At 65.4% G+C, this 56,103-nt stretch carries 54 protein-coding genes and 1 tRNA gene (2 of these 55 cut by a window edge); 26 read left to right on the forward strand and 29 right to left on the reverse strand.

Going from position 1 to position 56,103, the window contains the following annotated elements; all coding sequences use genetic code 11:
* The 3 genes from ACP69S_RS09855 to ACP69S_RS09865 form a co-directional block, all read right to left on the reverse strand.
* A protein-coding gene (locus tag ACP69S_RS09855; RefSeq protein ID WP_425996706.1) for a bifunctional riboflavin kinase/FAD synthetase crosses the window boundary here: on the reverse strand, positions 1-759 show its 5' portion. It extends 183 nt beyond the left edge of the window; 759 of the gene's 942 nt are visible here — the first part of the coding sequence; its start codon is at positions 757-759; its stop codon lies off the left edge, out of view.
* Entirely contained in the window at positions 759-1,184 is a 426-nt protein-coding gene (locus ACP69S_RS09860; protein ID WP_425996708.1) for a MaoC family dehydratase, read from the reverse strand. Before ACP69S_RS09860 ends, ACP69S_RS09855 begins: the two co-directional genes overlap by 1 nt.
* Before the next feature lie 113 nt (positions 1,185-1,297).
* Positions 1,298-2,161 carry a TIGR01459 family HAD-type hydrolase gene (locus tag ACP69S_RS09865; RefSeq protein WP_425996710.1) on the reverse strand — a complete coding sequence of 288 codons (864 nt, stop codon included), beginning with the start codon at positions 2,159-2,161 and terminating at the stop codon, positions 1,298-1,300.
* A gap of 155 nt (positions 2,162-2,316) precedes the next feature.
* On the opposite strand from ACP69S_RS09865, the gene ACP69S_RS09870 reads away from it, so the two are divergent.
* Positions 2,317-2,883 (forward strand): NnrU family protein, encoded by a 567-nt coding sequence (locus ACP69S_RS09870; protein ID WP_425996712.1) that lies wholly within the window; start codon positions 2,317-2,319, stop codon positions 2,881-2,883.
* A 164-nt stretch (positions 2,884-3,047) separates the two neighbouring features.
* Here ACP69S_RS09870 and ACP69S_RS09875 read toward each other — a convergent pair whose 3' ends face one another.
* The 3 genes from ACP69S_RS09875 to ACP69S_RS09885 form a co-directional block, all read right to left on the reverse strand.
* Complete coding sequence (locus ACP69S_RS09875; RefSeq protein WP_425996714.1) at positions 3,048-3,749, reverse strand: 2OG-Fe(II) oxygenase; 702 nt, start codon at positions 3,747-3,749, stop codon at positions 3,048-3,050.
* The gene (locus tag ACP69S_RS09880; RefSeq protein WP_425996716.1) at positions 3,746-4,000 is read right to left on the reverse strand and encodes an Ada metal-binding domain-containing protein; all 255 of its coding nucleotides are present in this window, start codon (positions 3,998-4,000) and stop codon (positions 3,746-3,748) included. Before ACP69S_RS09880 ends, ACP69S_RS09875 begins: the two co-directional genes overlap by 4 nt.
* Before the next feature lie 166 nt (positions 4,001-4,166).
* Positions 4,167-5,429, reverse strand: coding sequence for an EAL domain-containing protein (locus ACP69S_RS09885; protein WP_425996718.1), 1,263 nt, complete (start codon positions 5,427-5,429; stop codon positions 4,167-4,169).
* A gap of 193 nt (positions 5,430-5,622) precedes the next feature.
* Between ACP69S_RS09885 and ACP69S_RS09890 the strand changes: the two genes are divergently transcribed.
* Genes ACP69S_RS09890 through ACP69S_RS09905 form a run of 4 tightly spaced genes read left to right on the forward strand, consistent with a single transcriptional unit; the run spans position 5,623 to position 8,521 of the window.
* On the forward strand, positions 5,623-5,940 hold the full coding sequence (locus ACP69S_RS09890) for a FeoA family protein (RefSeq protein ID WP_425996720.1): 318 nt from the start codon (positions 5,623-5,625) through the stop codon (positions 5,938-5,940).
* Positions 5,937-7,847 (forward strand): ferrous iron transport protein B, encoded by a 1,911-nt coding sequence (feoB, locus tag ACP69S_RS09895; protein WP_425996722.1) that lies wholly within the window; start codon positions 5,937-5,939, stop codon positions 7,845-7,847. Before ACP69S_RS09890 ends, feoB begins: the two co-directional genes overlap by 4 nt.
* 33 nt (positions 7,848-7,880) lie before the next feature.
* Positions 7,881-8,144, forward strand: coding sequence for a hypothetical protein (locus tag ACP69S_RS09900; protein WP_425996724.1), 264 nt, complete (start codon positions 7,881-7,883; stop codon positions 8,142-8,144).
* Positions 8,141-8,521, forward strand: a complete 381-nt coding sequence (locus ACP69S_RS09905; RefSeq protein ID WP_425996726.1) for a type II toxin-antitoxin system VapC family toxin — start codon at positions 8,141-8,143, stop codon at positions 8,519-8,521. Before ACP69S_RS09900 ends, ACP69S_RS09905 begins: the two co-directional genes overlap by 4 nt.
* A 63-nt stretch (positions 8,522-8,584) precedes the next feature.
* Here the strand turns inward: ACP69S_RS09905 and ACP69S_RS09910 are convergent, their stop codons facing one another.
* The 4 genes from ACP69S_RS09910 to epmA form a co-directional block, all read right to left on the reverse strand.
* Entirely contained in the window at positions 8,585-9,808 is a 1,224-nt protein-coding gene (locus tag ACP69S_RS09910; RefSeq protein ID WP_425996728.1) for a DUF418 domain-containing protein, read from the reverse strand.
* A 27-nt stretch (positions 9,809-9,835) separates the two neighbouring features.
* Positions 9,836-10,714 (reverse strand): 3-hydroxybutyryl-CoA dehydrogenase, encoded by an 879-nt coding sequence (locus ACP69S_RS09915; protein ID WP_425996730.1) that lies wholly within the window; start codon positions 10,712-10,714, stop codon positions 9,836-9,838.
* Positions 10,715-10,843: 129 nt separating this feature from the next.
* Positions 10,844-11,896: a lysine-2,3-aminomutase-like protein gene (locus tag ACP69S_RS09920; RefSeq protein ID WP_425996732.1), complete on the reverse strand. Its 1,053-nt coding sequence runs from the start codon at positions 11,894-11,896 to the stop codon at positions 10,844-10,846.
* Positions 11,897-11,961: 65 nt separating this feature from the next.
* Positions 11,962-13,026, reverse strand: a complete 1,065-nt coding sequence (gene epmA, locus ACP69S_RS09925; protein ID WP_425996734.1) for an EF-P lysine aminoacylase EpmA — start codon at positions 13,024-13,026, stop codon at positions 11,962-11,964.
* 125 nt (positions 13,027-13,151) lie between these two features.
* On the opposite strand from epmA, the gene efp reads away from it, so the two are divergent.
* Entirely contained in the window at positions 13,152-13,718 is a 567-nt protein-coding gene (gene efp / locus ACP69S_RS09930) for an elongation factor P (protein WP_425996736.1), read from the forward strand.
* 102 nt (positions 13,719-13,820) lie between these two features.
* On the opposite strand, the gene ACP69S_RS09935 is transcribed toward efp, so the two are convergent.
* The 4 genes from ACP69S_RS09935 to ACP69S_RS09950 all read right to left on the reverse strand — a co-directional run bounded on the left by ACP69S_RS09935 (position 13,821) and on the right by ACP69S_RS09950 (position 19,395).
* Positions 13,821-16,277 (reverse strand): TonB-dependent receptor, encoded by a 2,457-nt coding sequence (locus tag ACP69S_RS09935; protein WP_425996738.1) that lies wholly within the window; start codon positions 16,275-16,277, stop codon positions 13,821-13,823.
* Positions 16,278-16,381: 104 nt separating this feature from the next.
* Positions 16,382-17,269, reverse strand: a complete 888-nt coding sequence (locus ACP69S_RS09940; RefSeq protein WP_425996739.1) for a LysR substrate-binding domain-containing protein — start codon at positions 17,267-17,269, stop codon at positions 16,382-16,384.
* Between the two features lie 437 nt (positions 17,270-17,706).
* The gene (locus ACP69S_RS09945) at positions 17,707-18,648 is read right to left on the reverse strand and encodes an electron transfer flavoprotein subunit alpha/FixB family protein (protein WP_425996741.1); all 942 of its coding nucleotides are present in this window, start codon (positions 18,646-18,648) and stop codon (positions 17,707-17,709) included.
* The gene (locus ACP69S_RS09950; protein WP_425996743.1) at positions 18,649-19,395 is read right to left on the reverse strand and encodes an electron transfer flavoprotein subunit beta/FixA family protein; all 747 of its coding nucleotides are present in this window, start codon (positions 19,393-19,395) and stop codon (positions 18,649-18,651) included. It lies immediately after the preceding gene.
* 235 nt (positions 19,396-19,630) lie between these two features.
* On the opposite strand from ACP69S_RS09950, the gene ACP69S_RS09955 reads away from it, so the two are divergent.
* On the forward strand, positions 19,631-19,894 hold the full coding sequence (locus tag ACP69S_RS09955) for a hypothetical protein (protein WP_425996745.1): 264 nt from the start codon (positions 19,631-19,633) through the stop codon (positions 19,892-19,894).
* 115 nt (positions 19,895-20,009) lie between these two features.
* Here ACP69S_RS09955 and ACP69S_RS09960 read toward each other — a convergent pair whose 3' ends face one another.
* Entirely contained in the window at positions 20,010-20,588 is a 579-nt protein-coding gene (locus ACP69S_RS09960) for a cob(I)yrinic acid a,c-diamide adenosyltransferase (RefSeq protein WP_425996747.1), read from the reverse strand.
* A 26-nt stretch (positions 20,589-20,614) separates the two neighbouring features.
* Positions 20,615-20,812, reverse strand: coding sequence for a twin transmembrane helix small protein (locus ACP69S_RS09965; protein ID WP_425996749.1), 198 nt, complete (start codon positions 20,810-20,812; stop codon positions 20,615-20,617).
* Positions 20,813-21,124: 312 nt separating this feature from the next.
* On the opposite strand from ACP69S_RS09965, the gene ACP69S_RS09970 reads away from it, so the two are divergent.
* The 3 genes from ACP69S_RS09970 to ACP69S_RS09980 all read left to right on the forward strand — a co-directional run bounded on the left by ACP69S_RS09970 (position 21,125) and on the right by ACP69S_RS09980 (position 22,676).
* Positions 21,125-21,349 (forward strand): hypothetical protein, encoded by a 225-nt coding sequence (locus tag ACP69S_RS09970; RefSeq protein ID WP_425996750.1) that lies wholly within the window; start codon positions 21,125-21,127, stop codon positions 21,347-21,349.
* Positions 21,346-21,993: a TetR family transcriptional regulator gene (locus tag ACP69S_RS09975; protein ID WP_425996752.1), complete on the forward strand. Its 648-nt coding sequence runs from the start codon at positions 21,346-21,348 to the stop codon at positions 21,991-21,993. Before ACP69S_RS09970 ends, ACP69S_RS09975 begins: the two co-directional genes overlap by 4 nt.
* Before the next feature lie 74 nt (positions 21,994-22,067).
* Positions 22,068-22,676 carry a TetR/AcrR family transcriptional regulator gene (locus tag ACP69S_RS09980; RefSeq protein WP_425996753.1) on the forward strand — a complete coding sequence of 203 codons (609 nt, stop codon included), beginning with the start codon at positions 22,068-22,070 and terminating at the stop codon, positions 22,674-22,676.
* A 123-nt stretch (positions 22,677-22,799) separates the two neighbouring features.
* Here ACP69S_RS09980 and ACP69S_RS09985 read toward each other — a convergent pair whose 3' ends face one another.
* Together ACP69S_RS09985 and ACP69S_RS09990 are read right to left on the reverse strand one after the other, a co-directional pair.
* Positions 22,800-24,407 carry a serine hydrolase gene (locus tag ACP69S_RS09985; RefSeq protein ID WP_425996755.1) on the reverse strand — a complete coding sequence of 536 codons (1,608 nt, stop codon included), beginning with the start codon at positions 24,405-24,407 and terminating at the stop codon, positions 22,800-22,802.
* A gap of 227 nt (positions 24,408-24,634) precedes the next feature.
* Entirely contained in the window at positions 24,635-26,341 is a 1,707-nt protein-coding gene (locus tag ACP69S_RS09990; protein ID WP_425996757.1) for an acyl-CoA dehydrogenase family protein, read from the reverse strand.
* Positions 26,342-26,445: 104 nt separating this feature from the next.
* Between ACP69S_RS09990 and ACP69S_RS09995 the strand changes: the two genes are divergently transcribed.
* Positions 26,446-27,072 carry a glutathione S-transferase family protein gene (locus ACP69S_RS09995; protein ID WP_425996759.1) on the forward strand — a complete coding sequence of 209 codons (627 nt, stop codon included), beginning with the start codon at positions 26,446-26,448 and terminating at the stop codon, positions 27,070-27,072.
* A gap of 1,199 nt (positions 27,073-28,271) precedes the next feature.
* On the opposite strand, the gene ACP69S_RS10000 is transcribed toward ACP69S_RS09995, so the two are convergent.
* The 3 genes from ACP69S_RS10000 to ACP69S_RS10010 form a co-directional block, all read right to left on the reverse strand.
* The gene (locus ACP69S_RS10000) at positions 28,272-29,093 is read right to left on the reverse strand and encodes an IS5 family transposase (protein WP_425996761.1); all 822 of its coding nucleotides are present in this window, start codon (positions 29,091-29,093) and stop codon (positions 28,272-28,274) included.
* A gap of 80 nt (positions 29,094-29,173) precedes the next feature.
* Positions 29,174-29,926: an extensin family protein gene (locus ACP69S_RS10005; protein WP_425996763.1), complete on the reverse strand. Its 753-nt coding sequence runs from the start codon at positions 29,924-29,926 to the stop codon at positions 29,174-29,176.
* 77 nt (positions 29,927-30,003) lie between these two features.
* On the reverse strand, positions 30,004-30,738 hold the full coding sequence (locus ACP69S_RS10010) for an extensin family protein (protein WP_425996765.1): 735 nt from the start codon (positions 30,736-30,738) through the stop codon (positions 30,004-30,006).
* A gap of 85 nt (positions 30,739-30,823) precedes the next feature.
* Between ACP69S_RS10010 and ACP69S_RS10015 the strand changes: the two genes are divergently transcribed.
* Entirely contained in the window at positions 30,824-32,200 is a 1,377-nt protein-coding gene (locus tag ACP69S_RS10015; RefSeq protein WP_425996767.1) for an MFS transporter, read from the forward strand.
* Between the two features lie 110 nt (positions 32,201-32,310).
* Here the strand turns inward: ACP69S_RS10015 and ACP69S_RS10020 are convergent, their stop codons facing one another.
* The 3 genes from ACP69S_RS10020 to ACP69S_RS10030 are packed head-to-tail and all read right to left on the reverse strand — an operon-like array spanning position 32,311 to position 34,948.
* Entirely contained in the window at positions 32,311-32,652 is a 342-nt protein-coding gene (locus tag ACP69S_RS10020) for a DUF86 domain-containing protein (RefSeq protein WP_425996769.1), read from the reverse strand.
* Positions 32,645-32,935 carry a nucleotidyltransferase family protein gene (locus ACP69S_RS10025; RefSeq protein WP_425996771.1) on the reverse strand — a complete coding sequence of 97 codons (291 nt, stop codon included), beginning with the start codon at positions 32,933-32,935 and terminating at the stop codon, positions 32,645-32,647. The genes ACP69S_RS10020 and ACP69S_RS10025 overlap by 8 nt, the downstream gene beginning before the upstream one ends.
* A 24-nt stretch (positions 32,936-32,959) precedes the next feature.
* Positions 32,960-34,948: a methylmalonyl-CoA mutase family protein gene (locus ACP69S_RS10030; protein WP_425996773.1), complete on the reverse strand. Its 1,989-nt coding sequence runs from the start codon at positions 34,946-34,948 to the stop codon at positions 32,960-32,962.
* Positions 34,949-35,268: 320 nt separating this feature from the next.
* On the opposite strand from ACP69S_RS10030, the gene ccrA reads away from it, so the two are divergent.
* The 4 genes from ccrA (at position 35,269) to ACP69S_RS10050 (ending at position 41,350) form a co-directional block, all read left to right on the forward strand.
* A complete protein-coding gene (gene ccrA, locus ACP69S_RS10035) occupies positions 35,269-36,543 on the forward strand; it encodes a crotonyl-CoA carboxylase/reductase (protein ID WP_425996775.1) in 1,275 nt (424 codons plus the stop codon).
* Positions 36,544-36,623: 80 nt separating this feature from the next.
* A complete protein-coding gene (locus tag ACP69S_RS10040) occupies positions 36,624-37,460 on the forward strand; it encodes an outer membrane protein (protein WP_425996777.1) in 837 nt (278 codons plus the stop codon).
* Positions 37,461-37,894: 434 nt separating this feature from the next.
* Complete coding sequence (locus tag ACP69S_RS10045; RefSeq protein WP_425996779.1) at positions 37,895-38,659, forward strand: SDR family oxidoreductase; 765 nt, start codon at positions 37,895-37,897, stop codon at positions 38,657-38,659.
* Positions 38,660-38,737: 78 nt separating this feature from the next.
* Complete coding sequence (locus tag ACP69S_RS10050; RefSeq protein WP_425996781.1) at positions 38,738-41,350, forward strand: ATP-binding protein; 2,613 nt, start codon at positions 38,738-38,740, stop codon at positions 41,348-41,350.
* A 160-nt stretch (positions 41,351-41,510) separates the two neighbouring features.
* Here ACP69S_RS10050 and ACP69S_RS10055 read toward each other — a convergent pair whose 3' ends face one another.
* A complete protein-coding gene (locus ACP69S_RS10055) occupies positions 41,511-42,044 on the reverse strand; it encodes a GNAT family N-acetyltransferase (protein ID WP_425996783.1) in 534 nt (177 codons plus the stop codon).
* A 65-nt stretch (positions 42,045-42,109) separates the two neighbouring features.
* Positions 42,110-43,270, reverse strand: coding sequence for an aminotransferase (locus tag ACP69S_RS10060; RefSeq protein WP_425996784.1), 1,161 nt, complete (start codon positions 43,268-43,270; stop codon positions 42,110-42,112).
* A gap of 80 nt (positions 43,271-43,350) precedes the next feature.
* On the opposite strand from ACP69S_RS10060, the gene ACP69S_RS10065 reads away from it, so the two are divergent.
* Positions 43,351-43,806 carry a GNAT family N-acetyltransferase gene (locus tag ACP69S_RS10065; RefSeq protein ID WP_425996786.1) on the forward strand — a complete coding sequence of 152 codons (456 nt, stop codon included), beginning with the start codon at positions 43,351-43,353 and terminating at the stop codon, positions 43,804-43,806.
* A gap of 60 nt (positions 43,807-43,866) precedes the next feature.
* Positions 43,867-44,115, forward strand: coding sequence for a GlsB/YeaQ/YmgE family stress response membrane protein (locus tag ACP69S_RS10070; RefSeq protein ID WP_425996788.1), 249 nt, complete (start codon positions 43,867-43,869; stop codon positions 44,113-44,115).
* Positions 44,116-44,121: 6 nt separating this feature from the next.
* On the opposite strand, the gene ACP69S_RS10075 is transcribed toward ACP69S_RS10070, so the two are convergent.
* The 3 genes from ACP69S_RS10075 to ACP69S_RS10085 all read right to left on the reverse strand — a co-directional run bounded on the left by ACP69S_RS10075 (position 44,122) and on the right by ACP69S_RS10085 (position 50,071).
* Positions 44,122-46,539 (reverse strand): putative bifunctional diguanylate cyclase/phosphodiesterase, encoded by a 2,418-nt coding sequence (locus tag ACP69S_RS10075; protein ID WP_425996790.1) that lies wholly within the window; start codon positions 46,537-46,539, stop codon positions 44,122-44,124.
* Positions 46,540-46,752: 213 nt separating this feature from the next.
* Positions 46,753-48,585, reverse strand: a complete 1,833-nt coding sequence (typA, locus tag ACP69S_RS10080) for a translational GTPase TypA (protein WP_425996792.1) — start codon at positions 48,583-48,585, stop codon at positions 46,753-46,755.
* 547 nt (positions 48,586-49,132) lie between these two features.
* Positions 49,133-50,071 carry an N-formylglutamate amidohydrolase gene (locus tag ACP69S_RS10085; RefSeq protein ID WP_425996794.1) on the reverse strand — a complete coding sequence of 313 codons (939 nt, stop codon included), beginning with the start codon at positions 50,069-50,071 and terminating at the stop codon, positions 49,133-49,135.
* A gap of 167 nt (positions 50,072-50,238) precedes the next feature.
* On the opposite strand from ACP69S_RS10085, the gene cpdR reads away from it, so the two are divergent.
* From cpdR to ACP69S_RS10125, 8 genes are all read left to right on the forward strand, one after another.
* The gene (gene cpdR / locus ACP69S_RS10090) at positions 50,239-50,595 is read left to right on the forward strand and encodes a cell cycle two-component system response regulator CpdR (protein WP_062144046.1); all 357 of its coding nucleotides are present in this window, start codon (positions 50,239-50,241) and stop codon (positions 50,593-50,595) included.
* 114 nt (positions 50,596-50,709) lie between these two features.
* Positions 50,710-50,784, forward strand: a tRNA-Val gene (locus ACP69S_RS10095).
* Between the two features lie 574 nt (positions 50,785-51,358).
* The gene (locus ACP69S_RS10100; RefSeq protein WP_425996797.1) at positions 51,359-53,059 is read left to right on the forward strand and encodes a polysaccharide deacetylase family protein; all 1,701 of its coding nucleotides are present in this window, start codon (positions 51,359-51,361) and stop codon (positions 53,057-53,059) included.
* Between the two features lie 23 nt (positions 53,060-53,082).
* Complete coding sequence (locus ACP69S_RS10105; RefSeq protein ID WP_425996799.1) at positions 53,083-53,745, forward strand: glycoside hydrolase family 16 protein; 663 nt, start codon at positions 53,083-53,085, stop codon at positions 53,743-53,745.
* Positions 53,746-53,758: 13 nt separating this feature from the next.
* Positions 53,759-53,881 carry a hypothetical protein gene (locus tag ACP69S_RS10110; RefSeq protein ID WP_425996801.1) on the forward strand — a complete coding sequence of 41 codons (123 nt, stop codon included), beginning with the start codon at positions 53,759-53,761 and terminating at the stop codon, positions 53,879-53,881.
* Between the two features lie 192 nt (positions 53,882-54,073).
* Entirely contained in the window at positions 54,074-54,454 is a 381-nt protein-coding gene (locus ACP69S_RS10115) for a response regulator transcription factor (protein ID WP_425996803.1), read from the forward strand.
* Positions 54,454-55,530 carry a YaiO family outer membrane beta-barrel protein gene (locus ACP69S_RS10120; RefSeq protein ID WP_425996805.1) on the forward strand — a complete coding sequence of 359 codons (1,077 nt, stop codon included), beginning with the start codon at positions 54,454-54,456 and terminating at the stop codon, positions 55,528-55,530. The genes ACP69S_RS10115 and ACP69S_RS10120 overlap by 1 nt, the downstream gene beginning before the upstream one ends.
* A 134-nt stretch (positions 55,531-55,664) precedes the next feature.
* A protein-coding gene (locus ACP69S_RS10125) for a HEAT repeat domain-containing protein (protein ID WP_425996807.1) crosses the window boundary here: on the forward strand, positions 55,665-56,103 show its start. It continues 473 nt past the right edge of the window; the window shows 439 of its 912 coding nt (coding positions 1-439); the start codon lies at positions 55,665-55,667; its stop codon lies off the right edge, out of view.

Raw genomic sequence — 56,103 nt, forward strand, 5'->3', positions numbered from 1 at the left:
CTCGCCGGTGGTCGGGTTGTTGCCCAGATTGGCCACGCCGGGCACTTCGCGGCCATCGGGTAGGCGGGTGCGGGTGGCGTAGACGCCGAGCTTTGGCACCACATAGTCGATGATCTCGACATTAGCGGTCGGGAAGCCCAGCTGGCGGCCCAGCTGCTGGCCGCGCCGCACCACGCCCTCAATGGCGAAGGGGCGGCCCAGGATGCGGGCGGCGGTTTCCGGATGGCCATCACGCAGGGCGTCGCGGACGGCGGTCGAGGAGAACTTGTCGCCGGCCTTACCCGCCACGGGCTCGGCGATCGAGACGCCGAAGCCCTTCTGGTCGCCATAGGCCTTCATGCCGTCGGCGCTGCCGGTGCGGCCCTTGCCAAACGAGATGTCGAACCCTGCCGCCACATGTTTCACACCCAGACCCTCGACGAGAACCTGCTCCACGAATTCCTTGTCCGAGAAACTGGCCATCTGGAAGTCGAACGGCAGCAGATAGAGGACATCCACGCCCATTCCGCTTAAAACGCGGGCTTGCTGCTCGATCGTCATCAGGCGGAAGGCTGGTTCGCTGGGCCGGAACAGGCGGCGCGGGTGCGGATCGAAGGTAATCACCCCCAGCGGCGCCTTCAGAACCAGGGCGGCCTTGGCAGCCTCGCCGATCACCTGCTGGTGGCCGCGGTGCAGGCCGTCGAAATTGCCTAGCGCCACGGCCGCGCCGCGTTCTTCCGGCGAGAGGTCTTTCCAGGCGTGGACGATCTTCAGCTTCATCAGGCGGCCTTGCGCGGAACCATGATCAGGGCCTCGCCGTCGAGCACGGGCTTGCCATTGACCAGACAGACGGTGGCCAGGGTGACGCGGGCCTTGGCCTCGTCGATCTCGGTGATGGTGGCCCGCGCGGTGACGGTGTCGCCGATCCTGACCGCCCGCTTGAAGCGCAGGGCCTGGGACAGATAGATCGCGCCGGGGCCGGGCAGCTGGGTGCCGATCACTGCCGAGATATAGCCGGCCGACAGCATGCCGTGGGCGATGCGCTCGCCAAAGCTGGTGGTCGCCGCGAACGCAGCGTCCAGGTGGACGGGATTGTTGTCGCCGGTGACGGCGGCGAAGGCTTCGATGTCAGCCTCCAGAACGGTGCGGACCAGTTCGGCGCTCTGGCCGACGCTCAGATCTTCAAGAAACAAACCCTGCATCACACTTTCCCCTGCGGTTTTTTATTGTGCGTTGCAGCGCAATCTAACTGCACAAGCGCATTCCGCAAAAGCGCCTTCGATCTTGTGGTTGGAATGCGCGCCAAAAAGCGACCAATTCACCAGACCAGATCGCCCACGGCGTGTGTGGCCCCGGTCTTGTCGGCGGCGAGGAGGGCCAGGACGGCCTCGGGGTTCAGCAGGCCGTCGGGGCCGATGGCCTTCTCGCCATGGATGCCCTTGGCGATGAACAGGCAGGCCAGCTTCTGGTTTTCGGCGCCCAGCACGTCGGTGATCACGCCGTCGCCGATACACAGCACCCGGCTGCGGTCGACGGGCTTGCCGGTCAGCTCGGCGGCCTTGGCGATGGCCAGGTCGTAGATCGGCGCGAAGGGCTTGCCGGCCATGACCACCTCGCCGCCCAGGCTCTCATAGAGGTCGGCCAGGGCGCCGGCGCAGAAGATCAACTTGTCGCCGCGCTGCACGACGCGGTCGGGATTGGCGCAGATGAAGGTCAGGCCGCGCTTTGCGGCCACGGCCAGGCGCTCGCGATAGTCCTCTGGGATTTCGGTCTCATCGTCGAACAGGCCAGTGCATCCGATGAAGTCGGCGTCCTCGCCAGAGGCCGTGAGGTCCAGGTCGAGGCCGGCATAGAGCGTCGCGTCGCGGTCGGGGCCGATCCTCCAGACCTTGCCGGGCGCGCGGGCGCTGAGCAGGGCGCGCGTGGCGTCGCCGGAGGTGACGAAACCGCTCCAGGCGGCGCGCGGGACGGCCAGGCTGTCCAGTTGCGAGACCACGTCGGTCGATGGGCGCGGCGCGTTGGAGATCAGCACCACCGGCCCGACATTGGCGCCCCATTGGACCAGGGCGTCGCAGGCCTCCGGGAAGCTCTGCACGCCGTTATGGATCACGCCCCAGACGTCGCAGAGCACGATGTCGTAGCGGTCGCGGAGGGCCGAAAGGCGTTCTGGGAAATCCATCATGGGGCGGCGGTACCGGTCGGAAGCGGAGGCGTCAACGCCACGGACGTTTCGGGGGAAGGGCTTTAAGTGTCGTCGCCCGACCCGGTTTCCAAGGGGCCGGCTTCCGAAGAACGTGGTTCCGTGACTATCCTGCTCGCAACAATGGGGAGGGGCTGATGACGATTCTGATCCTGGGACTTGTGCTGTTCTTCGGCATCCACTCCGCGCGCATCGTGGCTGGACCGTTCCGCGACGCGCAGGTCGCGGCCAGTCCGGGGCGCTGGAAGGGGCTCTATTCGCTGATTTCGGCCGTCGGGCTGGGCCTGATCATTTGGGGATGGATGCAGTACCGGCTGATGGCCCCGCAACTCTACGACCCGCCAAGCTGGGGGCGTCACGCGGCCCTGGCCCTGGTGTTGCCGGCCTTCATTCTGTTGGCCGGCGCGAACGGCCCCGTCGGGCGGATCAAGGCCGCCGTGCGCCATCCGATGCTGATCGGGATCATCCTTTGGTCGGCGGGGCATTTACTGGCCAATGGCGACCAGGCCTCGGTGCTGCTGTTCGCGTCGTTCCTCGCCTATGCGGTGGTCGATCTGATCGCCGCCCTGGGGCGCAGGGAGCCCGCGCCGGTGGCGACCAGACCAATTGCGGACGTGATCATGGTGGTGGCCGGAACGGCGCTCTACGTGCTGTTCGTGCTGTTCCTGCACCGGGTGTTTTTCGGGGTTTCGCCGCTGGGGTGAAGCCCGCGCCGGGACGCCCTATCCGTAATGTCGCGTATTCGCGCCATGCCACCTCCCCCGTTTTACGGGTGAGGAGAGGTGATCTTCTCCTCCCTTGCGAATCGGGGGAGGTGGCGCGATGCGAATACGCATCGTGACGGAGGGGGCGTCCCGATGCGTCAATCTCACGTCGCGTCGTGAAAGATCACCCCCAGCGTTCGCCGCCGCCCGGACCTGATCTCGCTGACCCCGTGCCGCAGCATCCGCCGATGGACGCCCCGCGTTCCCTCGGCCGGCCGCTCGCGCACCGCGAAGATCACGCCTTGGCCCTGGGTCAGCGGCACGACCTGGGGCGCCGACTGCTGGCGAGGTCGTTGCTCGACCAGCACGAACTCGCCGCCCTCGAAATCGCGGCCCGGCGCGTCCAGCAGGAAGGCCGCCTGCAGCGGGAAGACGTGCTCGCCATAGAGGTCCTGGTGCAGGCAGTTGTAGTCTCCCGGACCATAGGTGAGCATCAGCGGCGTAGGCCGTGCCTGACCGCCCGCGTGGCAGCGCTCCAGCATTTCCGCCAGCGTCTCGGGAAAGCGTCGCTCATCGCCCAGCCGCGCGGCCCAGCGATTGGCGATGCAGGCCAGGGGCGGGTACAGGCTCTCGCGCAGAGTCTGGACCTGCTCCGGCAGAGGGTAGGCGAAGTATTGGTACTCGCCCTTGCCATAGCCATACCGGGCCATGACCACGCGGCTGCGAAACAGCTCCGGGCGGTCGTACAGCGCCGCCAGCTCCGCGCACTGCTGCTGCGTGAACATCGGACCGGTCAAGGCCCAGCCGCGCGCGTCCAGCTCGATGGCGATACGCTTCCAGTCCACCTTCGAAGGCTCGGGGATCAAGCGGTGGTCTCGCCAAGAGCCCCGAACCGGTCGGGCTTGCAGCGCTTGCACGCCCGGAAGCCGGCGGCGCGGGCCTCGGCGGTGGTGGCGTGGAACACCACATTCTTGCGCAACGGCCGGGCCGGGCAAACCGAGCGGCAGTAGATCTTGGTCGTGCGCACGGTGATGAAGAACGCACCGTCGGCGTTCGGGTCTCGGCCCTGGCAGGCGGCCCAACGAGCCTCGTCGTTGAGATGGGCGGATGGGGTCATGGCGGGCTCCGTATGATCGGAAGCATGGGCGATCACCGCGTGGGGGTCATTCCGAAGCTTGCGGCTGGAGCGTGACAGCCGAAAGTGGAAGTCGGTTTCGGCGTCTGTCACGCTCCCAAGATTTGGGTCCACAGAGCCTTCTACAGGCTCTGTGGACCCAAAAGTGTCACCAGCCTGAAGCGCGACGACGCAGGGCGCCGCGCATGAAGTCCTGGGGCGGCTCGGCCTCGGCCAGCACCGCGTCGCGGATGGCGCGGGGTTCGCCGAACAGGTGGCCCTGGCCGTAGCCGATGTCGAGATCGAGGATATCGACGATCTGCTTCTCGGCCTCGACCTTCTCAACGATCACCTCGATGCCGTAGCGACGGGTGAGAGCGGCGAAGTCGCTGGCGTTCAGGTCGGGCAGGGAAGCGATGACCAGCTTGCCGTCCTGCTCCTGAAGTTGGTCCAGCATCATCTGGGCGCCGACTTTGAGGAACTTCACGTCGGCGCGGGCCAGGTCCTGGAAGTCGAGATCCAGGTCGCTCACCTTGTCGAGGCTGAAGTGGAAGCCCAGGCTGGCCAGGCGCGACATGTGGCGGGCTTCCACCGGACCGCGACGCTCGAAAGCGGCCTGGCCCAGTTCGAAGATCAACGCGCCGGCCAGGTCCTTGTTGGCCTGCATGAATTCGAGGAACTGCGGGAAGAACGACTCGTCGGCGAGGCTGGCCAGCGAGATGTTGCAGAAGATTCCGACCTTCCGGTCCTGCTTGGCCAGCCGCCGTACGATCTGCACGCAGCGGAACAGCAGCAGGTTGTCGATGGCGGTCATCAAGCCTTCGGGCTCGGCCACGGCCAGATATTCGGCGGGCATCATCACCCGGCCCGTTTCATCGCGCAGGCGCGAGAAGCTTTCGTAAAAGACCGTCCGGCGCTGGGGCAGGCTGACGATAGGCTGCAGATAGAGGTCGACCCGGTTCTCGGCCAAGGCTTCCTGCACGACTTGCAGCATGACGTTGGATTGCGGCGTCCGACCGCGAACCTCGACACGGGCGGCGGCGACCTGATGCGTCAGCTGGTGCTCAAGCCGGTCGTTCATGCCGGCGATCAAGTCTTCCAGCTGGTGGACCTCGGTCGACAGCTCTTCGGAACGGCGCTGAGAGTCCACGGCGACGCTCTCGACCAGCTCGGTCATGCGGGCGTCGATCTTCTCGATCTGGTCCAGCAGGATGGCGTGGGCCTCGCGAACGGTGTCGATGTCGAGGCGCGTGCGGGCGGAATCGAAGGTGTTGGAGATCAAGCCGTGGAACGCGAAGCACAGGGCCAGCGTGCCGATGAAGGCCGACAGACCGACAGCAGGAGCAGCCCCCGTGCGCCACAGCACCAGGGAGATGATCAGAGCCAGACAAAGATAGGCGCCCGTAAGCAGCCCCAGCATCAGCCTTCGCATCAGTCCGTCCACGCGAATCGTTACAGGCAATCAGACCGGTCCGTGTCCCAAGAGTCGAACATATTAACGCGCCTGCGCCACTACGCCTCGCCCCTCCGGGGATCTCGGGCAGCATAACTCAACCTCGCAAGATCGCCTCATCGACAGCGAGGCTTTAGACTGATAATCACTCGCAAGTTTTCGCGGAGCGGCCATGTTCGACGCCCTTGCCCTTGATTCCAGCAATGATCTTGTCTCCCCCGGGCGTTCGCTCGGCGAGGCTTCGCGCGGCGATGCGGGCGTGATCGTCAGCGTCACCGGCCAGACCGGCGCGGCCGAGGCCATCGACGCCGAGGAACTGGAGCGACGCCTGCTTGAGATGGGCTTCGTCGAGGGCGCGCGCGTCGAGGTCCTGCACGAGGGTCTGTTCGGCCGCGATCCGATCGCCGTGCGGGTCGACGACACCCGCGTAGCCCTGCGTCGGCGCGAGGCCAGCGCCGTGACCGTGAAGTTCGACAGGACCCAGACTTGACCACAGCCACCGCTACGCTCAACCCGGTTTCCACGGAGACCGCTGCTGCGGGGCCAGCCCGCATCGCCCTGGTCGGCAATCCCAATTCGGGCAAGACAGCCCTGTTCAACGCCCTGACCGGGAGCCGTCAGAAGGTCGCCAACTATGCCGGCGTCACCGTCGAGCGGAAGGAAGGCATGCTGACCACGGCGGGCGGCCGGACTCTGCGCATCCTCGACCTGCCCGGCACCTATTCCCTGCGCGCTCGCAGCCCCGACGAGGTGGTGACCCGCGACGCGATCCTTGGCCGCCTGGTCGGCGAGGCGGCTCCCGACGTGCTGATCTGCGTGGCCGACGCCACCAATCTGCGGCTGGTCTTTCGGCTGGCTCTGGAGCTCAAGCAGGTCGGCCGGCCCTTCGTGCTGGCGCTCAACATGTTCGACATCGCCCAGCGCCAAGGCCTGCGGATCGATGTGGAAAAGCTGGCGGTCGAGATCGGCGCGCCCGTCGTCACCACCGTGGCGACTCGCAAGCGCGGTCTGGAAGACCTGATCGCCCAGGCCGAGGCTCTCACCCTCAGCCACGCCGGCGGGCACGCCAGCACATGGCGCGAGCCCGACGCCGCCGAGATCCGCGCTGCACATGCCGAGGCCCAACGCATCTTCAAAGCCTGCGTGAAGCCGCCCGAGCGGCCCGACACCGTCACCGGCAAGATCGACGACGTGCTGCTCAATCCGGCGGCCGGCCTGCTGATCCTGGGCCTGCTGCTGTTCGTGATGTTCCAGGCAGTGTTCACCTGGGCCGAGCCCTTGATGGGCCTGATCGAGGCGGGCTTTGCGGGGCTCAGCGCGCTGGTCGGCGGTGTTCTCCCGGACGGCCTGCTGCGCAGCCTGATCACCGACGGTTTGATCGCCGGCGTCGGCAGCGTGCTGGTCTTCCTGCCGCAGATCGTGATCCTGTTCTTCTTCATCCTGCTGCTGGAAGACAGCGGCTACATGGCCCGCGCGGCTTTCCTGATGGACAAGATCATGGGCGGGGCTGGCCTGCATGGCCGGGCCTTCATCCCCTTGCTGTCCAGCTTTGCCTGCGCCATTCCCGGGATCATGTCGACGCGGGTGATCGACAACAAGCACGACCGGCTGACCACCATCCTGGTCGCGCCGCTGATGACCTGCTCGGCCCGCATCCCGGTCTACACCCTGATCATTGCCGCCTTCATTCCGCACACCACCGTCTGGGGCTTTCTGAGCCTGCCCGGGCTGGTGATGTTCGGCCTCTATGCCAGCGGCATCGTCAGCGCGTTGGCGGTGTCGTTCGTGATCCGCCGGGTGTTCTGGCGCGGCACGGTCGAGCCCTTCATGATGGAGTTGCCGACCTATCGCTGGCCCGAACCGCGCAATTTGCTGATGAACCTGTGGACCCGCGCGCGCATCTTCATCGAGCGCGCCGGCCGCATCATCCTGCCGCTGATGGTGCTGGTCTGGGTGCTGTCGACCTTCCCCTATCCGCCCGAGGGCGCGACGGGTCCGGCCATCGACTACAGCTTCGCCGGCCGTATCGGTCACTTCATCGCGCCGGTCATGGCGCCGATCGGCTTCAACTGGCAGATGACCGTCGCCCTGATCCCGGGCTTCGCGGCCCGCGAAGTGGCCGTCGCGGCGCTGGGCACCGTCTATGCCGTGGGCGGCGACGACGAGGCCGGCACCGCTCTAGGCGGTTTGCTGGCCAAGCAGTGGTCGCTGGCCACGGCTCTGTCGTTCCTGGCCTGGTACATCTTCGCCCCGCAGTGTGCGGCGACGCTGGGCGTGGTCAAGCGCGAGACCAATGGCTGGACCTGGCCGACGGTGATGTTCCTGTACATGACCGGGCTGGCCTATCTGGCCTCGTTCGCGACCTACCACATCGCCGTGGCCATGGGGGCGGGGTAGGGGAGTCGTCGGCTGTCGGGCGCTGTGTTACGTTTGGCCATGACGATCCAGGTCGACGTTGCAAAGCAGAACGCCTTGGCTGAACTGGTTGCCCACATCCGTGCGGGCGAGGATGTCATTCTGACGTCCGAGGGCGAGACCATCGCCGTGGCCAAGCCGCCCGAGCGGCAGCCCACCCGCAAGCGCACGCCGGGCGCCTGGGCTCATCTTGGCAAGCTTCGCGACCCCGATCTGTTCCTGCGGCCGGATCCCGGGCTGGAAGCCGCCGCCGATGGTCCGATCTTCCCGCAGGCATGACGCTGCTGATCGATACGCATGTGTTGATCTGGTGGCTCACCGATCCTTCGCGATTGCCGCCCGCCTGCCTGGATCGTCTGGGCTCCAACGAGGCCACAATTCTCGTCAGCGCCGTCAGCGCTTACGAGATAGAATTCAAGCGTGACGCCGACCCGCTTCTGAAACGCCTGCCGGCCGATCTAGCGAGCGCGGTCTTCGCCGAAGGTTTCGATTGGCGGGCTATCGACCCCGAGGATGCGGTCATCGCTGGGCGGCTGCCGCGTCATCATCGCGACCCTTGGGATCGACTTCTGATCGCACAGGCCATCAGGAGTAAATGCCCGATCATGACAAAGGACGCAGCTTTCGCGAACTATGATGTCGAACGGGTTTGGTAGCCAGCTCTGTCCGTCCTGACTGCGCCAGCCCGGAGCTTGGCGTTTTGAACGCCTTCCGGCTGCCTAACCCGTCCGCGCCAGGCCCTTGCCGTAGGCTAGCCGCCGCCAGACCCACTCCAGCGGACCCATCGAGAACCGCGACAGCCACAGGCTGGACCAGATCAACTGCACGACCCAGATCGAGCCGACGATCATCCACAGCTCGACCCGCGTGGCCTCGCCATAGAGGCCAAGGCCGCGACCGCTCCAGAAGATCGTGGTCATGATCAGCGACTGGCTCAGATAGTTGGTGAACGCCATCCGCCCCAGATTGGCCAGCGGCGTCAGCAGCTTGCGGGCCAAGCCCAGCTTCAGCAGCAAGATCGCCAGCGACGCGTAGCCCAGGGTGATGGGCAGGGTCAGGAATTCGTAGCCCAACTGCAGCTCGCCGTTGTTGCGTGGCCCCGAAAAGTCGATGGCCAGCTTGGCGCGCGCTTCGACGCCGACATACCAGAGGCCGGCTGCCCCGATGGCGACCAGCAGGCCATACACCCAGGTCGGCGCGCGGCCGGTCAGGAAACCCGACTTGAACAGCGCCATGCCCAGCATCATCAGGGCGCCTGTCCGCCAGATCATGACGATGACGCTCATAGATTGCAGCATCATCCAATCCTGGAGGTTCTCCTTCAGCGCCGAAGGCAGGCCCGCCTTCATGGCGGCGATGGCCTTGGCTACCGTCGCCGGCGTGCCCATGACCATCTGAGCGGCGACCTCGGCCTGGGTTTTTTCGGGCGCATATTGCAACGCCATCATCGGCAGGACCGCGAAGATCGAGCCCAGCACGATGACGATCAGGCTCACGATGAACAGCCGGCGCGGCGTCCAGGATCGCATCAGCATCACGATCATGCCGGTGATCGCATAGAGCAGCAGGATGTCGCCGTACCAGATCAGCAGGCCGTGGATCAGGCCAAACACCGCCAGCCATCCAAGCCGTCGCCGCAGCAGGGCGCCGCGCGGCTTGTCGCTGCGCTCGCCGCCGACCAGCAGGATCGACACCCCGAACAGCATCGAAAACAGGGTGATGAACTTGTAGTGGAAGAAGGTCTGGACCACCCACCAGGCGTTCGCCTCGTCTCCGACCAGCGGATAGGGCGACAGGTTGGGCGTCGGATAGACCTCGAAGGGCAGGGCGAACGTCACGGCGTTGACCGCCAATATCCCCATCACGCCCAAGCCCCGCAGGACGTCCAGGCTGATGTGGCGATCAGCGGCCGTTACCGGCCGCAAGGTCTGAGTATCGGTCATGGCGTCCCCTGTGGAGACGCCGCACGCCTATCGCGTGGGAACCGGCGTCTCGCCCCGGTAGTCATAGAACCCACGTCCGGCCTTTTTGCCAAGCCATCCAGCTTCTACGTACTTCACCAGAAGCGGGCAGGGACGGTACTTGCTGTCGGCCAGGCCTTCATGCAGGACGTTCATGATCGACAACACGGTGTCCAGACCGATGAAGTCGCCCAGTTCCAGCGGGCCCATCGGATGGTTGGCGCCCAGCTTCATGGCGGTGTCGATGGCGTCGACCGTGCCCACGCCCTCATAAAGGGTGTAGATCGCCTCATTGATCATCGGCACCAGCACGCGGTTGACGATGAAGGCCGGGAAGTCTTCGGCGTTGCTGGTGATCTTGCCCAGCGACTGGGCGAACGACACGGCCTTTTCGTAGGTCGGGACGTCGGTCGCGATGCCGCGAATGATCTCGACCAGCTTCATCAGCGGGACGGGGTTCATGAAGTGCAGGCCGATGAACCGCTCGGGGCGGTCGGTGGCCGAGGCCAGGCGCGTGATCGAGATCGACGAGGTGTTGGAGGCCAGCAGGGTGTCGGGCTTCAGGTGCGGCTGCAGGCTGCGGAAGATGGCCTTCTTGGTCTCTTCGTTCTCGGTAGCGGCCTCGATGGCCAGGTCGGTCTGGCCGACGGCTTCCAGGCCCTCGGCGGGCTTGATTCGCGCCATGGCGGCGGCCATGGCGGCGTCGTCGATGATGCCGCGGCCCACCTGGCGGGCCAGGTTCTTCTCGATCAGGACCAAGCCCGCGTCGATGCGGTCGCGCGTGACGTCGTGCAGCAGAACGTCATAGCCCGCGAGTGCGCAGACATGCGCGATGCCACAGCCCATCTGGCCGGCGCCGATAACGCCGACCGTCTTGATTTCACTCATGAACGCCAAGCCTTCGCTTGATACGGCGACAGGACCCCAGGTCCGCGCCTTAGATTGTGGCGACTTTTCTAGCACGAGAAACCACGCGCTCGCCAAGGCTTTGCTGCGACGCAGCGGGGATGTGTCGCGCTACCCTACAGGCGGGTAGGAATGAGCTTGGCCTTGCGGGTCCTCGACTGCCTGATCGTTCAGATAGGACGGTCCCACCGGGACCTTTCCGTGGCCGCCGGGGATGTCGAGGATGTAGGTCGGCTGGCACAGGCCCGAGATCGTACCCCGCAGCGCCTTCATCAGCGCCTGGCCCTCATTGATGGAGGTGCGCAGGTGGGCGGTGCCGGGCGCATAGTCGTGATGGTGCAGGTAGTAGGGCTTGACCCGCGCCTCGACGAAGGCTCGCATCAGGGCGCCAAGGGTCTCGGGGTCGTCGTTGATCCCGGCCAGCAGCACGGTCTGGCTGATCATCGGAATGCCCGCATCGACGATCCGAGCGCAAGCGGCGCGGGCCTCGGCGGTCAGTTCGCGGGGGTGGTTGGCGTGCAGCGCCACATAGACCGCCTTGCCTGAGGCCTTCAGCGCCGCGACCATCTCGTCGGTGATCGCCGCCGGATCGACCGCTGGAACACGGGTGTGGAAGCGCGCCACCTTCACATGCTCGATCTTGGCCAGCCGCTCGCCGATCTCGCGGATACGGCGGGGCGACAGCACCAGCGGATCGCCGCCGGTGACGATGACCTCCCAGATCTCCGGATGCGCCGCGACATAGGCGAAGGCGGCGTCCAGCTCGGCCGGCGACAGGGTGCGCAAGCCCTCGGGCCCGACCATCTCGCGGCGGAAGCAGAACCGGCAATAGACCGCGCAGGTGTGAGTAGGTTTCAGCAGCACCCGGTCTGGGTAGCGGTGGACGACGCCCTCGACCGGGCTGTGGGTCAGGTCTCCGACCGGATCGGGATTCTCGCCCGGCGCGGCCACCAGCTCGGCGACCTGCGGCACGAACTGGCGGGCGATGGGATCGGCCTCGTTGGCCGGCTCGATCAGCGCCGCCATGTCGGCCGTGATCGCCACCGCATACTGCGCCGCCACCCGCTCGAGCGCCGGCAACCGCTCGGGAGCGATCAGGCCGGCGTCGGCCAAGGCCCTCACTGTTTTCAGGGGCGCCGTGCGAAGTGTCTGGGTGGGGGGCATGGGAGGTCGGGATATGGCTGAAAAGCCGCGCCCACGCAAACCCTCCCCCTTCAGGGGGAGGTCCTTTAACCCGCCACCGGAACCCACATCACCTGATCCACCCGGCTCGCCCCGGCCGCCAGCATCACCAGCCGGTCGAAGCCCAGGGCCGAGCCTGACGCTTCGGGCATGATCTCCAGCGCGGCGAGGAAGTCCTCGTCGAGGGGATAGCGCTCGCCATAGATCCGCGCCTTCTCGTCCATCTCGGCGACAAAGCGGCGGCGCTGTTCGGCGGGGTCGGTGAGTTCCCCGAAGGCGTTGGCCAGCTCGACCCCGCAGGCATAGAGCTCGAAGCGTTCGGCCACGCGCGGATCGCCCGGCTTCGGCCGCGCCAAAGCGGCCTCGGCCACGGGATATTCGCACAGGATCGTCGCCCGGCCTTGCCCGAGGTTCGGCTCGACCTTTTCGACGATCACCCGGCTGAAGACGTCGGCCCAGCTGTCGTCGTCGGCCACCCGGATTCCTACCGCCGTCGCCGACGCAGCCAAGGCGTCGCGGTCGGTCTTGCCGCTCGCGTCCAGGCTGGCCAGCAGATTGACGCCCGCATGGCGCTCGAAGGCCTCCGCCACGCTCAGCCGTTCAGGCGCGGTGAAGGGGTCGCAGTCCATGCCCTTGAAGGAAAAGCGCCGGGTCCCGGCGGTCTCGGCCGCCAGCGACAGCAGCGCCGCGCAGTCGTCCATCAGCGTCTGGTACGGCGCGCCGGCCCGATACCATTCCAGCATGACGAACTCAGGATGATGCAGCGGCCCGCGCTCGCGATTGCGCCACACGCGGGCGAAGTCGAAGATCTTGTCCTCGCCAGCCGCCAGCAGCTTCTTGCAGGCGAACTCGGGCGAGGTGTGCAGGTAGAGGGTCTGGTCCGGATCGCCGGCCAGGCTCAGCATCGTGGTCTGGAAGGCGTGAAGGTGGGCCTCGTTGCCGGGCGAGACCTGCAGGGCGGCCGCCTCGACCTCGACGAAATCCTGATCCTCGAACCAGCCGCGCACCGCCCGGGTGATCCGGTTGCGGACCATCAGGAACGGTCGGCGGTCGGCGTGGATCGACGGCGTCCACCACGGCGACCGTGGCGGTGAAGGGGCGTCAGCAGCCACGGGCGCTCCGCGTAGTAGAGACTGGCGATCTTGCCGCGTTCGCTATAGGAGGGCGGTCACAGGATCACCACCCCCTTCGCGCCGCGGCCTCCGGGCAGCGCCCGGAAAGCCCAAGGACTAACGCAGTGAAGGTAGCCGCCAGCTCGCTCCGCAAGGGCGCCGTCGTTGACATGGACGGCCGTCTGTATGTTGTTCTGACCGTCGACAACATCCACCCCGGCAAGGGCACCCCGGTGACCCAGCTGAACATGCGCCGCATTTCCGACGGCGTGAAGGTGTCCGAGCGTTACCGCACCACCGAGCAGGTCGAGCGCGCCTTCGTCGATCAACGCGACCACACCTTCCTGTATCAGGATGGCGAGGGCTTCCATTTCATGAACCCGGTCAGCTTCGACCAGGTTCTGGCCACCGCCGACGTCATCGGCGACGCCGCCCCCTATCTGCAAGAAAACATGACGGTCCAGCTGTCGACCCACAACGACATCCCGATCGCCATCGAACTGCCGCGCACCATGATCCTGGAAGTCGTCGACACCGAACCGTCGGTGAAGGGCCAGACCGCCAGCTCGTCGTACAAACCGGCCCTGCTCAGCAACGGCATCAAGACCACCGTTCCGCCCTACATCGCCGTCGGCGTGCGGGTGGTGATCCTGACCGAGGACAACTCGTATCAGGAACGCGCCAAGGACTAGGCTATCGCTTCACACCGCTGAAACGAAAAAGGCCCGGCGTTTTCGCCGGGCCTTTGTTTTTGGAGCAGGCGGCGGACGGGCAAGCCGGCCGCCGCCCACGACCTAGAAGTCAGCCGAGAGGGTGACAAAGCCCATACGGGGCGCTTGCGGGAAAGCGGTGTAGCCACCCGAATTACTCGTGACGCCAGCCGTGGAGACCCCCTTCTTGTCGAACAGGTTCGTAACATTGGCGCTGACCCGCGCGCCCTTCAGGAAGCCGCCTTCGGCGAGTTCGAAGGTGTAGCCGGCCTGCAGGTCGACCAGCATCATCGACTTCACAGACAGGTCGTTGAGATAGGTCACATAGCGCTTGCCAACATAGTCGCCGCTGATCTGGGCGTCGAAATTGCCATAGCTGAGGCGAGCGATGGTCTTGTTCATCCACTTCGGCGTCAGCGGCACATATTTGCCCCCAGTGGCCACGGTGACCGGCGTCGAGACGCCGCCCACAAGCGTTGTGCCGCTCTGATAGTTCTGGTCGTATTTGGACTGATTGTACGAGAGCGCGTTGTACAGCTGGAAGTGGTCCCCGAACTTGAGCGTGCCGGCGACGTCGATGCCCTTGGTGGTCACGCCACCGACATTGGCCAGGATGGCGGGCGCCGGGTTGATGAAGTTGTAGGGTGCGATGTTCAGCAGGCGGTTCTTGAACTTCACATTGTAGAGGTTGACCTGCCCTTCGACGCCGGTGATCGGGCCGAGATTGACGTCTCGACGCGATCGAAGGCCCAGTTCGTAGGTCCATGCAGTTTCAGGTTTCACCGTCGACTTGAACAGTTCGAAGGCTGCCTGGGTGCCAAGGCTCCACGGCGAGAAGCCGTAGAAATTGCTGCCGGCCCCGTACGGAATGAATTGGCGCATGTTTTGCTGCACGTTGACGAACACCTGGTCGTTCTCGTTGGCGTCCCACAACAAGCCCAGTTGCGGCAGGAACCACTTGTTCGACTCGATGCTGCCCGTCGGATAGCGCACGGGCACCGCCACCGTCGGCAGGTTCCGCTGGTTGATCGGGAACTTGCCTGTCGCGTCTTGCAGGCTGGATTTGAAGCCGGCCTGAAGGAGCAGCTTCGGCGTCACGCGCCATTGGTCCTGCAGGTGCAATTGAATGTCGTTGGTAAAGAACTCGGCCGCATATTGGGTGAGGGCCTTGTTGCCCCGCGGCACGTCGTAGGGTGACAGGTTATTGTTCGCGGCCGTCATCGGATACCAGACGCGATGCTGGGCCGGCTCATTGTGCTCGAACCAGAAACCACCCTTGATCTGATGGTCACCCAGCGTCCACTCGACCGTCGAAAGCGCGCCAGGACGATTGATGCGATATTCGGTGGTGCGGACCGCGTTACCCGAGCCGCCGAACAGATTAACGATGTTCTGTAGCGAGCCGGCGCTGGTCGCTGAGCCGCCCACGACCAGATTTGGATAGTAGGTGGCGAACAACGCCGGCAGGCCAGCATTATTGACCGGTCCAGACACAATGCCGCGCCCGAAATTATAGTGATAATAGACTTGGTTGGTCCAGGTGAAGTTTTCGGTCGGCGTCCAGACGTAGCGGAGGTAGGACAGGATGTCTTCGCGCTGCGCAGCGCTGAAACAATTGGAGAAATTGTTTCCCTGAGCGGGCGGCGGAGTGCCAGGGCCGCCCGTCAAGCTGCTCGTGCAGGCCGCAAGATCGGGATAGTGGAACGGGCGTGTATACGGCGTGAAGCCTTGGCCGGCGGCATTCTGCTGGCTGCCAAAGGCGGTGGCGTCTTCGTTCGGCTCGACCTTCATCTGCCAGTCAGCATAGAAGGTCAGTTCGCCGTGCTCGCCCTCATGGACCAGCTTGAGGTTCACCTGATGGCCGCGCTGGTGACCATCGAAGTCCCAGGCCTTGGCGTCGTGACGCAGGTACGACACATAGCCCTTGAAGCCGGCGCCCATCTCGCCGCTATCGAGGCGCAGGAAGGTGCGGCTAGTCTCGTTGCTGCCGACTGTCTGACGGACGGCAAAGACCCGCTCTGCTAAGGGCGCGCGGGTGAAGGTCTCGATCGCACCGCCCAGGTTGCTGGTCGAGGCCACGCCAAGCGAGCCTGCGCCCGATGAAAGGGTCACGCGCGCGACGTTCTCGCTTGAGACTGAGCGTGAGACCGACAGGCCATTGTAATTGCCGTACTGCTGGTCGCCCAGCGGCACGCCATCCAGGGTGTAGCCCAACTGCTGGGTCGAGAAACCATGGACAAAAAGCGACAGGTTTTGCTCGTTGTTGCCCCACGGGTCGGCTGTTCGATAGACAACGCCGGGCAGGAACTGGATCGCCTTCAGCGGATTGGCGCCGGGTAGCACCCGCTGAATCTGCTGGCTCTCCATGGCTACGGCTGAGCGGGTCTCGCGGGTGCTGGTGACCACGACCTGCTCGACATCTGTGGCTTCAGTTGGCGAGGTCGCGGTGTCTGCAGCATGGGCGGCCGTGGCTAGAAAAGCGCCGGTGGCGACGCCGCAGAAGAGCCGCATGGAGCGGCCGATCGGTCCGTGAAAATTCATCTGTACCCCCTTGTGCGCAATACGGTGCGCGTTGCCCTGGGGGCTGGAATATGGGCGGCTCGAGACGCCACCGCGACAGTCTGACGACGCTAGTGTGACCGCGCTCAACTCTTCAGATCGCGTCCGATCGCCGTCTCGGCCACGAACCAGTCGCGCAGCTTGAGCAGTCGCGCCAGCTTGGGATTGTCGGCGCGCCAGACGAAGTGGTGGCCGGTGTCGATCTCGACCTCGCCCGCCAGGGGGCGCATCAGGCGACCGTGGCGGAGGTCGCGCTCGGACAGGCCGCTGCGGGCGAGGGCGACGCCCAGGCCTTGGGCTGCGGCGTCCAGCATCATCGAGGTGTCGTCGAAGCCCAGGCTGGGCGGCAGGTCAGGCATGGGCAAGCCCATGGCGTGGAACCAGGCGCTCCAGGGCAGGGCGGTGTGGCGCAGCAGCGGGGCGTTCAGCAGGTCCTCGGGCTTGTCGATCGGGTGGCGCTTGAGGAGAGCGGGGCTGCACACCGGGAACAGGCGCTCGCTGAGCAGGCGCACCGACTCAAGCCCGGGCCAGGGTCCAATACCAAAGCGCAGGGCGACGTCGGCGCCGTCCGTGGAGAGGTCCGATACCCGGTCTTCGACGCGCACGGTCAAGTCCAGCTCGCCGGTCTCCGCCGAGGCCCGCGCCAGCCGGGTGACCAGCCAGCGGGTGGCGAAGGCCGCCCCGGTGCTGAGCACGATAGGTCCGCAGGCGGCGTTGCGGGCGGCCTGCACGCCGCGCTTCAGGCCAGACAGGGCCTCGGTCACGCTCGCGCCCAGGGCCGCTCCGGTGACGGTAGGCTCCATGCGGTTGCCTTGGCGCAGGAAAAGGCGAACGCCCAGTTCCTCCTCCAGCTTGCGGATCTGCTGGCTGACCGCGCCGTGGGTGACGAACAGCTCGTCGGCCGCCCGGCTGTAGCTGCGGTGGCGAGCGGCGGCCTCCAGGGCTGTCAGGGTGGAGAAGGGCGGCAGGCGCATGATCTTGGGATGTTAGCGCAGCTCACAAGCTGGACCAATAGAGATCGTTGGTTTTCGGAAGGCGCAGCAGCGATTGTCTCCTCGGCGCCGCTCTTTCCACCCACCCCTCCCCGAAAAGGTGACGAGATGAAGATCCTGCTTGTCGCGGGCGCGCTGACGCTCGCCGTTTTCCTGGCCGCTGGCCGCTGGCCGCTGGCCGCTGGCCGCTGGCCGCTGGCCGGCCCGCCCTGCCGCTCGACGATCTGCGTTGGCAGCGCGACCTGTCCTATTCGGTGGCGCCCTATGCGACCGCCAAGATCGGCCGTCCCGAAGCACCGCGCCAGATCGCCATGGCCTCGTCGACCCTGCAGCGCCGATGACAGCGGCGCTGCCGCCCCGCCCAACAGAAAAGGCCCGGAGTCGCCTCCGGGCCTTTTCCATTTCGGTGTTGCCGAAGCCTACTTTCCGGCTGCTGCGAGCGCGTCCATCAGTTCGGGTACGGCGGTCTTGTAATCGGCGACCAGGCCAAAATCGGCGACCTGGAAGATCGGGGCGTCGCTGTCCTTGTTGATGGCGACGATGATCTTGGAGTCCTTCATGCCGGCCAGATGCTGGATGGCGCCCGAGATGCCGATGGCGATGTACAACGCCGGCGCCACGACCTTGCCGGTCTGACCCACCTGATAGTCGTTGGGGGCATAGCCCGCATCGACCGCCGCGCGCGAGGCGCCGACGGCGGCGCCCAGCTTGTCGGCCAGGGGCTCGATGATCTTCTGGAACTCCTCGGCCGAACCCATGGCCCGACCGCCCGAGACGACGATCTTGGCCGCGGCCAGTTCTGGACGATCCGACTTGACCATCTCTTCGCTGACGAAGCGGGTCTTGTCGGCTTCCGCGCCGCCGACCGTTTCCACGGGAGCGGAGCCGCCTTCTTCCGCCGCCGCGAAGGCGGTGGGACGGACGGTGATCACCTTCTTGGCGTCCGAGGACTGGACGGTTTCGAGGGCGTTACCGGCATAGATCGGGCGAACGAAGGTGTCGGCCGAGACGACTTCCACGATCTCGCTGATCGGGGCGACGTCCAGCTTGGCGGCGATGCGCGGCGCGAAGTTCTTGCCGCCCGAGGTGGCTGGCACGAGGATCGCGTCATAATTACCGGCCAGGGCAAGCACGGCGTCGGCTTCCGCCTCGGCCACGCCATGACCCAGGGCGGCGCTTTCGGCCAGCAGGACCTTGCGGACGCCGCTGATCTTGGCGGCCGCGTCGGCCACGGCCTTTGCGCCCTGACCAAGGACCAGGATATCCACGTCGCCCGAAAGCTTCAGGGCGGCGGTGACGGTCTTGTGGGTGCCATCGCGCAGGTGCGCGTTGTCGTTATCGGCGACGACGAGAACGGCCATCTAGAGCACTCCCGCGAGGTTGAGCTTGGACACGAGATCAGCGGCGGTCTCGACCTTGATGCCGGCCGAGCGCTTGGCGGGCTCGGTGACCTTGAGGACCTTGAGGCGCGGCGCAACATCGACGCCGTAGTCGGCGACGGTCTTGCTCGCGATCTCTTTTTTCTTGGCCTTCATGATGTTGGGCAGCGAGGCGTAACGCGGCTCATTCAGGCGCAGGTCGGCGGTGATCACGGCGGGCAGATCGACGTCCAGCGTCTGCAGGCCGCCGTCGACTTCGCGGGTGACCTTGGCGGTCGAGCCCGAGACTTCGAGGGCCGAAGCGTAGGTGGCCTGAGGCCAGCCCAGCAGGGCCGACAGCATCTGGCCAACGGCGTTGTTGTCGCCGTCGATGGCCTGCTTGCCCATCAGCACGAGGCCAGGTTGCTCTTCGCCGATCACGGCGGCCAGCAGCTTGGCGACGGCCAGGGGTTCGGGGTCGGCGTCGGTCGTAACCAGGACGCCGCGGTCACCGCCCATGGCCAGGGCCGTGCGGATCGTTTCCTGGGCTTGCGCCGGACCGATGCTGACGATGACGATCTCGGTCGCCACGCCCTTTTCCTTCAGGCGCACGGCTTCTTCGACCGCGATCTCGCAGAAGGGGTTCATGGACATCTTGACGTTCGCCAGATCGACGCCCGTCTGATCCGCTTTGACGCGAACCTTCACGTTGTAATCGATAACCCGTTTAACCGGGACTAGGACCTTCATCGGGTTTCACGCCTCCAGGCTGCGTTTCTCTCCTGCGTGAGCAGGGGAATTACCTTTTCCGCACTGCAATGCAAGTTGCCCTTCGCGTCAGCGTAAGGGTCATCGCTCCACCGCTTAAACAAATGTAGGGCACTTCGCGCGCGGCGTCTGGTGACGCGGTGGTCCCCTGCGCGAAAAGGGCTGGGCGCGCGAAAGAACTGGTCAGGCTTTCGGCCCGCCACTAGAGAGCCGGACCATGAACCGCACGATCAATCGCCTGAAGATCATCTTCGTCGGCCTGTTTCTCGTCAGCACCCTCGCCGTGCTCGGCTACCACTATCTGTGGGTCTGGCCGAAGGAGCGCTGCGAGGCGCGCGGCGGGGCCTGGGCCGGCAGGTGGCTCAAATGCGGTACGATCTATTCGATCGAGACCCTGACCCGCCGGCCCTTGAATGTGCCGCCGATCAACGGCGAGGCTCCTGAGACGCCGACGCCGACGCCCGCGCCCACCAAGAAATAGACTTGAGCCCTTTCCGACCTGATGGCTTCATCAGGGTCGGGCGAAAAGGGCTCTAAATCAAAAGTTTAGAGCATTTTTCGATCCGATAACCGTTTCACACTTATCGGAAAATGCTCTAGCGCGTCGCGCCGGGCTTCCAGAGCACGTCTCCCGCACCCTTGTCGTTGGCCCAGCGGGCAGCGACGAACAGCAGGTCGGACAGGCGGTTGAGATATTTCAGCGCCGGCTTGCCGACAACCTCGCCCTCGGTTTCCGACAACAGCACCACCACCCGCTCGGCGCGGCGGCAGACCGTACGCGCCACGTGCAGGGCGGCCGAGGCGGGGGAGCCGGCCGGCAGAACGAACGAAGTCAGAGACGACAGCTCGTCGTTCAGGCGGTCGATTTCCTGTTCCAGGCGCTCGACCTGGCTTTCGACAATCCGCAGGGGTTCCCAAGCGGGTTTTTCGTGCTGTTCCGGCGTGGCCAGATCCGCGCCGAGGTCGAAAAGGTCGTTCTGGATGCGCTCAAGCATGGCGTCGAGCTGCGGATCGTGCGCGGTGTATTGTCGCGCCACGCCCAGAAACGCGTTGGTCTCGTCGACGCCGCCATAGGCTTCAACCCGCAGCGAAGCCTTGCTTACGGGGGCTCCCGTGGCCAGACGCGTCGAGCCGCCATCGCCTGTGCGCGTGTAGATCTTGTTGAGCGTGACCATGGGTCGCGGACCGCCGTTATCGTATTTTAGCGCGTGCGCCACCAATATGCGGCCACCAATACGATGATCGCGACGAACTGCAACACCACGCGAAGCCGCATCAGCTTGTTGGAATTGGAACGGCCGAAGTCGCCGCCGCGGAACAGGGCATAGAGCCCGCCGCTGAGCGCGAGAAGCACCGCCAGAAGCGCGGCCGGAACGAGGAAGTCGAACAGTCTGTCCATGAGATGGAAGATAGGCGTTCGAACGGAACTTTGCCACTCTGCTTCGCTTTGACGGAACGGCGTCCGATGAGCAAATTCGACGAACGAGTTCGTTGGGCGCATTTGTCGCACTAGCATAATGCGACCGCTCACATACATAGAAACCCGGCCGACGTTCGGTGATTTTAGTCCTCTCCAGTGGTTGCAATCCCGCCAGTACGGCGATATGCCCCCCGCTCCGATTTTCATAGTATGCGTTCGTTGAACATGATCGCCCCCTCACCGCAGATCTTTCGACGCTTCTTCCCCAGCGGGGAGGCAGGAAAAAGAAAAATGGCTCAGGCCGCTATAGGCGCCGTCGCGTTCTCCGCGTCGGAACGCGAAGACGCCATGGCGGAAGTCCGCCAGCTGATCACCGACCTGCGCGACGCCGCGCAGGATGGCCGCCAACTGGCGCGCCGCTACGCCGACGTCCTTCAAAACGTCGTCGATGAATATTGCACTGAGTTCGAGAAGCGCGCCGAGGCCGCTCTCGCCCGTCTGGAGGCCGCCGCATGAGCTTTGTATCCGTCAATATCGAGTCGGCGACCGACGCCCCCGTCAAGCTGACCCGCCGGGCCCTGGCCAAGCAGCGTACGCGCGAACGCGTCCTGTCGGCCGCCCGCCGTCTGTTCAGCGAGCGTGGCTACGAAGGCGCGACCATCCGCGACATCGCCCAAGCGGCTGGCATGTCGACCGGCGCCGTGTTCGCCAGCTTCGCCGACAAGACCGAACTGTTCGACGAGATCCTGACCGCCGACTACGAAGTCATCTACGCCCAGATGGTCCAGGCCGCCCGCGCCGGCGCCACTGTGGATGAGGCTCTGCTGGGCCTGTTCGGCGTCGCCTATAACTTCCACCTCGACCAATTGCCGCTGCTGCGCGCCAGCATCGCCGTTTCGTGGACCCGCACCGAGGCCGCCGAGCGTCGTTCGCGCGCGGATCTCAAGCACATCTTCCGCCTGATCGGCGAGGTCACCCAGCGTGGCATCGATCAGGGTCAGCTTAAGAGCGGCATCGACGCAAAGCTCTTGGCTGAAATGACTTGGGACGTGTATGTCGCCAACTATCGTCGCGCTGTCTATGACGGCTGGGCGGTGGATGCGTTGCTGGCGCGGCTTTCGGATCAACTGAAGGTCATTTTCGCGGCCGCTCGCGCCTGATCCGGGGGACGCCCCGGTGTGGGGCGGGGCGTCCTGATCATAACTAGACGCTAGCGTGTTCGAGGGGGACGGGCTTGGGCGTAAGAGACGACCAGAAACAGGCGACGCGCGAGAAGGTCCTCGAGGCCGCCCGCGACCTGTTCAACGACGTCGGTTACGAGGAAACCACCATCCGCGCTATTGCGGAACGAGCGGGTGTCTCGGTCGGCAGCGTTTTCACGACCTTCGCCTCCAAGGCCGAGGTGCTCAGCCACGTCATGGAGCACCGTCTCGCCGACCTCTACATGGAATTCGATCGGGTCCTGCCCTATCTGCGGGGCTCGACCGCAGACCGGCTCTGCTCGATCTTCGCGATCCACTACGAGTTCGAGACCCGGCGGGTGAAGCTGTTCCTCGCCCACATCGCCGCCTCCTACAGCCCCAGCGTCGATCCCGGCGTCACGCCCTATGGCCGCAACGAGCGGCTGACCGACATGCTGCGCGACGTGCTGGCCGAAGGGGTCACGCGCGGCGAGGTGCGCGTCGATCTGGACCAGCAGCTAGCCATTGAACTGTTGAAGGCCGCCTACGCCTGGAATTACCGCATGGCCGCCCTTAGCGGCGGCAAGGGCGATGCCTTGGCCATGTCGGCCGCCATGGAACGTCAGATCATGGCCATCGCCGACGGCTGGCGACCCCGCTAGAGCATTTTCCGATAAGTGTGAAACGGTTATCGGATCGAAAAATGCTCTAAACTTTTGATTTAGAGCCCTTTTCGCCCGACCCTGATGAAGCCTTCAGGTCGGAAAGGGCTCTAGGTCCGAAGTCTAGGGCAGCCGCGTCAGTCGCAGGTCCTGATAGTCGAATGAGAAATCGGCGAGAGGCGACACCGCCTTGAGCAGAGCCGACGTCACCGCGCCGCCCGCGACGTCGAAGGTGATGAAGGCGTCTTCCTGGGTGCGGTCGTCGAAGACGGTCTTGAAGGTCTCGCCGTCGAACAACTCCAGCTTACCTTGCAGGGCAGGGGTCTTGTCGAACGAGACGGTCAGGCCCTTGGCCTTCTTCCCTTTTGCCTTGCCGATGGTGACCGTGCCGTACCAGGGGTCGCGATAGACCCCGACATAGGCGTCCAGCGGCAGGCTCGGCGCCTTGCCGCCGGCCTTGGGCGTGGCGGCCTCGGCGGCGTCCTTGATGGCCTGGGCGTCGGCCTCGGCCTGGACGCGCTTGCTTGAGGCGATCCAGTCGTAGTCGCTGCGCCCCTGCAGGCGGTCGGGACCGCCATAGCGCAGCGCGCGCAGCACCGGGTTTTCCTCGGCGTTGGTCATCACCATGATGCCGGACCTCCGGCCGGGCAGCAGGCCCGTATAGGAAATGAAACCCGCCAGGCCGCCGGTGTGCCACAGCAGCCGCTCGCCGCGATGGTCCTGCACGAACCAGCCCAGGGCATAGGCCTGCATCGAGGGGCGCGCAGGGTTCTCGGCGGTCGGACCATCGGAAGAGGTGGTGATGGTCTGGGGCTTCCACATTTCGCGGGCCGTGGCCTCGCTCCAGAGCCGATTGCCGTTTGGCAGGGCGCCCTGGGCCAGCTGCGCCCGCATCCATTTGCCGATGTCGGCCGGCGTGGTGTTGACCCCGCCGGCGGCGGCGGCCGAGGCGAAGCTGTCGTCGAAGGGCAGGACGGTTTGGGGTCCCATGCCCCGCACAGGCGGCCCCAGGCGACAATGCGGCTCGGCCCGGCGGTTCTTGTCGACCTTGGCCGGCGTCGGGGTCGTGTCGGTCATGCCGAGGGGATCGAAGATCCGGGTCTGGACGAAGTCTTCCCACGGCTTGCCGGTGACGGCGGCGACCACCTCGCCAGCGGCCACGTAGAGGACGTTGTCATAGGCGTAGCCGCCCCGGAACTGGCTGCCGATGGGCAGGTATTTGAGACCCGCCACGATCTCGGCCCGGGTGTGGGTCGGCGCTGGCCAGATCATCAGGTCGCCAGCGCCAAGCGTCAGGCCGCTGCGATGGACCAGCAAGTCGCGCACAGTCATCAGTTTGGTGACCACCGGGTCGCTCATCGCGAAGTCGGGCAGGTAGCGGGCGACGGGCGCATCCCACTCGACCTTGCCTTCCTCGACCAGCATGGCCAGGGCCGCGGCCGTCATGGCCTTGGTGTTGGAGGCGATGCCAAAGATGGTGTTCTCGTCGCACCGGGCCGGCGCGCCCAGGCGCTTGACGCCGTAGCCCTTGGCCAGGGTGATCTCGCCGTTCTCGACCACGCAGACGCCAAGGCCTGGCTGGTCGGGGAGGCCGGCCATGACTTCCTGGGCGTATTTATCGACCGCCGCGGCGACCGAGCCGGTCTCCCTGGCTTTCGCTGTGCCGAAGGCAGCCAGCCCGCCGGTGGCCAGTACGGACAGCAGGGCGGCGCGGCGGGTCGTGGCGAGCATGGTGCGTCCTTGGCGGCAGGCGTGCAGGCGTGCAGGCGTGCAGGCTATGCTGATGCTTGTGCGTGCGGCAAGCACTCGGACGCCCCGTCCGTCACGGCGTCTATCGACACCGCGCCACCTCCCCCGCTTCGCATGGGAGGAAAAGGTTCTATCTCCTCACCCGTGAAATGGGGGAGGTGGCGCGGTGCGAATACGCAGCGTGACGGAGGGGGCGTTCGGCTCCGGGCCTAGTTCCCGCCGTCCAGCAGCCGTCGCGCGATCACCTGGGCTTGGATCTCGCCAGCGCCTTCGAAGATGTTGAGGATCCGGGCGTCGGCCAGCAGGCGGCTGACGACATATTCCATCGCAAAGCCGTTGCCGCCGTGGATCTGCAGGGCGTTGTCGGCGGCGGCCCAGGCCACGCGGGCGGCGATCAGCTTGGCCATGCCGGCTTCCACGTCACAGCGCTTGCCCTCGTCCTTCTGGGCGGCGGCGAAATAGGTCAGTTGGCGCACGCCCATGATCTCAGCGGCCATCATGACCAGCTTGTTGTGGACCCGCGGGAAGTCGAAGATCGCCTGGCCAAACTGCTTGCGGTCCAGGGCGTAGCCGAGCCCGGTCTCCAGCGCCGCCTGCGCCACGCCGACAGCGCGGGCGGCGGTCTGGATGCGGGCGCTCTCGAAGGTGGCCATCAGCTGCTTGAAACCTTGGCCGGGCACGCCGCCCAGCAGGTTGTCGGCCGGCACGGTGAAGCCGTCGAAAGCCAGCTCATATTCCTTCATGCCGCGATAGCCGATGACGCCGATCTCGCCGCCGCTCATGCCTTGCGCCGGGAAGTCATCACCCGGGGCGCCGCGCGGCTTGGGAGCGAGCAGCATCGACAGGCCGCGATAGTCGGTGGTGTCGGGCTCGGTGCGGACCAACAGGGTCATCATGTCGGCGCGGGCCGCGTGGGTGATCCAGGTCTTGTTTCCGGTCACGACGTACTGGTCGCCGGTCAGGGTGGCGCGCGTGCGCAGCGCGCCCAAGTCGCTGCCGGTATTGGGCTCGCTGAAGACGGCGGTCGGCAAGATCGAGGCGTCCGACAGCTTGGGCAGCCAGTACTGCTTCTGCGCCTCGGTGCCCCCGGTCAGGATCAGCTCGCCGGCGATTTCCGAGCGGGTGGCCAGGGAGCCAACGCCGATCCAGGCGCGCGACAGCTCTTCTGAGACCACGCACATGGCGGTCTTGCCCATGCCACTGCCGCCATATTCCTCGGGGATGGTCAGGCCGAACACGCCCAAGGCGCCCAGTTCCTCGACCAGCTCGATGGGGATCAGCTGATCCTTCAGGTGCCATTCGTGAGCGAAAGGCGTGACCTTTTCCTCGGCGAAGGCGTGGAACTGGTCGCGGATCATCTCGAAGGTTTCGTCGAGGCCGGTGTTTTCCAGAGTCGGACGACCGCGCGCCTCGGCCAGGCGCTGGGCGATGCGGGTCTTCACGGCTTGCGTACCGCCCTCGACCATCAGCTTCATCAGGCCGTTGGAATAGAGCCGGTTCAGCACCGCGCGGTCGGTGACCAGATGGGCTGGACGAACGATCTCGCCCTGGTTCATCGGCACGCCGCCGACCAGTTGGGCGCAATATTCGGAGAACAGCAGCTGGGCCAGCAGGGCCTCGACCTCGCCAAATTGGCCGACCGCCTGCAACCGCTCGGCCCAGCCGGCGACCTGGTTCATCAGCTCGGCATAGGCCGCATACCAGCCATAGCCGTGAACCTGATGCTGATGCTCGTCGGCCAGCTTGCGGTCGATCCTGCCGTCCGCGCCGACGATCGCCGCCTTCACGGCGGGCTTGGCCTCGGCCACAAACAGCTGGGCCGCGTCGGCGGCTTCGCGCAGCAATCCAGTGAGGCCTGGAAGGATCAGGGTCTCGGTGGTGGCAGCGCCAGTCCCTTGGGCGATGATGTTGGTCATGGCTTGCTCCCCTGTGCCGAACAGTTGTTTTCTTTTACTCTGAGACCTTTCGCACCTGCGAGCAATGCCGCAGTGCAGCAAAATCGAGAAAAAAGGGAAGAAACATGCTCAAGGTTCACCACCTCAACGAGTCGCGCTCGCAGCGGATCCTGTGGCTTTTGGAGGAACTGAAGCTTCCCTACGAGATCGTCTTCCACACCCGCGATCCCAAGACCCGCTTGGCGCCGCCGTCCCTGACCGCCGTCAATTCGCTGGGCAAGTCGCCGGTGATCGTCGATGGCGACCTCACCGTCATCGAGTCCGGCGCGATCATCGACTATGTCATCCGCCGCCAAGGCGAAGGCCGCCTGGCCCCCGATCCGGCCAGCGCCGATTACGACCACTATCAGCAGTGGCTGCACTATGCCGAGGGCTCGGCCATGCTGCCCCTGATGCTCAACATGTATGTCGCCCGGCTGGGCGAGGCTGGCGCGCCGCTGCACCCGCGTATCCAGTCCGAGATCGCCAACCACCTGTCCTTCGTCAATGACAGCCTTGCTGGCCGGCAGTTCCTGGTGGGCGACAGCCTGACCGGCGCCGACATCCAGATGAGCTTCGTGCCCGAGGTCGCCAAGGCCATGGGCAAGCTGGCCGACTATCCCCACATCGCCGCCTGGATCGAACGCATGCACGCCCGTCCAGCGTGGAAGGCGGCGCTCGACAAGAGCGGGCCTTACGCGCTGGGGGCATAGCGCCACTCGCCCCCTCCTGACCGCTTCGCGGTCGTCCTCCCCCGCGGGGGGAAGATGGCTGCGAAGCAGCCCGTAGGGCGCGATCGCCTATCCGTCACGTGCGAGGCTTCCGGTGGTCCCGGATCAATCCAACGAACAGACCACCATCGTCCCCGCCGCCCGCCCGCGCGGCCCCGCTCAGCTTCATCCCCATCGCCGCTTTTGGCCGGATCCAGGCGCCTCCCCTTGCGACGGTGACAGTCTCAAGCATACGGACGGTTTGAACGCCAAGGATCGGGGTGTTCAAGATTTTTACAAGCTGATGATTTGGCTGAATTCCAGTCTGGAAAGAACGGGGATGCAGCACAGCCGATCCCGATACCTCCCGTCATTCCCGCCCTAAAACGACGGGGATAAACCGACGCTGGCAAAGGTCGGCCGCCGGCGCCGAGAGCGGACCTGCTGATCGTCTGTTCAGGGTGGTTGTCGGACGCTGGCAAACGGTTGCTGGCGCACACTCATCTGATAGGTTGCGGAGATGACTGTCCGATCTGCAAAGCTGATTTCAGGTTTTACTGCCGGTGCACTACTCATGGTCGGCGGTCTGGTGTGGTTTATAGCTTGGGAAACGAATAATGAATGTGCCGATGCGATACGGCAGACGACAGGCAGCAGCGGATACCCTGCCCACCTATACGCTTCCTTAGTCAAAGATTGCGCCGTGGCGGCGGATAGATACTTGTTCATCAAGTTTTCGTCGCTAGCGTCCGTGCCCCTCGCCTTGCTTGCTTGGCTGAAGCTGCCGCGTTTGCTGCGGCGATAATATTGTCCGCTCAGGGTCGAAGTTTGCCATGGGCTTCTGGCCCGTATCCGGACCTTCAGATCACGACCGCCAGGCATTGTCGGTATCGGTGCATTCCCGACCTGAAACGACAGGGATACACCGACACTAGCAATGGTCGTTCGCTGGTCCCCGAAGCGGACAGGGTGATCGTCTGTTTGGGGTGGGAAGTGGTCATTGCTACGACCTCTCCCAAGGATCGTGAGGTCATGAAATCCGTAGTCTCCATCGCCAGTCAGCCCTCCCGGGAGAACGTTCTCGCGAAGTTGGATGAGCTTTTGACCGGTGAGACAGATCGGGAGTAGGCCTCCAAATGGGCGTGCCAATGGCTGACGGCCGATCATACTAAGAGTCTGCCTCATAATGTTTCTGATTGTGATCAGAGGGTTGCGAGCCTTCGGGTCATGAGTTGGACCGATGCCATGAAGAGCCATGCGGTTGAGCTGTCGAGGGTCTTCTCGAAGTCCTTGGCCAGGCGGCGGTTTCGGCCGAGCCAGGCGAAGGTGCGCTCCACGACCCATCGGCGGGGCAGCAGCACGAAGCCCCTGGCGGTGTCGGATCGTTTGATGATCTCGATCTTCCAATCGCCCCGCCCCGCCATGGCGTGACGCAGCTTGTCGCCGGCATAGCCGCCGTCGGCGAAGACCTGGCGCAGCCAGGGGAAGCTGGATCGGATCGCGGTCAGGACGTCGGGCGCGCCGTCGCGATCCTGGATATCGGCTGTATGGACCCGGGCTGTGACCAGCAAACCGCCAGTGTCGGTGAGGATGTGACGCTTGCGGCCTTTGATCTTCTTGCCCGCGTCATACCCAAAAGGCCCGCCGCTTTCGGTGGTTTTGACGCTCTGGCTGTCGATCACCCCGGCGCTGGGCGAGGCCTCGCGCGCCGCTGCCTCCCGGCAATCCATCAGCAGCAGATGATTGATCGAGGTCCAAAGGCCGCTGTCGCGCCAGGCGTAGAAATAGCGCTGAACCGTCGTCACCGGCGGGAAGTCCCCCGGCAGCATCCGCCACGGCAGGCCGCTACGCAAAACATAGAACAGGGCGTTGGTTATCGTCCGCCGGGACCACTTGGCCGGTCGCCCCAGCCGAGACCGCGCCGGGACCAGCGGTTCCAGAACCGCCCACTCCTCGTCCGTCAGATCGCTTGAATACCGCAGGCCCTTTCGGGCATGCTTGCGTCGGGTGGTTTCGGTCCACATGTCAAATTCCGTTGTTGGTTCGCATCTCCAACAGAATCACAAGTGCCTGAAATCACCCAACTTCATTTCGGGTCAGCCTCTCAGGCGCACTTGTTCCAGCCGCTCATATCCAGATGGAAGTGGTCGCGGTGTTCGGCGTTGTAGTCGGGGCTGAGCGTCGTCAGGAACACCTTGCAGGCTCCGTCACGCACGCGGCGCAGAAACTGCCCCTTGGGGCCAGGATCGGTCCAGTCGGTCGCCACCATGATCCGGCTGCCGTCCGCCAGCTTGAAGCCGGCCAGGTCGATGGCGTCGGCCAAGGCGTGTTCGCTGACCGGCCCATCGGGCTTGCCGTACATCCGCCGGCACGAATAGGCGCCGTAGTGCTCCAGGCCAGTGACGCCCTGCCCCAACAGTTCATAGGCGGCGGGCTGCACCACCTGGCGCTCCCAGATCGACAGGGCCAGCGCCTCCTTGCAGACCATGGTCGCGTCGGCGGGGATCAGCGGCGCCATTCCGGATTCGATCCGCAAGGCGTCGCGCACCACGCAGAAATCGCCCTCGGTCTTGTCGGGCAGGTCGCGATAGGTAAGACCCGCCTTGGCCAGGATCGCCCGGCAAAGCTTGGGATCGCGCCCGCTGCGGGCCGCCTTGATGCGGGTGGCCATGCCCACCGGATCGACGACGCGCAGCGCCTTCCACGGGGCGTGCTGGCTGGGAATGGTGCGCTCGGCCAGCAGGGCCATGATCGCCACCAGAATCCAGAGCAGCACCAGACCTGTCAGACGCGCCAGGCGCGTCTGATGCTTTGCGTGGTGCTCGATGCGCGGATGGCGCGGAACGCGATAGGCCATGGGGCGGGGGAGCGCCTTGCAAAGGTTAACGCCGCACCAAGCACGACCGGGGGTGGCGGTTCAACCGCCAAACGCTTTCAGCGGCACAGATGGTAGGGACTGTGATCCAGATGCAAGTGGTCGGCGTGGGCTGCGTTGTAATCCGGGCCCAGCACCGCGCCGAACACCTTGCAGGCGCCGTCGCGCGCGGCCCGCAGGAAACGGCCTTCGGGACCGGCATCGCGAAAGTCTCTGAGCACAGAGAGCCTGCGACCGTCCGATAGCCGCAAACTGGCGACATCCAGGGCGTTGGCCCGCGCATGCTGGCTGGGCCGCTCGCCCGGCCGGCCATAGATGGTGCGGCAGGCATAGGTCCCGAAATGGTCGATCCGGACGACGCGGGCGCCCAGGATTTCGCGCGCGGCCGGCGTCAGCACCTGTCGCTCCCACAGGACGTAGCTGAGCGCCATCGGGCAGGTCATGACGGGCGCGGCGGGAGCCAGGCGGCTGGCGAAGCGCACGGTGTCGCGCGTCGAGCAGAAGTCCTTTTCGCGCACCGGCTGGTCGGCGAACTTCACGCCGCCCTCGTTCAAGGCCACGCGGCAGGCGACCGGGTCGGCGGCGATCCGCGACAGCTTGGCCGCCGTTGCAAGACCCAGGGGCTGGTTCAGCGAAAACGGCTTCCACGGCAGGTCCTGCGGCGGCGCCAGGCGGTCAACGAGGGCGAACAGCAGAAGACCGGCCAGGGCCATGTCGAGCAGAAAGCCGCTCATCTCGGCCAGGGCGACCAGATGCGGCGGAACGCGGGGCGAAGGCGGCAGCGAGAAGCGCATCATCCTCTGCAACGGCGCTGCAGGTGGCAAGGTTCACCGCCCGGACTTGGCGAGACGGTTGGAAAAGGGCATCACCCCCAGCCAAATGTCCTCATCTGCTGACCGCCCCGCCCTGCTCGACCCCCAGCTACTGCCGCGGTTTGCGTTGCTGTGCCTGGGTATCTGGCTGAACGCGGCCGATACGCTGGTCACAGCCACCATCATGCCCAGCGTCGCCAAGGAAATCGGCGGCTATCAGTATTTCGGCTGGTCGGTGGCGGCCTTCCTGATGGGTTCGATCCTCGCCGGGGCCTGCAGCGGCAAGCTGTCCATCGCGCTGGGCCTGCGGCAGGCCGCCATGCTGGCCGGGGTCGCCTACGCCATCGGCTGCGCGATGAGCGCCCTGGCGCCAGAGTTCATCACCTTCGTGGTCGGCCGGCTGGTGCAGGGCCTGGGCGCGGGCGCGGTCGTGGCCCTGTGCTATGTGGCCATCACCGCCCTGTTCCCCGAAAGCCTGTGGCCTCGCGTCTATGGCGCCATAGCCGGGGTCTGGGGCGGCGCCACCCTGCTGGGCCCGTTGGTTGGCGGCCTGTTCGCGCAGGCTGGCTTCTGGCGCGGCGCGTTCTGGATGTTCGTGGTCCAGGCCATCGTCTTCATGATCGCCGTGGCTGTGATGCTGCCCTCAGAGAAGCGCGCCGAGGCACGCAATCGCATACCTGGCCTGCAGCTGACCCTGCTGATCGTCGGGGTCAGTTTGATCGGCGCGGCGGGCATCGTCTCTTCCCCCGTCCTGGCTGGGGTCTGCGCCCTGCTGGGCGTGATCGGCATGGGCGCCATGCTCGTCGCCAACGGGCGCACGCGCGACCGGCTGCTGCCCCGCGCTGTCGCCGACCTGACCACCGCCACGGGCCTTGGCCTGCTGATCATGTTCGCCTGCGAGGCCGCAGCCATCGGTTTCACCGTCTATGGACCCGCCTTCATCCAGGCCCGCCACGCCGCCTCGCCCCTGATGGCCGGCTATGTCACCGGGGCCATCGCGGCCGGCTGGACCATCTGCGCCCTGCTGGTCGGCGGCCTGCCCCAGGCGCGCGAGGGTCTGGCTATCCGGGCCGGCGTCGGAACCCTGCTGGTCGGCGTGATCTGGAGCGCCTGGGCCGTCACGCGCGGCGGTCTGATCGAGACTGGTATCGCGTTCCTGGTGATCGGCTGCGGCTTTGGCCTGTGCTGGGCATTCCTGGCCCGCCAGGTGATCGCCGCCGCCCCGCCCGAGGAACAGGCCCTGGCCTCCTCGGCCGTGCCCACCATCCAGCTGATCGGCGGCGCGGCCGGCTCGGCGGCGGCGGGCGCCATGGCCAACCTGCTGGGCTTTGGCCACGGCGTGGAGCCAGCGGCGGCCTATGCCGTGGGGCCGTGGCTGTTTGGGGCTTTCGCGCCCCTGGCCCTGGTGGCCTTCGCGGCGGCCTGGCGGATGGGGCGGCGCTAGAGCCCTTTCCGACCTGATGGCTTCATCAGGGTCTGGCGAAAAAGTCTCTAAATCAAAAGTTTAGAGCATTTTTCGATCCGATAACCGTTTCACACTTATCGGAAAATGCTCTAGGACCTAGCCATGATCCGCTCAGCTGCGGCCCTCAGCGGATCCAGCTCGACGACAACGATAGACCATAGGATCGACAAGCTCAGATCTTCGTAGCCATGGGCGATGCGATGACGAAGATTGATCGCGTCACGCCATTCGATCCCGGACGTAAGCGCGCGGGCAGCTGCTGACAGCTTGGAAGCGTTCTCGCCAATGGCCAGAAAATTCATCGAGACGGCATCGGAGATCAGCGATTGGGAGACAAACGCCGCCTGATCCATGCCTTGCGTGTAGTCGCGTATCCGCAGCACAGCGTCGCGGATACGCGAGGCGTGCAGTACGTCCTCCGCGTTACGCAAAGACCGTCTCGCTCATCACCCGCGTCTGAATCAGCCTGTGCAGCCCATCTTCGGTCACCAGATCGACCGGCCTGCCAAACAACGCGGCCAAGTCGCGTTCCAACCTGAAGAACCCGAACCCCGGAAGCACGGCAGGCGCATATTCCACCAGCACGTCCACATCGCTGTCCGGCCCGGCCTCGCCCCGCGCCGTCGAGCCGAACACACCCACGCGCTGGACGCCGTAACGATCCAGCAGCGGCTTGGCCGCGCGCAGTCTGGCGAGGGCGTCGTCGAGAGTCATGGCGTCACTCTAGCATGAAACGCGTCAAGCCTCGACCAGCGCTGCGCCTTCCACCAGCTTGACGATGTCGCTCATGATGTCGGTGATCTTGAAGTCCTTGGGCGTGTAGATCCTCGCCACGCCCATCTGTTTCAGGATCAGGGCGTCGGCCTCGGGGATGATGCCGCCGACCACCACCGGGATGTGGCCCAGGCCCTCGGCGCGCATCACGCGGACCACTTCCTGCACCAGGTCCAGGTGCGAACCCGACAGGATCGACAGGCCCACCACGTGCGCCCGGCTTTCCTTGGCGCGCCGGACGATCTCATCGGGGGTCGAGCGGATGCCGTCATAGACGACCTCCATGCCGCAGGCCCGGGCGCGGGTGGCGATCTGTTCGGCGCCGTTGGAGTGGCCGTCCAGGCCGGGCTTGCCGACGAGATAGGTCAGCGTGCGGCCCAGCACTTCGGACACCCGTTCGACCTCGCGCTTCACGGCCTCGACGTCCTCGGCCTCGCCGGTCGAGACCACGATGGCGACGCCGGTCGGACCGCGATATTCGCCGAACACCTCGCGCAGGGCGCCGGACCATTCGCCGGTGGTGACGCCAACCTTGGCGGCGACGATGGAGGGCTCCATGATGTTGCGGCCGTCCTGGGCCGCCGCCTTTAGGTCGGCCAGCGCCGCCTGCACAGCTCTGTCGTCGCGCGCCGCGCGCCAGGCCTTGATGCGCTCGACGACACCAGCTTCCAAGCGTGGATCGACGGTCTCGATGGAGCTTTCCCCTGCCGATAGCGGCGAGGCCTCGGTGTCGGTCCAGCGATTGACACCCACCACGGTCATGTCGCCGGTCTCGACCGAGCGCACCCGCCTGGCGTTGGACGACACCAGCTCAGTCTTCATGTAGTCGATGGCGTTCTGGGCGCCGCCCATCTCGTCGATCAGGGCCAGCTGCTCAAGCGCGCCCTTGGAGAGCTCGGCGACCTTCGACTCGACCACGTGCGAGCCGTCGAACAGGTCTTCGTATTCCAGCAGGTCGGTCTCGTAGGCCAGCACCTGCTGCAGGCGCAGCGACCATTGCTGGTCGAACGGACGCGGCAGGCCCAGGGCTTCGTTCCAGGCGGGCAACTGCAAGGCGCGACAGCGGGCGTCCTTGCTCAGCGTCACCGCCAGGGTTTCAATCAGGATGCGGTAGACATTGTTCTCGGGCTGCTGCTCGGTCAGGCCCAGGCTGTTGACCTGCACGCCATAGCGGAAGCGGCGGGCCTTCTTGTCCTGCACGCCATAACGCTCGAGCAGGATCTGGTCCCACAGCCGGGTGAACGACCGCATCTTGCAGAGCTCGGTGACGAACCGCACCCCCGCGTTGACGAAGAAGCTGATCCGCGAGGCGACGATCTCGAAGTCTTCTTCCGGCACCTGACCGCCGGACTTGACGGTGTCGAGCACGGAAATCGCAGTGGCCAGGGCGAAGGCCAGCTCCTGCTCCGGCGTCGCTCCGGCTTCCTGCAGGTGGTAGCTGCAGACGTTCATCGGGTTCCATTTCGGAACCTCCAGATAGCACCAGGCGATCATGTCGCCGATCAACCTCAGGCTCGGACCGGGCGGGAAGATGTAGGTGCCGCGGCTCAGATATTCCTTGATCAGATCGTTCTGGGTGGTGCCCTGCAGTAGGGCTCGATCAGCCCCCTGTTCGTCTGCCAGGGCCACATACATCGCCAGCAGCCAGGCGGCCGGGGCGTTGATGGTCATGGAGGTGTTCATCTTCTCCAGCGGGATCTCGCTGAAGAGAGCGCGCATGTCGCCCAGGTGGCTGATCGGCACGCCGACCTTGCCCACTTCGCCGCGTGACAGGATGTGGTCGGGGTCGTAGCCGGTCTGGGTCGGCAGGTCGAAGGCCACGGAAAGGCCGGTCTGGCCCCGCGCCAGATTGGCCCGATACAGGGTGTTGGACTTCTCGGCCGTCGAGTGGCCGGCATAGGTGCGGAAGATCCACGGCGCATCCGGCTCGTGCTGATACCGCTTGCCTGACATCCCGCGCTCCCGACTTATCGTTCTTGATTACCGCCGATCATGAACCCGGTCTTGCTGCGATGCAATATCCGTTCGCAGACGCGAAGCGCGCCAGGCGCGAACCCGGCGCCCGAGATGTTGCGTTGCACAAGATTCCGCTTGCCAGTTTTAAACACTTGTCTCAGCTTAGGCGACTTCGAGGTTGATTTATCCGCCTCTGGACCAAAAACGACGGGCCGGCGAGGTGAATTCACCGCTTCGACCGCCCCGCGCGCAGCCGAGTTGAGCTTTCGGACGTTGTTGCACCGCAACGAACATGGGCTGAAGGAATGGGGAGTGACATGACGACCACGACGCTTGAGAAGTCGCCCGTGAAGGATCTCTACGAGATCGGCGAGATCCCGCCACCCTTCCATGTGCCGAAAAACATGTACGCCTGGAGCATCCGCAAGGAGCGCCACGGCAAGCCCACCCAGGCCATGCAGGTCGAGGTGGTGCCGACCTGGACCATTGGCGAGGACGAGGTGCTGGTCCTCGTGATGGCCGCCGGCGTCAATTACAACGGCGTCTGGGCCGCCTTGGGCGAGCCGATCAGTCCTCTGGATGGCCACAAGCAGCCCTTCCACATCGCCGGGTCCGACGCCTCGGGCATCGTCTGGGCCGTGGGCGCCAAGGTCAAACGCTGGAAGCTGGGCGACGAGGTCGTCATCCACTGCAATCAGGACGACGGCGACGACGAAGAGTGCAACGGCGGCGACCCGATGTACTCCACCAGCCAGCGCATCTGGGGCTACGAGACGCCGGACGGCAGCTTCGCCCAGTTCTGCCGCGTGCAATCGCGCCAGCTGCTGCCGCGCCCCAAGCACCTGACCTGGGAAGAGGCCGCCTGCTACACCCTGACCCTGGCCACCGCCTATCGCATGCTGTTCGGCCACAAGCCGCATGAGCTTCGACCCGGCCAGAACGTGCTGGTCTGGGGCGCGTCGGGGGGCCTTGGGGTCTTCGCCGTGCAGTTGGCCGCCGTCGCGGGCGGCAACGCCATCGGCGTGGTGTCCAGCGAGGACAAGCGCGAGTTCGTGCTGTCGATGGGCGCCAAGGCGGTGCTGAACCGCAACGAATTCAATTGCTGGGGCCAGTTGCCCACCGTCAACGGCCCCGAATTCAACGACTATATGAAGGAGAGCCGCAAGTTCGGTAAGGCGATCTGGCAGATCACCGGAAACAAGGACGTCGACATGGTGTTCGAGCACCCTGGCGAGCAGACCTTCCCGGTGTCGGTGTTTCTGGTCAAGCGCGGCGGCATGGTCGCCATCTGCGCCGGCACCAGCGGCTTCAACCTGACCATGGACGCCCGCTTCCTGTGGATGCGCCAGAAGCGCGTCCAGGGCAGCCACTTCGCCAACCTGATGCAGGCCAGCGCCGCCAACCAACTGGTCATCGACCGCCGCGTCGATCCGTGCCTGTCGGAAGTGTTCCCTTGGAACGACATCCCGCTGGCCCATGAAAAGATGCTGGCCAACCAGCACCTGCCCGGCAACATGGGCGTGCTGGTCTGCGCCCAGCGGCCGGGCCTGCGAACCTTCGAAGAGGTGCAGGAACTCAGCGCACCACTTTAGGTCGGCGGCCCGACGCATCATTTTCAAGAAAGAAGCGTATCTGCTCCGGCGGCGGCGGGCCGTCGGAGGACTAAAATATCATGACCAAGACAATCCAGCGCGCCCTTCTGGCCGCGACGGCCCTGACCCTGATCGCTGGCGGCGCCCAGGCCCAGATGGCGACGCAGGACTGGAGCGGCGCCTATGTGGGCGCCGTATTCGGCTATGCCAAGACGCCGAAGAACGAGGGCGAGACGATCGTGTTCGACAAGAACCTCGACGGTCAGTTCAACGACACGGTGACCACCGCGGCGGGCGCCAACGCCTTTTCCACGGGCTTCTGCGACGGCATGGCCAAGGGCCCGATGGCCGCCAGCGGCTGCGTCGGCGACGACGATGTCGACTGGGAACTGGGCGCGCGCGCCGGCTATGACTGGCAGTTCGGCAATCTGGTGATCGGCGCCGTGGCCGAGATCGAGCGCGTGAAGATCGAGGATCGCGTCACCGCCTTCTCGACCACACCCGCCTTCTACACCTTCGACCGCAAGCTGGAATCCCTGGCCGCCCTGCGCCTGCGCGGCGGCTACGCCATGGGTCCATACATGGGCTACGTGACCGGCGGCGTCGCGCGCGGCGACGTCAAGCGCGACTTCCGCACCAGCAACGGCGTCAACACCTTCGTGCGGAGCGAAAGCGATTCCGCCGACGGCTATCAGTGGGGCCTGGGCCTTGAGCGTCAGCTCGACGGCCGCGTGCGGCTGGGCCTGGAATATCTCAACACCAAGCTGGATGATGAAGGTTACAACATCCGCGTCCAGGGTCCCGCCCCCGCGACCAACCCCTTCATCCTGACCAACGCCGCCGGCGCCGACATGCGTCGCACCGACGACGAAATCGAGGTGCACGCCGTGCGCCTGACGGCGAGCTACCGCTTCTAGACCTGAGCCAGAACCGGCCGCCGCCGTTCGAGCGGCGGCCGGCTCTTCAGAAGACCTGGGAGACGTTCGACCCTGTGGCTGACCGCGCCGTCCGGGCGATTTGGGCGGCGGAGCAGCGGCGAACAGGGCAATGCTACGCGCAGCCAGAGCGAAGGTGCGGATCATGGAATGGTCCCTCTCGCGGACGAGACGGTGGGCAGAGCGCCATCCGATAAATCCCATTATTCCCGCCCGGAAGCGACGGAAAGACACCCGAGCTGACAAAGGTCATGCGCCGGCCGGAAGCGAACATAGTGATCGTCCGCAAAGGGTCTTTAGGCGGACCTACAAAGCGTCAGTTGGTCCCCAGCAAACAACCTGCCCGCCATCTTGACCCGGCGACTGCCCCGCCGCACTGTGCATGAAATTCAAACAAGCGTTTCAGGGAGCGCGCCATGAGCCTCTTCGACCTCACCGGCAAGGTGGCGATCATCACCGGGTCCTCGCGCGGCATCGGCAAGGCCATCGCCCAGCGGATGGCCGAGCACGGCGCCAAGGTGACGATCTCGTCGCGCAAGGCCGGACCCTGTGACGAAGTGGCGGCCGAGATCAACGCCCGGTACGGCGAGGGCTCGGCGATCTCGGTCCCGGCCAATATCGGCTCGAAGGAAGACCTGCAGCGCCTGGTCGACAAGACCAGGGCGGCGTTCGGCAAGGTCGACATCTGTGTCTGCAACGCCGCCAGCAATCCCTATTACGGACCGCTGGCCGGCATCGCCGACGACCAGTTCCGCAAGATCCTCGACAACAATATCATCAGCAATCACTGGCTGATCGGCATGGTCGCCCCCGAGATGCGCGAGCGGAAAGATGGGTCGATCATCATCGTCAGCTCGATCGGCGGCCTGCGCGGCAACGCGATCATCGGGGCCTACAACATCTCCAAGGCCGCCGATTTCCAGCTGGCGCGAAACCTCGCGCACGAGTTCGGACCCGACAATGTGCGGGTTAACTGCATCGCGCCTGGCCTGATCAAGACCGACTTCGCCAAGGCCCTGTGGGACGATCCCGCGACCTTGAAGCGCTCGACCGAAGGTGTGCCGCTGCGCCGTATCGGCGAACCCGACGAACTGGCCGGAGCGGCGGTTTATCTGGCCTCCAGGGCGGGCAGTTTCATGACCGGCCAGGCCCTGGTGGTGGACGGCGGCGCGACGATCTGAGGTCTGTGCGCTGCAATAGGCTTAACGCAACATACACCGCTTCAGCCGTAGGGTCCAAGCTTCAGCAGAGGAGCGGCCTTGCGGCGATTTCTTGCATCCCTTGCCCTGATCGGGAGCCTGGCGGTGTGCGCCGGCGCCCGGGCGGCGGATGACGCGCCATCGGCCATGGCGGTCCGTCTCAATCAGCTGAACGACCAGATCGGCGCCCATCAGGTCAAGACGCCGCCTCGCGACAACGAAGACATCGAGCGGGCCGGCCGCAAGGCGTTGCGCCAGAGCGGCGCCCAGCGGCTCTACGGTCTGTGGCGGGTGCTCTACGCCTATAAGAGCAACCAGGTTCAGGGGCGGTTCGACACCTGGATCGCGCGGTCCCGGCTGATCGGCAGGCGCGATGACGACGCCGCGCTGCTGGCGCTGGCCGACTTGATGGTCCTGGCCTATCGCAACGAAACCCAGGGCTATCGCGCTTTTTCCCCAGCCGACTGGAAGCGGTTCCTGGAGGGGCCGTCTCGCGATGTCCGGATGATGGCCGGGGTCGAGCGCGCGCGTCATCTGGGACAGTCCGGTCAATGGGCCGAGGCCGCGCGTGTGGCCGCCAACCTCTCACTTGAGATCGAGCGGCGGGGCGACATCGCCCGGCCGTTGCTGGCCGAGGCGCATCAGGTGCACTCCTACACCCTGGCCGACATCGGGGACAAAGAAGGCGCGCTGGATCGCATGACCCAGGCGGCCGACCTGGACGAGCGCGACGCCTTCTATATGCGCAAGATTGAGCGGGTCTACGACATCGCCTACACAGCGGTCGTAGTGGGCGAGATCGACGCCGCCGCGCGTCTGGCCAGGCTGCACCACGAGATGACCCGGGCCAACGGCGATCCGGCCCTGCGGACCTGGGACCGGTTCCTTTGCACCATGATCGCCGAGGCGCAGGCAAATCCGCGCGGGGTGCTCGGCTGCCTCGTCGAAATGAAAGATGTGCTGCGCCAGCCAGCCAGGCGTCTGCAGGTCATGATGCTGAAGAAGCGGGTGATGGCCCACGCCATGCTGGGCGACGCCGCCGCGGCCCGCATCGACCTGACCACCCTGCGCGCGGTCCCCACGACCCTGATCGAGCGTGATCCGCAAATCGAACTTCTGGTCGAGGCCTATATCGACCAGGCAGAAGGGCGGGGCGACCAGGCGTTCCAGAAGCTGGACAACTGGCGACGCCTGGATCGGGCCGAAAACGACAGGGCTCATACGCGCAGCGCGGCCGAGATGTCGGCGGCGTTGGAGAGCGAGCTGCGCGCCAAGCGCGACGAAAGCCGGCGGCTGGCGGCCGAGGTCGAGCTGAACCAGCGCTTGGTGCGCGCCTCGGGCGTGATCGCCTTGCTGCTGGCCCTGCTGGTGCTGGGCGGGGTGAGCTGGATGTTCAACCAACGCCGGATTTCCCGCTCGCTGCGCGAGGCGCGGGCCAGGGCCGAGGACGCCAACCAAGCCAAGTCGGCCTTCCTGGCGGTGATGAGCCACGAGCTGCGCACACCGCTGAACGGCATGCTGGGCCTGGCCCAATCCCTGCGGTCCGAAGAGCTGGGCGCCGATCAGCGCGAGCAGATCGACCTGATCCTGGATTCCGGCGACACCCTGCTGGTGCTGCTCAACGATATTCTCGACCTGTCGAAGATCGAGGCCGGCAAGCTGGAGATTGCGCCGACAGCCGGCGATCTGGTCCAGGTCTGCACGCGCCTGATCGGCGGCTACCAGCCCACGGCGCGCGACAAGGGTATCGAGCTGACTTTCCGGGTCGACGGCGTGCCGCCCGGCCCGCTGATGTTCGACGCGGTGCGCCTGCGCCAGTGCCTGACGAACCTGGTTTCCAACGGCCTGAAATTCACCAATACCGGGCGGGTCGAGGTGACCCTGGCCGCGGGGCCCGACTTGGCGAGCGGACGCCAGCGGATCCGTCTGCGGGTGTCGGACACCGGCATCGGCATGAGCGAGGCGACCCTGGCCAAACTGTTCCGCGCCTTTACCCAGGCCGACGCGTCGACAACCCGCACGTTTGGCGGCACGGGGCTGGGTCTGAATATCACCCGGCGCCTGGTCGAAATGATGGGCGGCGACATCGGGGTCGAAAGCCAGGAGGGCGTGGGCTCGGTCTTTACCGTCGAAATGCTCGTCGATCCTTGCGTCGCCGACTGCGAGGTCGACGCCGAGGCGCCTGAGGAGGCGAGCGAGCCGTCCTTCGCCGCCCTGCATGGCCGCCGGGTGCTGGTGGTCGACGACCATCCCGTGAACCGCCGCGTGATCCGGCTGTTCCTGACGCCGTTCGAGTGCGAGCTGATCGAGGCCGAAAACGGTCGCGAGGCGCTGGACGCCCTCGACGCCGGCCCCATCGACATCGTGCTGATGGACGTCAACATGCCGGTGATGGACGGGCTTGAGGCCACGCGCCGCCTGCGCGCCGATCCGCGTTTCGCCAAGCTGCCGGTCATCGCCCTGACCGCCGATGTGATGTCGGCCCAGATCAAGACCTGCCTGGCCGCCGGGGCCGACGCCCATGTCGCCAAGCCAGTCGACCTGCGTGACCTGCTGTCGGTGATGGATCAGGCGCTGTCGACGCGGCAGGCCGCAGGCCGAACCGCTAGAGCCCTTTCCGACCCGATGGCTTCATCAGAGCCGGGCGAAAAGAGCTCTAAATCAGAAGTTTAGAGCATTTTTCGATCCGATAACCGTTTCACACTTATCGGAAAATGCTCTAGAGCCCTTTCCGACCTGATGGCTTCATCAGGCTCGGGCGAAAAGGGCTCTAAATCAAAAGTTTAGAGCATTTTTCGATCCGATAACCGTTTCACACTTATCGGAAAATGCTCTAGTCCGGACGCCGCACCTCGAAGCGCATGATCTGGCCCTCCTGGGCGTCGATATAGCCGCCGACATGGGCAAAGCCGCAGCGGGTCAGCACCTTCTGCGAGGCGATCAGCACGGGCAGGGTCTCGGCCGTGACCACGGCAACGCGGGGATCGCGGAAGGCCCGGGCTACCAGCAGACCGGCGGCCTCGACACCATAACCCTTGCGATGCTCGGCCTCGACGACGGAATAGCCGATCTCGACCTCGCCCTTGTCGGTGGGAGGACCCTTGAAGCCGCAGATTCCGACCAGGCGGTTCTGGGCGACCATGTACCAGCAGACATAGCCCGGCTCGTCCGGGCTGTCGGCGAGCAGACCACGCATCCAGTCTCGGGTGGCGGTGTCGTTGTGCTCTGGCGGCCAGGAGACCGGCGACTTGACGCCCAGGCGCGTGGCGATGGCCTCGCCCCCTGCATCTTCGGCGTCGAACATGTCGGGGGTCGCGCAGATCAGCGAGATGACCTGGCCGCGTTCCACGAGCATCGATCCTGTCATGAGCTTGTCCCAAGGGCGCTCTGAGGCGCCTTCCTGTCTGGTGGTAGAGGCGGGGCGGGCCGCGATCAACCGCCGAGACTGGCCCGCGCCCGCGCCAGCCGCGCTATGGCTTCGTCCAGGGTGGCGTCGGCCTTGGCGAAGCACAGGCGGGCGACATGGGTGACCGGGTTCTCTGCATAAAAGGCCGACACCGGTATGGCCGCCACGCCGTGATCGCGCACCAGGGTCAGGCAGAACTCGCGGTCGCCCATTTCCATGCCAGAGGCGCGAAGGTCGACATTGAGGAAATAGGCGCCAGCGCAGGGCAGCACCTTGTAGCCGGCGCCCTCCAGCCCGGCCGTCAGCCTGTCACGCGAGGCCTGCAATCCGGCCGGCATGCTCGTGAACCAGTCGCGATGATGTTTCAGCCCCCAAGCCACGGCGGCCTGCAGGTTGGGCGGGGTGGTGAAGGTCAGGAACTGGTGGGCGGCCGCCAAGGCGCGGGTCAGGGCCGGAGCAGCGCACAGGAAGCCGACCTTCCACCCCGTCATGCCGAACATCTTTCCCGCCGAGCCGATCTTGACCGTCCGCTCGCGCATGCCGGGGAAGTCCATCAGCGAGCGGTGGCGATGGCCGTCGAAGGTCACGGCCTCCCAGACCTCGTCGCAGACGGCGATGGCGTCATGGGCGACGCAGAACTCGGCCAGTAGCGTCAGGTCTTCGTCCGGCGTCACCGTGCCGGCCGGATTGAGCGGGCTGTTCAGCACCACCATCCGCGTCTTCGCCGTAAAGGCGGCCTCCAGCATGGCGCGGTCGAACCGCCAGTTGGGCGGCTCCAGCCGCACGAGGCGCGGGACGCCGCCAGCCCGGCGCACCAGCGGCAGATAGGCGTCGTAGAGCGGCTGGAACAGCACCACCTCGTCGCCGGGCGAGATCAGTGACAGGAAGGCCGCCGCCAGGGCCTCGGTGGCGCCGGAGGTGACGGTGACCTCGCTGACGTCGAGATCGAGACCCTGGCTCAGGCGGTAGTGCTCGGCGACGGCAGCGCGCAGCTCGGGCAGGCCGCGCATCGGGGGATACTGGTTCGAGCCGGTCATCAGGGCCTCGGCCGCCTTGGCCCGCACCGGCTCGGGACCGGCGTCGTCGGGAAAGCCCTGACCCAGATTGATCGCGCGCCGTTCGCGCGCCAAGCCGCTCATCTCCTCGAAAACGGTCGTCGGCAGATTGTCGAACACCGGATGGACCATAAGCGCGTCTCGCCCTGTTGCCTGGCTCTTGTTGCCTGGCCCCTGTTGCCTAGAGCGTCTGATCGCACAATATCAATGTCATGCGCATCCTGCCTTTCGAACCCCGACACGCCGACGCCTGGCGCGACCTCAACACCGCCTGGATTTCCCGGCATTTCACGATGGAGGCCAAGGACCACGAGGCGCTGAACGACCCGGTGGGAAAGATCCTCGACAAGGGCGGCCACATCCTGATGGCCGAGACTGAGGACGGCGACGTCATTGGCTGCGTGGGGCTTATACTACTGGCTGATGGCGGTTTCGAAGTGGCGAAGATGACGGTGACCGAGCACGCTCGGGGGACCGGTCTGGGCAAGCTGCTGATGCAAGCCTGTATCGACAAGGCGCAAATGATGGGCGCGCCGCGGCTCTATCTGGAGACCAATTCCAGCCTGGCGCCGGCCCTGGGCCTCTATCACGCGATGGGTTTTGTCGACTTGCCGGCCTGCGATACGCCCTATGCGCGATGCAATGTCTGGATGGAACGGAAGATCTGACGCAACCTTCACCGGAGCTCACGCATTCCGAAGGCGCAACTGGGCTATCAGGAGAGACAAATGAGCGGCGTAGGCATCATCGGCGCGATCATCATCGGCATTCTGGCCGGTTGGATCGCCGAACAGATCATGAAGCGCAATCACGGTCTGCTGACCAACCTGATTGTTGGTGTGATCGGTTCGTTCCTGGGCGCGTTTGTCGCCAGCATGCTGGGCATCAACTTCGGCGGCTTCATCGGCAGCCTGGTGATCTCGACCGTCGGCGCGATCCTGCTTCTGGCCCTGCTGGGTCTGATCAAGAAACGCTAAACGAGTTCAGGCCGAGGCGGAGGTCGAACCGGCTTCCGTCTCGGCCGCCTCGACGCTTTCGCGTCGCATGCGGCGCGCCAGGTCGCTGAGCAGGAAGTTGGGGATATCGCCGACCGGCATAGGGCGTCCGAACAGGAAGCCTTGGAAGTGGTCGCAGTGCATCTCGCCCAGCATCCGCGCCTGATCAGCAGTCTCGACACCCTCGGCGGTGACCTGCAATTTCAGGGTCTGGCCCAGCAGGGTGATCGTGCGGACAATATCGGTGATGGCGGCGTTGTCGCTCATCTCGGCCACGAACGAGCGGTCCAGCTTGATCTTGTCAAACGGGAACCGCCACAGATAGGCCAGGCTGGAATAGCCGGTGCCAAAATCGTCCATGGCGATCTTCACGCCCAGGGCTTTCAGAGCCGTCAGCTGCTCCATCGTCCGGGCCGTGTCGTTCAGCAGCAGGCCCTCGGTGATCTCCAGCTCCAGCCTTGACGGGGCCAGGCCCGAAATCTTCAGCGCGTGAGCCACCTGTCCGACCAGATCGCCCGAGGTGAACTGGTTGGGCGACAGATTGACAGCCACAGTCAGCGGCGCGGGCCAGCCGGCGGCCTGTTTGCAGGCCTCGTGCAGCACCCATTCGCCGATCTTGCCGATCAGGCCCCATTGCTCGGCGCATTCGATGAAGTCGCCGGGCGGCACCAGACCGCGACGCGGATGCTGCCAGCGCAACAGCGCCTCGAAGCCGGTGATGTCATGCTCGCGGCAGCCGATCAGGGGCTGGAAGAAGACTTTCAGTTCCTCGTTTTTCAGGGCGGCGCGCAGGTCCATCTCAAGCGCGCGGCGCTCCTGGGCCCAGATGTCCATCGACATCTCGAAGAAGCGATAGGCGCCGCGACCGTCGCCCTTGGCCCGGTAAAGGGCCAGGTCGGCGTTCTTCAGCAGGCTGTCGGGATCGGCCGCGTCGGTCGGAGCGATGGCGATGCCGATGCTGGCGCCGATCAGCACGTTGTGGCCCTTGATCTCATAGGGCTGCGACAGGGTCTCGACGATGGTGCGCGACAGCTCGCCCAGCACATCGGGCGAGTGGGCCGGCGCGACGACCACAGCGAACTCGTCGCCGCCAAGGCGGGCCACGAAGCCGGCCCCGCCGACGCAGTCGCGCAGCCGGGCCGCGACCTCGATCAGCAGGGCGTCGCCCACAGGGTGGCCCAGGCTGTCATTGACGCCCTTGAAGTAGTCCAGGTCCAGGCACAGAACCGCGCAGCCCGCCGCATCCGACCCGCCGTGCTCTCCCCACGACTTGCTGAGCACCTCCAGGAAGGACAACCGGTTGGGCAGCTGGGTCAGGACGTCGAAATGCGCCAGATGCGAGATGCGCTCCTGGGCTTCGCGCGCGACGGTGACGTCGGCCCCGACGCCGCGGAAGCCGGTGAAGGCGCCGTTCATGTCGTGGATCGGTTTGGCGCTGATCGACCACCAGCGCGTTTCGGCGTCTGCAGCGACGGAAACTATCACGTCACGGAAGGTCTTATGTTCGCCAAACAGCGCCGCCAGCGAGGCGAGCGGACCGGCCGGGCTCTCGGCGGCGGGGCCACAGAACGAGGCCAGGGTGCGGCCAACCAGGGCGGCCCTGTCGGCGCCGGCCGCGGCGGCCATGCGGTCGGACACATAGGTGAGGGCGCCCGTCTCGTCGATTTCCCAGAGCCAGTCGCTGGCCCCTTCCTCGAAGTCGCTGAGCAACAGGCTGACGACCTGGCGTTGGCGTTCCAGCTCCTCGCCGGCTACCAGGCGCTCGCAGAATACCTTTGCGTGCGACAGGCAAGAGACGCTGACCACGAGGTAGCAGAAGACCAGCAGGCCGCCCAAGGCGAGCAGGATCGGGTCGCCGCTTCCAAGAAGCACATAGAGCGCGCCGATGACCATCGGCGTCGAATAGGCGATCGCGGCGGGCGGCAGGGTCAGCAGGGCGAAGCCGCCGCAGCCGATCATGCCGGCGATAACCGAGGCGATCAGCATGTGCATATTGCCGGTGGGGTCGTCGCCCTGCACGGCGATGATCGGCAGCGCCCCCCAAAGGGTGCCCAGCACCCCGGCTTGGCAGGTCAGGTTGCGCAGGCCGCGGGTCGAGACCGTGGTCTTGCCGCTCTTGCGGCGTTTGGCGGCGAGCCAGCCACGCAGTCCGAGCAGGCCGTAGCTGACGACCAGGCACGCCCAGATCGTCAGGGCCAGGCGTTGGGGCGTCTCTTGGCCGGCGAAGGTGATCAGCAGGGCGATGACGATATTGGCGGCCATCATCACGGGCGTCAGGCGCAGGATGCTGACCAGCTGTTCCATGCGCACGCGGCCGGCCATCTCTTCGGGCACGGTCGGCAGAATGCGCGCGAACAGGGCCGAGAGACGCCCATCGCCGGTCGAGCTTGCCGCGGCTGAACGCACAGTGCGCCGTCCTGATTTTTCCCCAGGACGAAGACGTCCCTCGACGACCTTGCGCGGCCTTTGGTGAACCAGTGGTTAAGTCTTGTGCAACGGCGCTTCTCTTGAGTTGCGCCGCGTCATTATGTGCAGCCGGAAACGGTCGTGTTTTTCGCAAACAAAAAGGCCGCCGTCCCGAGGGGCGGCGGCCTTTCGTGTTCTACAGGACGTGAAGTCCTATTCTTCCTTGACGCGACGCTTGCGGAACGACGGGTTCAGCGTCTGCTTGCGCAGGCGGATGTTCTTGGGCGTCACTTCGACCAGCTCGTCTTCCTCGATATAGGCGATGGCCTGTTCGAGGGTCATGCGGCGCGGCGGGGTCAGGCGAACGGCTTCATCCTTGCCCGAGGCGCGGATGTTGTTCAGCTGCTTGGCCTTCATCGGATTGACGTCGAGGTCGTCCTGACGGGCGTTCTCGCCGATGATCATGCCCTGGTAGGTCTTCTCCCCGGCGCCGACGAACATCGTGCCGCGATCTTCCAGGTTCCACAACGCGAAGGCGGCGGTTTCGCCTTCCGAGTTCGAAACCAGCACGCCCTTGCGCTGGCTGTCGATGGCGCCCTTGTAAGGCTCGTAGTGGCTGAACACGCGGTTCAGCACGCCCGAACCGCGGGTGTCGGTCAGGAACTCGCCCTGATAGCCGATCAGCGAACGCGACGGGGCCACCAGTTGCAGGCGGGTCTTGCCGGCGCCTGACGGACCCATGTCCTTCAGCTCGGCCTTACGCATCGACAGCTTTTCGATGACGATGCCCGAGAACTCATCGTCGACGTCGATCATGACGTCTTCGATGGGCTCAAGGCGCTTGCCGGTTTCCGGATCGGTCTGGAACACCACGCGCGGTCGGCTGATCGAGACTTCGAAGCCTTCGCGGCGCATGCCTTCGATCAGCACGCCCAGTTGCAGCTCGCCGCGGCCGGCGACTTCATAGGCGTCGCCCTCGGCCGTTTCGCTTACCTTGATGGCCACGTTGGATTCGGCTTCCCGCAGCAGGCGGTCACGAATGACGCGGCTTTGGACCTTGTCACCTTCCTTGCCGGCCAGCGGGCTGTCGTTGACCGAGACGGTCATCGAGATGGTCGGCGGATCGATCGGCTGGGCGGGCAGGGCGTCGGTGACTTCCATGGCGCACAGGGTGTCGGCCACGGTCGCTTTGGACAGGCCCGCGATGGCGACGATGTCGCCGGCTTCGGCTTCTTCGACCGGCTGGCGCTTCAGGCCGCGGAAGGCCAGCACCTTGGTGATGCGGCCGCGCTCGATTTCCTTGCCGTCCAGCGACAGGGCGTGGATTGCCATGCCGGGGACGGCCTTGCCCGAGGTGATGCGGCCGGTCAGCAGGCGACCCAGGAAGGGGTCATTTTCGATCAGGACCGACAGGATCTGGAACGGCTTGTCCACGTTCTCGACGACCTTGGGCTCGGGCACATGGCGCACGATCAGGTCGAACAGGGGAGCCAGGGTGCTGTTGGGCTGGTTCATGTCCAGCGTGGCCCAGCCGTTCTTGCCCGACGCGTAGATGTGCGGGAAGTCCAGCTGCTCGTCCGTGGCGCCCATGGTGGCGAACAGGTCGAACACGTCGTTCAGGATCCGGTCCGGATCGGCGTGCGGACGGTCTATCTTGTTGAGGCAGAGGATCGGACGCAGGCCCATCTTCAGGGCCTTGCCCAGGACGAACTTGGTCTGGGGCATGACGCCTTCTTCGGCGTCGACCAGGATCACGCAGCCATCGACCATGCCGAGGATGCGTTCGACTTCGCCGCCGAAGTCGGCGTGGCCGGGGGTGTCGATGATGTTGATGCGGGTCTCGCCCGCCTCGCCATGCCACAGGACGCTGGTGCACTTGGCCAGGATGGTGATCCCGCGCTCGCGCTCCTGGTCGTTGGAGTCCATGGCGCGTTCGGTCATGGCTTCATTCGCGCGGAAGATGCCGGACTGAGCCAGGAGCTGATCGACGAGCGTGGTCTTGCCATGATCGACGTGCGCGATGATGGCGATGTTTCGCATAGACATGGAGAAGGCGAACTTTCGGGGAAGAGAACGGGTTTAACGCTGCGCAGCGTCAGGCGCGCGGCTTTTACGCGACTGCGCTGCGTTTATCCACCCCACCTCTTGCAAAAGAGGATTCAACGGAAACCGGTGTCAGCGCGAAAGCCTTGATTTGGAGGGGTTTGAGCGGCCCCCAAGGCCAAGGTCGTTTCACGCGCAACTAATTGTGCAGTGCAGCATGCCTTAAAAATGGGCGATTGTGACAGATCAGCGTTCCATAATCCCTGTATCGCAAAGGGTTTATCTATATACCCCTTCAGAAAAATCGACATTCGGGTCCACTTTTCCACTTGTCCGATTTCGCACCGCACCCTATAAACGGGGTGTGAGGCGGCCTTGCCGCTTCTGCCCTTCCTGGGCGTTTCCTCCCTAATGAACTGCCCGGCTTTCGAGCCGGGCTTTTTTTTGGCCCGAACGCTGGTAGCGGTCTCAGCGACATTCCGCCTCGCTTCCGGGAGGGGAAAGCAGGGGCAGGCTCTACAAGAACGCGGGAAGATGGCGGTCCTGAGCCCTAACGCAGGCTCGACACATCCAGATCCGCCAGGGCGCGCGTCAGACGTTCGGCGTCGGCGGTCAGCCTCGCCAGACCCTCGGTCGGCTCGCGCGTCGCTTCATCCATATAGAGCGCGCGGTTGATCTCGATCTGCAGGGCGTGGGTGCGCGTTGCGGGGCGGCCATAGTGCTCGGTGGTGTAGCCGCCGGCATAGGGGGCGTTGCGGGCCACTCTATAGCCCAGTGATTCCAGCTCGCGCTCGACCAGGGCCGTCAGCTTGGGCGAACAGGCCGCGCCGAACCGGTCCCCCAGAACGATATCGCATGGCCCGCCGCCTCTGGCCCTCTGGCCGCGCGCCGCCGCCGCCGGCATCGAATGCCAGTCCACCAGAATCGCGCAGCCATGCGCCGCCCGCGCCGAGGCCAGCAGGCGGTCCAGGGCGTCGTGATAGGGGCGGTGGGCCAGCTCGACCCGCGCCTGGGCCTCGGCAAAGGTCAGCTTGCGGGCATAGATGGGGCGCCCCTCTGCGGCGACCCGAGCGATGGCGCCCAGACCGGCGGCCACCCGGGCCGAGCGGCTCCTGGCGTATTCGGGCAGTTCGTCCTCGAACATCGCCGGGTCCAGTTCCCAAGGCTCGCGGTTGAGATCGATATAGGCCCGGGCTAGTCGGGCCCGGATCACCGCCGCGCCGAGGGCCGGCGCCCCGCCGATGATCTGATCGACAAAGGCGTCTTCCGAGCCCCGGATCGCCTCGGCGTCGAGACGCGCGGCAGCCATCATGTCGGCGGGATAGATACTGCCCGAATGCGGGGAGGCGAAAACTAGGGCGGTCGGCGGCGGGGTGGGCTCCGGCGCGGCTCGCAGAAGGTCGTGAGCCGGGCAGGCAAGGGGATCGACGGGCGACGCCACGGCTGCCGCCGGCTGCTTCCTCGTCGCGATAGGATCCCAAGCGCTCATGAGCCATAGTCGCAAGGCGCGCCCGGCGCGGTCAAACACCTTTGGGCCAACACCTTCAGGAAAAGTCGGGCGTTCATATCGAACACGGCGCCAAGTTCATCCCCGATTTACAGTCGGCGGGTTACAATGGACGCCCAACTCCGACGATCTGCGGAAAAAAGACCGATATGGCTCGCATCCTTCTCGCCGAAGACGACGATTCCCTCCGGGGTTTCCTGGCTCGCGCCCTGGAGCGCGCCGGATTCGAGGTGCAGGCCTGCGCGGATGGCGAGGAAGCCGTCCAGCATCTCGATCACCCGTGGGACCTGCTGCTGACCGACATCGTCATGCCCGGCATGGATGGTATCGAGGTGGCGCGCCAGGCCGCTGCTCGCGATCCGGCCCTGCGCATCATGTTCATCACCGGTTTCGCCGCGGTGGCCCTTTCGGCCCAGGACCGCGCGCCGGCCGGCGCCAAAGTGTTGTCCAAGCCTGTTCACCTCCGCGACCTCGTCGCCGAGGTCGAAAAGATGATGGCCGCCTAAATTTTTCCCCTCCCATAATTTAAATCTGGCGGCTTGCGCGATGAGAAAGCCGCCGCTATACCCCGTCACCTTCCCGCCCAGGACGCTTTTACAGTGCTTCAGGGTCGCTTTGGCGGATGCGTAGCTCAGCGGGAGAGCACCTCGTTGACATCGAGGGGGTCACAGGTTCAATCCCTGTCGCGTCCACCATTCCCTTCCAAAGACATAGCCAAGGCGGGGATCTGAGATCCACAGATTTCCCCCCAGAATGCCCACTTTTCCGATCCTAAGCGGGCGTCAATTTCTTGCAGGTCGACCCCAAGATCCTGGAAGTCTGCTGCGCTGGTCCGGTGTTTGCGGGGGCCGAGCTACGTCTTTGGCCGGTGAAGTGTCGGGATTGATGGAGGCGATAGGCCGGGTTCGCGCTCGACTGACTGGGCGAAGCAGATCTAGGTCTGCCTAAGGCGGCCTGGCGTGCCAAAATAGGCTGCGCGCCAATTTCAGCCATCGATGAGGTGCCGGCCGACAGGCCTGCCGGGTGAAATCTGGCGCTCCACAACGCATGTCCTTCGCGCCAAGAGGGCTCATGCGCGGATTTGCCCGGTCGCGCGGCGCTCGTTTCCTTGGTCATTAGGTTTGTCGCCCCGTTTGGTGACGACGCCATCGTTACGCATCGAAAGTTGACCGGTTCATGAAGCTTGGATCTCGTGTGCTCGTCGTCGCCCTGCTAGCGGCCTTTTGCGCCGGGGGGCTCTGGCTCTAACGATCAAGACCAGACCCCGCGATGATCAACGTCTATCCCGGGCTGCGGGGCCCAACCTCAAACACGGACATTGTGGCGCCGCCGCGCACGGAGCTCTCCCAGTTCGATCGTGGCGGGGACCATCGGCTTGCCGTTCTGGTCACCGACCCGCAATCGGGGTGGCTGGGCCTAATTCGCGGGCTGCAGGCTCACGGTGTGCCGTTCACCGTCACTCGGGATGTCAGCAAGGCCCTGCGTCATAAGGTCGTGCTGGCCTATCCGATCATCTCGGGAAGAGTGTTGTCGGGCGACGACATCCGGGCCCTGGCCCAACATGTCCGATCGGGCGGCACAGTGGTGGCCTTCAACCTGGCCGGCGGCGGATTGTCGGAATTGTTCGGCGTGGGGGAAGGGCGGGAGGGCGCTACCCGCACGCGCATGACGTGGAGCGCCCCGGCGGCCACGTCCCAGGAGGCGACAATCGTCGTGTCGAGCCGGGGTGAGTCAAGAGTTCAAAGCGTGGGCTACGCGCCAGGATCGGCCAGGGTGCTGGCGCGGTTCGAGGATGGTTCGGTCGCCGCCAGCTGCCGCACGGTTGTCGGCCAGGCCTGCGTGCTCGGCGTGGACTTGGGGTCGCTGGCGCAGAGGGCGCTCAATGGGCGGGCCGAATCCATGGCTCGGAGCTATGTCAACGCCTACGAGCCGTCGCTGGATTCTCTGTTCTGGTGGATACGGGACCTGTACGTCGCCGGCGAACCCACGCCTTGGCTGGTATCGACCGTTCCGGCCGGCAAGGTGGTGTCGATCCTGCTTACCCACGATGTCGACTACGGGCCCTCGATGGACAATGCGCCGGCCTATGCCGAGGTGCTACGCGCGCGCGGCCTGAGGGGCACGTTCTTCGTGCAGACCAAGTACATGAAGGACTACAATGACCGGCCCTTCTTCGACGCGGCCGCAATAGACGATGTGCGGGCCCTGGTCGATCAAGGCATGGAAGTGGGAAGCCATACGGTTGCGCATTCCGGGGCTTTCGAGATGATGCCCATGGGATCGGGCCGTGAGCGCTATCCTCAGTATCGGCCGTTCGTGGAGAGTGTCAGCCGCGTGCGCGGCGCCAGCGTGCTAGGGGAACTGCGCGTCTCCAAGTTCCTGCTGGAGCGCCTGGTTGGGGCCAGGGTGGTCTCCTTCCGGCCGGGGCGGCTGTCCTATCCCTTTTCTCTGCCCCAGGCGCTGCAGGCCACGGGGTATAGCTACTCGTCGTCGATCACCGCCAACACCGTACTTTCCCATCTCCCGTTTCAGATGACTCACGACCGCGCCGACGGCGCCTTACAGCCGATCTTCGAGTTTCCGGTGACCATAGAAGACGAGGCGGGCGCGCCTCTGGGGCAGCGGTTCGACGCCGCCAATGTCGTAATCGAGAAGATCGCTCGCGAGCATGGCGTGGCCACGATCCTGATCCACCCCAACATCATCGGCCACAAGCTGGAGTTCGAGGCACGCCTCGTCGATCACTGGAAGGACCGGGCCTGGTTGGGGTCGGTCGACGACTTCGGCGACTGGTGGGCGGCCCGCGACGCGCTGGAGGTCGATGTCACGCAGCGAGGGGCCGGCTCCGCGCTGGAGATCCGGGCGCCTCGCAAGGTCTCCGGAGTCGAGATCATCCTGCCGAAGTCTGGCGGTCGGCGCGTCGGCGTGAACCTGCCGGCCGGCGGTCAGGCGGCGGTCGCCTTGCCATGACACGGGCGGCATTGGCGAGTGTCTTGGCCCTGCTGGTCGTCGGCCCGGCGGGGGCGGCGACCCAGGCTCTGATCTGGTCCGATGAGTTCGACGGCGCCAAGCTCGATACCGGCAAGTGGACGGCGCGGCGCGATTGTTGGGGTGGCGGCAACGAGGAGCGTCAATGCTATGTCGACGACGCCGAGACGATCGCCGTCTCCAACGGCATGCTGCGGATCACCGCGCGCCAGCAGGCGGTCAGCGGCCGGGCGCGGCCCGAGGGAGATCCGTCTCCTGATGAGGTGTCGCGAGACTTCAGTTCGGGCCGGATCGAAACGCGCGGCGCAGCATCGTTCCGCTACGGCCGGATCGCCGTGCGCGCCAAGCTACCGATCGGCCAGGGCCTCTGGCCAGCGATCTGGATGCTGCCCGAGCATGACAACTACGGGCTCTATCCGCTGTCGGGCGAGATTGATATCGCCGAAGCGGTGAACCTGGGCGTGCGTTGCCTCGGCTGCGCCGATCGTGTGCAGGGGGCGGTGCATGACGGACCCGACCTGCGGCGCAATCACATGCGTAGCGGTGCGGCGCCGTTGCGCAACGTGGCGGCGTTTCACGTCTATATCTTTAGATTGGACACCGACGAAGATGACGTGGTCGATCGACGGCAAGCCCTATTTTTCACAGCCCACGCGCCAACCCTTTGACCAGCGATTTCACGTGATCCTCAACCTCGCGGTCGGCGGGCGCTGGCCCGAGACGACTGGACGAGGCGGTGTCGACGAGGAGATCTTTCCTGCGTCCCTGCTGATTGATTGGGTGCGCGTCTACGCCGAACCGTAAGGTCCTTCACCGGTGTAGTTGAGGGCGTTTTGCGTGAAATCGTCAATGCCTGCGACAATATATCCACTTGTTTCGCTTAATCGTGAAATCGTCTTAACCTAGTTTGAATATATCTTGTGGGATGGAACTGTCCAGGGCGCGAATCCGCTGTGGCTGAGCTTTCGGATTGAACTGTTTGATTAAGGTAGGTCAATGGACAAGACGATTGTTCTCGTCGCCGATGACGATCCGCTTATGCGCAGCATCCTCGAACATAAGCTCTCCAGGGCCGGTTACACCGTGGCCTTGGCGGAGGACGGGCAGGCGGCCTTGGAGCAGGCGCGAGCGCTTAGGCCCGCGATCGTGGTGCTCGACGCCATGATGCCCATCCTCGACGGCTTTGAAGTGCTCCGGCGGCTGAAGGGCGATGACGCCACCCGATGCCTGACTGTGGTGATGCTCACGGCCCTGAAACGCCAGGACGACATCGTCAGCGCCCTGCAACTGGGCGCGGCGGACTACCTGCCCAAGCCGTTCAATCCCGATGAACTTGTCGCTCGCTTGGCTCGCCTGGCGCCCGCCGAGGCCGCGTGATGCTCTGGCTCGTTGTCGCGGCCCAAGTCGCCGATCCATCCTATGCTGCGGCCGTGGAGGCACGCGCGAACGGGCGGACGCCTGAAGCCGTCGCCGCTTTTGAAGGTCTCTCGCGCGAGCGGTCCACAGACGCCGATGTCTGGCTGAACCTTGGCTTGGCCTACACGGCCGCAGGGCGATATGAGGACGCTGACCGAGCGTTGGAGGCGGCCTTACGATTGGCGCCGACCTATCAAGACGCACGGATCGCCTACGCTCGCTCGGCCTATTTCAGCGGCCGTCCCGCGGTGGCGCGGGCTCGATTGGCGCCGGTCGTCGTCGGCCCCGACGCCGGCGGTCCGGAAGCTCAAACCCTGGCCCAGCAGATTCGCGCGAGGCCGGACGAAGAGGCCGCTGTCTGGCGCCTCGACCTGGCCCTCGCCCGCAGCGAATTGTCAGAGGGGCTTGGCCACTGGTCCTCCACGGTGGTCAGCGCAGGTCGGCGCAAAGGGCGCGACACGGCTGTGCTCGCGGTCGATCGCACCGTGCGTTTCGGGCGCTCGGACGTCTATGTCGAGGCGACGGGCGCGCGGACGCTGGGGAGCGACCGCGATGTCTGGCTTGCGATCGGGGGCACGCCGGATGCGGACTATCGACCCCAGATCGCCCTGCGAGCCGGCGGATCGATGCGCCTGGGACCCGCGCGGGCGTGGACCACGAGGGTCGGAACAGACGGCAGTTGGGCCCGGTACTCAGTGGGCGATGTTCGCAGCGTCCAGCCCTATGTCAGCCTAGCCTTGGGCGAGCAAGCCGCCGTGACGGCGCGTTCCTACCTCACGCTCGACGAACGGGATGAATTTCGGGCCGGCTATTCTGTCAGAGGCGACTGGCGTCTGCGCCACGACATCCGCCTGTCAGCAGGTTGGGCGGATGCGCCGGAAAGCTCCGATGGTCAGACCGTCAAGGTCAGAGCGGTGTCGGCGAGCGCGGCTTTCGAACTGAGCGCGGATCTCGCCGTGCAACTGGGTTTCACGCATGAAATGCGCAAGACCTACGACCGCGACGAGGTGGCGTTGGCCCTGACGAAGCGGTTCTGATGCCTCCCCTGGCCGCGATCTGGATCACGGCTCTTGGGTTGATGACGCTAGCCTTGGCTTGGATGACCAGCCTCATTGTGAGACGGCTTATTCACGAGGCGGGCGGCGCGCGGCGCGCGGCTGACCGACGGGCTGTGACCGACGGGCTGTCGGGCCTTTTGTGCGAGGCGCCGGGCGCCGCTGACAAGCTGCGCCCCTATATCGGGCGGGCCAGGCTGATGGCCGAAACCCTGCTTGAATTCCAGGGACTGATCCGAGGATCCGATCAAGACCGCGTGCTGGGCGCGTTGCGTGAATTGGGCTTGGTCAGGGTGCTGGCTGACCGCCTCGAGTGCGATTCGCGAATGGGGCGGCTGACGGTGTTGGAAGCTCTGGCGGCTCTGGGCGGCGAGGAGGCGCGCATTGCGATGCGAAACGCGATTGGCTCGTCCCGTCCCGAGGTGCGCATGGTCGCCGTCAAGGCCCTGGCGGACGCCGGCTATGCGCCCAGCATCGGTCGGCTTCTGGATTACGCGGTTTCTGGAGAGCTGACGCCTTCCAAGCTGTATGCCGAGCTGGTCCGCCAGATCACGG

Origin of the sequence: Caulobacter sp. DWR1-3-2b1, assembly GCF_049895765.1 — a bacterium.
Taxonomy (GTDB): Bacteria; Pseudomonadota; Alphaproteobacteria; order Caulobacterales; family Caulobacteraceae; genus Caulobacter.

Coding starts and splice junctions, on each gene's coding strand:
- ACP69S_RS09865 (WP_425996710.1), bottom strand. CDS start 2,161: ATGATGGATTTCCCAGAACGCCTTTCGGCCCTCCGCGACCGCTACGAC.
- ACP69S_RS09870 (WP_425996712.1), top strand. CDS start 2,317: ATGACGATTCTGATCCTGGGACTTGTGCTGTTCTTCGGCATCCACTCC.
- ACP69S_RS09880 (WP_425996716.1), bottom strand. CDS start 4,000: ATGACCCCATCCGCCCATCTCAACGACGAGGCTCGTTGGGCCGCCTGC.
- ACP69S_RS09885 (WP_425996718.1), bottom strand. CDS start 5,429: ATGCGAAGGCTGATGCTGGGGCTGCTTACGGGCGCCTATCTTTGTCTG.
- ACP69S_RS09890 (WP_425996720.1), top strand. CDS start 5,623: ATGTTCGACGCCCTTGCCCTTGATTCCAGCAATGATCTTGTCTCCCCC.
- ACP69S_RS09905 (WP_425996726.1), top strand. CDS start 8,141: ATGACGCTGCTGATCGATACGCATGTGTTGATCTGGTGGCTCACCGAT.
- ACP69S_RS09910 (WP_425996728.1), bottom strand. CDS start 9,808: ATGACCGATACTCAGACCTTGCGGCCGGTAACGGCCGCTGATCGCCAC.
- ACP69S_RS09915 (WP_425996730.1), bottom strand. CDS start 10,714: ATGAGTGAAATCAAGACGGTCGGCGTTATCGGCGCCGGCCAGATGGGC.
- ACP69S_RS09920 (WP_425996732.1), bottom strand. CDS start 11,896: ATGCCCCCCACCCAGACACTTCGCACGGCGCCCCTGAAAACAGTGAGG.
- ACP69S_RS09935 (WP_425996738.1), bottom strand. CDS start 16,277: ATGAATTTTCACGGACCGATCGGCCGCTCCATGCGGCTCTTCTGCGGC.
- ACP69S_RS09940 (WP_425996739.1), bottom strand. CDS start 17,269: ATGCGCCTGCCGCCCTTCTCCACCCTGACAGCCCTGGAGGCCGCCGCT.
- ACP69S_RS09945 (WP_425996741.1), bottom strand. CDS start 18,648: ATGGCCGTTCTCGTCGTCGCCGATAACGACAACGCGCACCTGCGCGAT.
- ACP69S_RS09950 (WP_425996743.1), bottom strand. CDS start 19,395: ATGAAGGTCCTAGTCCCGGTTAAACGGGTTATCGATTACAACGTGAAG.
- ACP69S_RS09955 (WP_425996745.1), top strand. CDS start 19,631: ATGAACCGCACGATCAATCGCCTGAAGATCATCTTCGTCGGCCTGTTT.
- ACP69S_RS09960 (WP_425996747.1), bottom strand. CDS start 20,588: ATGGTCACGCTCAACAAGATCTACACGCGCACAGGCGATGGCGGCTCG.
- ACP69S_RS09965 (WP_425996749.1), bottom strand. CDS start 20,812: ATGGACAGACTGTTCGACTTCCTCGTTCCGGCCGCGCTTCTGGCGGTG.
- ACP69S_RS09970 (WP_425996750.1), top strand. CDS start 21,125: ATGGCTCAGGCCGCTATAGGCGCCGTCGCGTTCTCCGCGTCGGAACGC.
- ACP69S_RS09975 (WP_425996752.1), top strand. CDS start 21,346: ATGAGCTTTGTATCCGTCAATATCGAGTCGGCGACCGACGCCCCCGTC.
- ACP69S_RS09985 (WP_425996755.1), bottom strand. CDS start 24,407: ATGCTCGCCACGACCCGCCGCGCCGCCCTGCTGTCCGTACTGGCCACC.
- ACP69S_RS09990 (WP_425996757.1), bottom strand. CDS start 26,341: ATGACCAACATCATCGCCCAAGGGACTGGCGCTGCCACCACCGAGACC.
- ACP69S_RS09995 (WP_425996759.1), top strand. CDS start 26,446: ATGCTCAAGGTTCACCACCTCAACGAGTCGCGCTCGCAGCGGATCCTG.
- ACP69S_RS10000 (WP_425996761.1), bottom strand. CDS start 29,093: ATGTGGACCGAAACCACCCGACGCAAGCATGCCCGAAAGGGCCTGCGG.
- ACP69S_RS10005 (WP_425996763.1), bottom strand. CDS start 29,926: ATGGCCTATCGCGTTCCGCGCCATCCGCGCATCGAGCACCACGCAAAG.
- ACP69S_RS10010 (WP_425996765.1), bottom strand. CDS start 30,738: ATGCGCTTCTCGCTGCCGCCTTCGCCCCGCGTTCCGCCGCATCTGGTC.
- ACP69S_RS10015 (WP_425996767.1), top strand. CDS start 30,824: ATGTCCTCATCTGCTGACCGCCCCGCCCTGCTCGACCCCCAGCTACTG.
- ACP69S_RS10025 (WP_425996771.1), bottom strand. CDS start 32,935: ATGACTCTCGACGACGCCCTCGCCAGACTGCGCGCGGCCAAGCCGCTG.
- ACP69S_RS10030 (WP_425996773.1), bottom strand. CDS start 34,948: ATGTCAGGCAAGCGGTATCAGCACGAGCCGGATGCGCCGTGGATCTTC.
- ccrA (WP_425996775.1), top strand. CDS start 35,269: ATGACGACCACGACGCTTGAGAAGTCGCCCGTGAAGGATCTCTACGAG.
- ACP69S_RS10040 (WP_425996777.1), top strand. CDS start 36,624: ATGACCAAGACAATCCAGCGCGCCCTTCTGGCCGCGACGGCCCTGACC.
- ACP69S_RS10045 (WP_425996779.1), top strand. CDS start 37,895: ATGAGCCTCTTCGACCTCACCGGCAAGGTGGCGATCATCACCGGGTCC.
- ACP69S_RS10055 (WP_425996783.1), bottom strand. CDS start 42,044: ATGACAGGATCGATGCTCGTGGAACGCGGCCAGGTCATCTCGCTGATC.
- ACP69S_RS10060 (WP_425996784.1), bottom strand. CDS start 43,270: ATGGTCCATCCGGTGTTCGACAATCTGCCGACGACCGTTTTCGAGGAG.
- ACP69S_RS10065 (WP_425996786.1), top strand. CDS start 43,351: ATGCGCATCCTGCCTTTCGAACCCCGACACGCCGACGCCTGGCGCGAC.
- ACP69S_RS10070 (WP_425996788.1), top strand. CDS start 43,867: ATGAGCGGCGTAGGCATCATCGGCGCGATCATCATCGGCATTCTGGCC.
- typA (WP_425996792.1), bottom strand. CDS start 48,585: ATGTCTATGCGAAACATCGCCATCATCGCGCACGTCGATCATGGCAAG.
- ACP69S_RS10085 (WP_425996794.1), bottom strand. CDS start 50,071: ATGAGCGCTTGGGATCCTATCGCGACGAGGAAGCAGCCGGCGGCAGCC.
- cpdR (WP_062144046.1), top strand. CDS start 50,239: ATGGCTCGCATCCTTCTCGCCGAAGACGACGATTCCCTCCGGGGTTTC.
- ACP69S_RS10100 (WP_425996797.1), top strand. CDS start 51,359: ATGATCAACGTCTATCCCGGGCTGCGGGGCCCAACCTCAAACACGGAC.
- ACP69S_RS10115 (WP_425996803.1), top strand. CDS start 54,074: ATGGACAAGACGATTGTTCTCGTCGCCGATGACGATCCGCTTATGCGC.
- ACP69S_RS10120 (WP_425996805.1), top strand. CDS start 54,454: ATGCTCTGGCTCGTTGTCGCGGCCCAAGTCGCCGATCCATCCTATGCT.